This window comes from Amaricoccus macauensis, assembly GCF_014201905.1.
Lineage (GTDB): Bacteria > Pseudomonadota > Alphaproteobacteria > Rhodobacterales > Rhodobacteraceae > Amaricoccus > Amaricoccus macauensis.
On record NZ_JACHFM010000004.1, the window covers coordinates 338,054 to 393,928 of the forward strand.

A 55,875-nucleotide genomic window follows, 5' to 3' on the forward strand; every position below is an offset into this window, starting at 1 on the left:
CGAAGATCAGTCGCGCCGTCTCGGCCGTGCTCGACGTGGAGGATCCGATCTCGGGCGAGTACGTGCTCGAGGTCTCCTCCCCCGGCATCGACCGGCCGCTCACCCGGCTCAAGGACTTCGAGACCAATGCCGGACATGAGGCGAAGCTCGAGACCCACGAGCTGATCGACGGCCGGCGGCGCTTCAAGGGCATCCTTCAGGGCGTCGAGAACGGCGAAATCCTGATCGAGATCGCCGAGGATACGGTGATCGGCCTCGACTTCGACATGCTGTCGGACGCGAAGCTCGTGCTGACCGACGCGCTGATCGCCGAGAGCCTTGCCGGCCGCAAGGCCCAGGGCTTTGACCCGGGCGAAGTCCCCGAAGGCTTCGACGAGGTCGAGCCCGATGACAGTTCCGACGAAACCGACGCCTCCGACGAGGAAGACGAGGAAGAAGCGAAATGAGCGTGACCTCTGCCAACCGGCTGGAACTCCTCCAGATCGCCGATGCAGTCGCCCGTGAGAAGATGATCGATCCGGCCCTCGTCATCGAGGCCATGGAGGATTCTCTCGGCAAGGCCGCCCGATCGCGCTACGGCGCCGAATACGACATCCGGGCGGCGATCGACCGCAAGACCGGCGACCTGCAGCTCACGCGCTACCGTCATGTCGTCGAGGAGCCGGAGAACCTCTTCACCGAGCTCACCGTCGCCGACGCTCGCCGGATCAAGCCGGACGTCCAGCTCGACGACTATATCATCGACCACCTGCCGCCGATGGACTTCGGCCGCATCGCCGCCCAGTCCGCGAAGCAGGTCATCATGCAGAAGGTCCGCGAGGCGGAGCGGCTGCGGCAGTACGAGGAATTCAAGGACCGTCAGGGCGAGATCATCAACGGCGTCGTCAAGCGGACCGAGTACGGCAATGTCATCGTCGACGTGGGCCGTGGCGAGGCGATCCTGCGCCGCGACCAGCTGATCCAGCGCGAGGCGTTCCGGAACGGCGACCGGGTGCGCGCGCTCATCAAGGAAGTGCGCCACGAGACCCGCGGCCCGCAGATCTTCCTCAGCCGCACCGCGCCGGAGTTCCTTGCCGAGCTCTTCAAGATGGAAGTGCCGGAGATCTATGACGGCATCATCGAGATCAAGGCGGTCGCCCGCGACCCCGGCTCCCGCGCGAAGATGGGCGTCATCTCCTACGACAGCTCGATCGACCCGGTCGGCGCCTGCGTCGGCATGCGGGGTTCCCGCGTGCAGGCGGTGGTGAACGAGCTTCAGGGCGAGAAGATCGACATCATCCCGTGGAATCAGGACCCGGCGACGTTCCTTGTGAACGCGCTGCAGCCCGCCGAGGTCTCGAAGGTCGTCTTCGACGATGACAGCGAGCGGATCGAGGTCGTCGTTCCCGACGAGCAGCTCTCGCTCGCCATCGGCCGCCGCGGCCAGAACGTGCGTCTCGCGACGCAGCTCACCGGCTTTGACATCGACATCCTGACCGACGCGCAGGAGAGCGAGCGGCGGCAGGCCGAGTTCGCCGAGCGGACCCAGCTCTTCATGGAGAGCCTGAACGTCGACGAGATGGTGGCCCAGCTTCTGGTCGCCGAGGGCTTCGCCACGCTCGAGGAAGTCGCCTATGTCGATCCCGAGGAGCTTGCCTCCATCGACGGCTTCGATCAGTCGACCGCCGAGGAGCTGCAGGCCCGGGCACGCGAGAGCATCGACGAGATCAATGCGAAGGCGATCGAGCACGCCCGCGAGCTCGGCGTCGAGCAAAGCCTACTGGACTTCGAGGGCCTGACACCCCAGATGATCGAGACCCTTGCCGTCGAGGGCATCAAGACCATCGAGGATTTCGCCACCTGCGCCGATTGGGAGCTCGCCGGCGGATACACCACCGTCGAGGGCAAGCGGGTGAAGGATACCGGCCTGCTTGAGAAGTACGACATGAGCCTCGAAGAGGCTCAGACGCTTGTCATGAAGGCTCGCGTCCAGATTGGCTGGGTCGATGCGTCCGAGCTGGTCAAGCCGGAGGAAGACGGCGAGGCCGAGGTGGCCGAGTCGGAAGCTGATGGCGACGCGGAAGCCGATGGCGAAGCCGGCGGCAATGCCGGTGACGACACGGAGAACCGGGTCTGACGTGACGCGCGGGGGAAGGGTGAAGGAGCGGGACGAGCCGGAACGGCGCTGCATCGTCACCCGGGAAACCGGGCCGAAGACAGGCCTCGTCCGTTTCGTCGTCGGTCCCGATGACGAGATCGTGCCGGATCTGGCCGGGCGCCTGCCCGGCCGGGGCATGTACGTCGCGGCGGACGCGGAGACCCTGCGCACCGCCGTGAAGAAGGGACACTTCGCACGCGCGGCGAAGCAGCAGGTGAAGGTTCCGCCGGATCTGGCGGAAAGGGTTGAGGCGCTGCTTGCGGCGCGACTCACCGAACTCGTCAGCCTTGCACGCAAGGCCGGAGAGTCGGTGTGCGGTCTGGAAAAGACCACGGCGGCGCTCGTTTCAGGCGAAGCGGTGCTGCTACTGCAGGCAGCGGACGGGTCGGAACGCGAACGCGCCCGACTACGGCCGCCCGCGGGGGAGAACAGCCTGGTTACGTGCCTTTCCGCGCACGAATTGGGTTTGGCATTCGCCCGCGATCGTGTGATACATGCCGCCGTGCTGGCGGGCGGTCTTGGCGACCGGATAAGGGACGATGCCCTGCGGCTGTCAGGCATCCGGGATAGGGCGCTCCTGCCTGCGGCCGAGGAATCGGCCGCGGCAGGCGTTGGCAATGGATCGGCGGGGGAAGGCTCCCGCGGGAAAGGCTAGAGACGACATGGTGGATACGAAGGACGGTACCGGGAAGGGCAAGAGCCTCGGGCTGCGCGGCGGCAGCACCGAGACGAGCCACGTTCGGCAAAGCTTCAGCCACGGCCGGACGAAATCCGTCACCGTCGAGCACAAGCGCAAGCGGATCCTGACTCCGAAGCCCGGCTCGCCGACCGGACCCGGACGCACGGGCACCACCGCCGGCCTCTCCGACGTCGAGTTCGAGCGGCGGCTGAAGGCCGTCGAGGCCGCGAAGGCTCAGGAGGCCGAGCGCCGCCAGAAGGAAATCGAGGCCGCGGAAGCCCGCGCCGCCGAGATCGCGCGCCTGCGCGCCGAGAAGGAGGCCGCCGAGCGCGCCGAGAAGGAGCGCGAGATCCAGGAGCAGCGCGCCGCCGCGGCTGCCGCCGAGGCGGCCGCAGCGGAGGCGCGCAGCGCCCAGCGCGCCAAGCAGCAGCCGTCGAAGGCCGCCCCGGTCGAGGCCACGGTCGATACGGCCGCCGCTCAGGCTCAGGCCGCGCGTGCGGAGGCTGGTCGTCCGACCGGCCCGGTCATGAAGAAGACGCTCGAGAAGGCCCCGTCCAATGACGAGAAGCGGGGCCGGGGCAAGGCGGATGATGACCGCCGCCGCTCGGGCAAGCTGACGATCGCCAACGCCACCGGCGAAGATGGCCGCCAGCGCTCGCTCGCCGCCATGCGCCGCCGTCAGGAGCGCGAAAAGCGCCGCACCGGCGGCCAGACGGGCGACCGCGAGAAGGTTGTGCGTGAGGTGCAGGTCCCGGACGCGATCACCGTCCAGGAGCTGGCGAACCGCATGGCCGAGCGCGTGGCCGCCGTGGTGAAGACGCTGATGCAGAACGGCATCCTGGCGACTCAGAACCAGACGATCGACGCCGATACCGCCGCCCTCATCGTCGAGGAGTTCGGCCACAAGGTCGTGCGCGTCTCCGACTCCGACGTGGAGGACGTGATCGTCCAGGCGTCCGAGGATGACGCGGGGAAGCTCATGCCGCGCCCGGCGGTCGTGACGATCATGGGTCACGTCGATCACGGCAAGACGTCGCTTCTCGATGCGATCCGCAAGACCAACGTCGTCTCCGGCGAGGCCGGTGGCATCACCCAGCACATCGGCGCCTATCAGGTGACGACGCCGAACGGCGCGGTCGTGTCCTTCCTCGACACGCCGGGCCACGCGGCCTTCACCTCCATGCGTGCCCGTGGCGCGCAGGTGACGGACATCGTGGTTCTGGTGGTGGCGGCCGACGACAGCGTCATGCCGCAGACCGTCGAGGCGATCAGCCACGCGAAGGCGGCCGGCGTGCCGATCATCGTCGCGATCAACAAGATCGACAAGAACGGCGCCGACCCGAACCGGGTGCGCACCCAGCTTCTGAGCCACGAGATCGTCGTCGAGGAGATGGGCGGCGAGGTGCTGGACGTTGAGGTGTCGGCCCTGTCCGGCAAGGGTCTCGACACCCTGCTCGAAGACATCGCGCTTCAGGCCGAGCTTCTCGACCTGCGCGCCAACCCCGACCGTCAGGCCGAGGGTGCGGTGATCGAGGCCAAGCTCGACGTCGGGCGCGGCCCGGTGGCGACGGTGCTGGTGCAGAAGGGCACGCTGAAGCGCGGCGACATCTTCGTCGTCGGCGAGCAGTGGGGCCGGGTGCGCGCGCTCATCAACGACAAGGGCGAGCGCGTGGACGAGGCTGGCCCGTCTGTGCCGGTCGAGGTTCTCGGCCTCAACGGCACGCCGGAAGCGGGTGACGTGCTCAACGTCGTCGACGATGAGGCCAAGGCCCGCGAGATCGCCGACTACCGCGGTCGCCTCGCGCGCGACAAGCGCGCCGCCGTGGGCGCGAGCGCCACGCTCGACCAGCTTCTCGCCAAGGCAAAGGCCGACGAGAAGGTGAAGGAGCTCCCGGTCGTCGTGAAGTCCGACGTACAGGGTTCGGCGGAAGCGATCGTGCAGGCTCTGGAGAAGATCTCCACCGACGAGGTGCGCATCCGCGTGCTGCATTCGGGCGTCGGCGCGGTCACCGAGTCGGACGTGACGCTGGCGGACGCCTCGGGCGCACCGATCATCGGCTTCAACGTTCGTGCAAACGCGCCCGCGCGCGAAGCCGCGAACCAGAAGGGCGTGGAGATCCGCTACTACTCGATCATCTACAATCTGGTGGATGACGTGAAGGCGGCGGCGTCGGGCCTTCTCAGCCCCGAGATCCGCGAGAAGTTCATCGGCTACGCGAAGATCCTGCAGGTCTTCAAGATCACCGGCGTCGGCAAGGTCGCCGGCTGCCAGGTCACCGAAGGCGTCGCCCGCCGCTCGGCCGGCGTCCGCCTGCTGCGCGACAACGTGGTGATCCACGAGGGCAAGCTGAAGACGCTGAAGCGCTTCAAGGACGAGGTGCGCGAGGTGCAGGTCGGCCAGGAGTGCGGCATGGCGTTCGAGCACTACGACGACATGCGCGAAGGCGATGTGATCGAAATCTTCGAGACCGAGACGGTCGAGCGCACGCTCGCCTGATCAGAGGTCGACCCGAATGAAAGAGGGCGCCCGGACCGCGAGGTCCGGGCGCCCTTTCATTTTCGGACGTCTCAGTCTCAGGCGGCCTGCTGGTGGACGCCGGCGATCCCGGCACCGATCATCGGCTCGATGATCGTGTAGCTGCGCAGGGCATTCGCGTTGTCGAGCGGCTTCTCCGTGAGGTTCAGCCGCGTGCGCACGCCTAGCAGCCCCTCGCAGATGCCGTCGCCTTCCCAGAAGACCCGATTGCCGGGCTGCACGGTGAAGCCCCGCGTCGGAAACTTCTCGAAGATCGAAGAGATCGCGTGGAACCAGAAGTAGTGCCCGTCGATGCGATCCGGGCTGTTGGAGCAGACATAACCAGACAGCACCGCCTTGCTGTGAAACCGCTGCGAGAACTTTTCTTCATCGATCAGCAGGACGGCCTCGACCTCGGTCCGTGCCGGAACCCTTACCGGCTGGCTGACCTGCCAGGTCCTGGTCTCGGTTCTGGTCTGCGTCTGTGTGCTCGATAACGAAAGCTCGGCGCTGATCGAGGTCTCGGCCGAGACGATGGGAGGCACCCCGACCTTGAACTTGGCGCCCAGCGAAAGCTTGAAGCCCTCGGTCAGGCTCCATGCGAACGTGCTGGTGGTCGACTTCGTGAGCTGCACGGTCTGCGACTGTTCGACGTTGGTTCCGTTCACCAGTACCTGCCGGGCGCCCGTGGTCGGTTTCTCCATGGCATCGGCGCTGCCATAGTACTCGATCCGCTCGTCGCTCAGCACCAGCCGACGATCCTCGTACCCTTTCTGTACCACATTCATCCGGTCGCACTTGCCGCCGTGCTCGCGGCACCACCAGTCGCCGTACTGTTTGAAGATCGCATCGACGTCAGGCATCGACATCAGGGCACTCCTGCGCTTGTTGTCTCACGAGCCGCAACTTGTGGCTCCGGGGACGACAGTTTCAACCACAGGGAGAGTCGTCAAACCGGGATCACGCGGCATTTGAATCGACTTCGGCGCACCGCTCCTGCGTTGACCTCACCGCTCCGAGACGCAACAACCGCCCGGCAAGTGCTTGCCGGAGCAGGCTTCATGAAGCCGATTGTCACCCTGACGCTGAACCCCTCGATCGACGGTGCCTGCGAGACGCCGCGGGTGCAGCCGACCCACAAGATCCGCACCACCGGCGATCGCTACGATCCGGGCGGTGGCGGCATCAACGTCGCGCGCGTCATCACCGCCCTCGGCGGCGCCGCGCTGCCGGTCTATCCAGCGGGCGGCGCCACCGGGGGCGTGCTTGACGAGCTCCTGTCAGCGCGCGGGCTCGCCTTTCGCCGCATCCCGATCGCCGGTCACACCCGGATCAGCCATGCGGTCTTCGAGACCGCGACCGGCCTCGAATACCGTTTCGTCCCCGAGGGGCCGGAAGTCTCGCCGGGGGAGTGGCTGGAGATCCTCGCGGTGGTCGATGCTCTCGACTTCGACTGGCTGGTGGTCAGCGGCAGCCGGCCGCCCGGCCTGCCGGACGACTGCCTCGTCTCGTTGCTTCATCGCTGCCGCGAGCGCGGCGCGCGCATGGTGCTCGACAGCTCCGGCCCGGCGCTTGCCGCCACCGTCGAGGTCGGTGGCCTCACCCTCATCAAGCCGAGCCACGGCGAGTTCCGGGCGCTGACCGGTCTGCCGCTCGCAACGCGGGAGGACATTGCCGAGGCCGCGCTCGCACTGGTGTGCGCCGGCCGGGCCGAGATGATCGCTGTCACCATGGGGCAGGAAGGCGCCGTACTCGCCACCGGCGCCGGCGCGCTCTTCCGGCTTCCGCCGCCGGTCGAGGCGCGGAGTGCGACCGGCGCCGGGGACAGTTTCGTCGGGGCGATGACCCTCGCGCTCGCACAAGGCTGGTCGCCCGAAGACGCCTTCCTGCGCGGCATGGCCGCCGGCAGCGCCACCGTGCTGCACCCGGGAACCGGACTTGCCCGCCCGGAGGACGTGGAACGTCTGCTGGCCGAGCTTCGCCGGCCCTGAGGCTTCGCCCGCGCGCCTGAGACGGATGCAACAATTCCTGAGACCCGTACGATACAAGCCGGGGCCATTCCTACCCGGCCGGCGCCCAACGGGTGCCGGCCGGCCGAAGGAGTTCCCCGACGATGCAGGTCTTCACCACGAGCATGGCGACGCGCATCGACCGCGGAGAGGGCCTTGTCGCTCCCCGTCGCAAGCCCCCCGCCCTTCGCGCCTTCGGCCGGGTCGAGCCTGATCCCTTTGTCAATTTTCCGGGAGTTCATGTTCCATGCTCCGCGCTCGTGCGGACCGGGATCCTTGTTCTCGACTGACCAGTATCGGTTCCGGCGGGTGGCGGCCCGTCGCAGGTGTCTGAGTATCCCTGTATGTTGTTCCGGCACGGCCACCCGACCCCCGGGTGGCCGTGCCGTGATCCCTTCGGCCGGGCGCTGACACGCCAGTCGTCCGCACCACTGGCGCCGCGCCCCCCGAGACCATATATCTCCGCCGCGACCACGGAGGGACGAATGGCGGACAGCGAGCGATTTCCCGGCTGGCACGGCACCACGATCATCGGCGTGCGCAAGGGCGGCCGCGTCGTCGTCGCGGGCGACGGTCAGGTGAGCCTCGGCCAGACGGTCATCAAGGGGACCGCGCGAAAGGTGCGCCGCCTCACGCCCGGCGGCCAGACGGTGGTCTGCGGCTTCGCGGGCTCCACCGCCGACGCCTTTACCCTGCTGGAGCGCCTCGAGAAGAAGCTCGAAGCCGCCCCCGGCCAGCTCCAGCGCGCCGCCGTCGAGCTGGCGAAGGACTGGCGCACCGACAAGTACCTCAGAAACCTCGAGGCCATGCTGATCGTCACCGACGGCCACGACCTGCTGGTCGTGACCGGTGCGGGTGACGTGCTCGAGCCCGAGCATGACGTCGCCGCGATCGGCTCGGGGGGCAACTACGCCCTCGCCGCCGCCCGCGCGCTCATGGACACCGATCTCGACGCCGAGGCCGTCGCGCGCAAGGCCATGGCCATCGCCGCCGACATCTGCGTCTACACCAACGGCAACGTCGTCGTGGAAAGCCTCGAGGCGAGGTGACCGGCATGGCCGTGGAGTGGATGGCGGGTGAGATCAGGTTTCGGCCGGTCACGGCGTCCGACTACCCCGTGATCCGTGCCTGGCTCGAACTGCCGCACATCCGGGAGTGGTGGGGCGCCCCTGACGAGGAACTCGGACACATCCGCACCATGGTGGAAGGGCGCGACACGACGCGACCGTTCGTGATCGAGCTTGGCGACCGCCCGGTGGGCTACATCCAGTACTGGTTCGTCAGTGATCAGCAGACCGCCACGGCGATCGCCACCTACCCGTGGCTCGCCGAACTGCCAGCGGATGCCGTCGGCGTCGATCTGTCGATCGGCGACCCTGCCCTCATCGGGCGCGGTCTTGGCTCGGCGGCTCTCGCCGCCTTTACCCGCAAGCTCGTCGGCGAAGGCTTCGAGACAATCGTCATCGACCCCGACGCCGCCAATACCCGCGCCGTCCGGGCCTATTCCAACGCCGGCTACGCGCCCGTTCCCGATCTCGCGGGACGGACCGGCGATACCCTCATCATGCAGTACCAGCCCGAGGCTCGTCCGATCCCATGACCGAACTCACCCCACGCGAGATCGTCTCCGAACTCGACCGCTTCATCATCGGCCAGGCTGACGCCAAGCGCGCGGTCGCGGTCGCGCTCCGCAACCGCTGGCGCCGCAAGCAGCTGCCGGACGACATCCGCGAAGAAGTCTATCCGAAGAACATCCTGATGATCGGCCCGACCGGTGTCGGCAAGACCGAGATCTCGCGCCGCCTCGCCAAGCTCGCGAAGGCGCCGTTCCTCAAGGTCGAGGCGACGAAGTTCACCGAAGTCGGCTACGTCGGCCGCGACGTGGAGCAGATCGTCCGCGACCTCGCCGATGCCGCCGTCGCCATGGTGCGCGAGGACATGCGCGAGCGGGTGAAGGCACGCGCCCACGAGGCCGCCGAGAACCGGGTGATCGACGCGCTTGCCGGCGATGGCGCGCGCGATCAGACCCGGGACATGTTCCGCCGCAAGCTCCGCTCGGGTGAGCTCGACGACAAGGAGATCGAACTCGAAGTAACCGACACGTCGAGCCCGTTCCCGATGATGGACATCCCCGGTCAGCCCGGCATGGGGATGGGCGCGATGAACCTCGGCGACATCTTCGGCAAGGCATTTGGCGGGCGGAAAGTGCGCCGCCGCCTGACCGTCGCGCAGTCCTACGACCTGCTGATCACCGAGGAGGCCGACAAGCTTCTGGACCCCGAGGCGGTGAACCGTGAAGCCGTGACGGCGGTGGAGCAGAACGGCATCGTCTTCCTCGACGAGATCGACAAGGTCTGCGCCCGGGCCGAGACCCGCGGCGCCGACGTCTCGCGCGAGGGGGTGCAGCGCGATCTGCTGCCGCTCATCGAGGGCACGACCGTGTCGACCAAATACGGGCCGGTGAAGACGGACCATGTGCTCTTCATCGCGTCGGGCGCCTTCCATATCGCCAAGCCCTCCGATCTCCTGCCGGAGCTACAGGGCCGCCTGCCGATCCGCGTCGAACTCCGGGCGCTGACCGAACACGACTTCATCCGCATCCTGACCGAGACCGACAATGCGCTGACCCTGCAATATGCCGCGCTGATGCAGACCGAAGGCGTCTCGATCACCTTCACCAACGATGGCATCGAGGCGCTCGCCCGCATCGCCGCCGAAGTGAACCGGGCAGTGGAGAACATCGGCGCCCGGCGGCTGCACACCGTGCTGGAGCGGGTGTTCGAGGAGCTCTCGTTCACCGCGCCTGACCGCTCCGGGGAAGCGGTCACGGTCGATGCCGCCTTCGTTGAAGAGTACCTGGGCGAGCTCAGCCGCTCTGCCGATCTGTCGCGCTACGTGCTCTGATGCTGGCACGCTTCGGCGAGCCGGTCGAACCCGGTCGGCGCTATACCGACCGGGTGGGCGCCTACGCGGTGATCCGTCAGGGCGACGATGTGCTCGTCACCGAGCAGGAGGCCACCAGCCGTGAGTTCCAGCTGCCCGGTGGCGGCATCGATCCCGGCGAGGGCGCGCTCCGGGCGCTGCACCGCGAGTGTCTCGAAGAGATCGGATGGCGCATTGCCGTCACCCGCCGCCTCGGCGCCTTCCAGCGGTTCACCTATATGCCGGAATACGATCTCTGGGCGCGCAAGGTCTGCCACATCTACCTCGCTCGCCCGGTGCGGCGCCTCGGCCCGCCGTCGGAGGCGGGCCACACCGCCGTCTGGATGACGATTCCCGCGGCGCTGGATCTGCTCGCCGTCGATGGGGACCGGTACTTCCTCGGGCTGGTCGCGCGGCTCGATCTGCGCCCGGACCGCAAGTACCGGACGGTGTGAGCCCCTTGCTCTGAAGTCCTCCTGAAGTTGTGTTCACGCTCGGCCCTTGTGCTGTCGCCCCGGACGCACGATGGTCCCCGCCATGTCACTCACGAAGTCCCGACGCCGCAGAACTTCCCGTCTTGCACGCCTTGTCAGGGTGCTGGCGCTGGCACTCGTTGTCTTGTCGCCACTTGGCCTTCTTCTACTGATGGTTGAGACGCATCCGCGCGTCACCGACGCCGGCCCTCCCGACGCGCTGGCCGCCGAGCGCATCCGCGTGGTCGCGGCGCGGCTGAAGGCAATGATCGACGACGACGCGCCGCAGGCGGGGTTCTCGATCAGCGAGGACGAACTCAATGCCGTGCTCGCGGCCGGACAGCGGCTCGCGCCGGGCACCTTCGGACGGGCGCACGTCGACGGAGGGCACGCGACGCTTGACCTCTCCGTTGGCCCACCGCTGGTGCCACACGCCCTCTGGGCGAACCTTCACCTCAGCGTGGCGCCGTCGGACTCCGGGCTGGTGCTCGACTCGGCCCGCCTCGGCCGGCTGCCGGTGCCGCCGTGGCTGGCGCTCGAGGCGATCCGCATCGGGCTCGACCGCAAGCTTGGTGATGGCCTCGGCAGCGACCTGCTTGCCAGCGTCGCCTGGGTTCGCCTCAACCTCACCCCGCGCGACGCGAAACCGGCCGTGGCTGTCGCCTTCGACTTCGACGCCGCCGGTGGGCCGGAGTTCTTCGGCCGGTTGCGTGCCCGGGTGATCGAGGCCGCAGGCTCCACGGCACGGGACCGGGTCTACATGCTGGCCTGGATCCTCGACCAGCGCGCGCGCCGCGGCGGCCTGCCGCGCGACGGCTCGATCCTGCCATGGCTGAAGCAGGCACTGACCGCGCCCAGCGATCCGCGCAACCGCGAGGCCGACCGGGAAGGTCTGCGCGCCGCGCTCTACACCCTCGCCCTCGTCTGCGGCGACCCGGACTTTGGCACCTCGATCGCCGTCGGCTTCAACGAGCGGATGCAGAGCGCCGCCAGCGGCTGCGCCGGCACGACGCTCGCCGGTCGCGCCGACCTCAGGAAACACTTCCTGGTCTCCGCCGGCCTCTACGCCGTCAACACCGGTCAGGCGGCCTTCGGCATGGGCGAACTGAAGGAGCTGCTCGACAGCAACCCCGGCGGCAGCGGGTTTTCCTTCGACGACATGGCGGCCGATCTCGCCGGCGTCCGCTTCGCCCGCGCGTTCCTCGCCGCCCCGCCCGAGCGCTGGGCGGACATGCTGGCGCGGATCGCGACCGAAGCGGACATCATGCCCTCGATCGACGGCCTGCCGAGCGGCCTCAGCGAGGCAGAGTTCCGCGCCCGCTTCCGCGACGTGGACAGCCCCGAGTACGCCGCGATGGTCGCCGAGATCGAGCGGCGCGTCGACGCTCTGCCCCTCGACCAGCCGAGGGGCTGACCGGTCAGCCGCCGTGCGCGGCGAGCCATGCCTGCATGTCGGCGATCTCCTTCTCTTGCGCGGCGATCACCGCTTCGGCGAGCGCGCGCATCTCGGGGTCGCTCCCCTGTTCCAGCTCGACCTTCGCCATGCCGATTGCGCCTTCGTGGTGGGCAATCATGCCCCGCGCGAAGTCGATGTCGACGTTGCCGCTCGGCGGCACCATCATCGCCTCATGCATCTTCTGCGTCACGGCGTCGAACGGCCCGGGCGCGGCGGCGGCCGTGCCGTGCATGGCGCCGTGGTCCATTCCCTGCATCGCGTCTTCGGCGAAGGCGGCGGGCGCAAGGGCACAGACGAGGGCTGCGAATACGATGGAACGCATGGTCTTTCCTCCAGACTGACTCGGGTGCGACCGTGCCGCTTCCCCCTGCTGGAAGGTCAATCCCCTTGAGACGGCTGTTGCCATCCCCGGCGATCCGGCTCCATATCCTGAGGAAAAGGGAGGATGTTTGCCTTGACCGCCGAGATCACCAAGGGCCTGCGCTCGCGCGCATGGTTCGACAACCCGGGCAATCCGGACATGACGGCGCTCTACCTCGAGCGCTATCTGAACTACGGCATCAGCCGCGAGGAACTGCAATCGGGCAAGCCGATCATCGGCATTGCACAGACCGGCTCCGACCTTTCGCCCTGCAACCGTCACCATCTGGAGCTGGCGAAGCGCCTGCGGGACGGCATCCGCGAGGCTGGCGGCATCGCGATGGAGTTCCCCGTCCACCCGATCCAGGAGACCGGCAAGCGCCCGACCGCGGGCCTTGACCGCAACCTCACCTACCTCGGCCTCGTCGAGGTGCTTTACGGCTACCCGCTCGACGGCGTGGTCCTGACGATCGGCTGCGACAAGACGACGCCCGCGCTGCTGATGGCGGCGGCGACCGTCAACATCCCGGCGATCGCCTTCTCGGTCGGCCCGATGCTGAACGGCTGGTTCCGCGGCGAGCGCACGGGCTCGGGCACCATCGTCTGGAAGGCCCGCGAGATGATGGCGCGGGGCGAAATCGACTACGGCGGGTTTCTCGACCTCGTGGCCTCGTCGGCGCCATCGACCGGCTACTGCAACACCATGGGCACCGCGACGACGATGAACTCGCTCGCAGAGGCGCTCGGCATGCAGCTTCCGGGCTCCGCCGCGATCCCGGCTCCCTACCGCGACCGGCAGGAGATGGCGTGGCGCACCGGCAAGCGCATCGTCGACATGGTGGCGGAAGACCTGAAGCCCTCCGACATCATGACGCGCGAGGCGTTCATCAACGCGATCCGGGTCAACTCCGCCATCGGCGGCTCGACGAACGCGCCGATCCATCTCAACGCCATCGCCCGCCACCTCGGCGTCGAGCTTTCCATCGAGGACTGGCAGACCTTCGGCGAAGAGATCCCGCTGCTCGTCAACCTCCAGCCGGCGGGCGAATACCTCGGCGAGGACTATTACCACGCCGGCGGCGTGCCGGCGGTGTTCGGCCAGCTCATCGAGCACGGCCTGATCGACGAGAGCGTCATGACGGCGAGCGGCAAGACCGTGGGCGAGTGCTATCGCGGCGCGGTCATCACCGACGAGAACGTCATCCGGCCCTTCGACCGGCCGCTGAAGGAGCGTGCGGGCTTCCGGGTGCTCTCGGGCAACATCTTCCACTCCGCGGTGATGAAGATGAGCGTGATCAGCCAGGAGTTCCGCGACCGCTACCTGTCGAACCCGGAGCATCCGAACCACTTCGAGGGCCGCGCGGTGGTCTTCGACGGGCCGGAGGACTACCACCACCGCATCGACGATCCGGCCCTGGGCATCGACGCGAACACCATCCTCTTCATGCGCGGCGCTGGACCCAAGGGCTATCCCGGCGCGGCCGAGGTGGTGAACATGCGCGCGCCGGACTACCTGCTGAAGCAGGGGATTTCGTCGCTCGTCTGCGTCGGTGACGGCCGGCAGTCCGGCACGAGCGGCAGCCCGTCGATCCTGAACGCCTCGCCCGAGGCGGCGTCGGGAGGTGGCCTCGCCCTCATCGAGACCGGCGACCGGGTGGTGCTCGACCTGAACGACGGCCGGCTCGACCTTCTCGTGGACGACGCCGAGCTGGCGCGCCGGCGCGAGAAGCTCGCCGCCGACGGGGGCTATCAGTATCCCGCGCACCAGACCCCGTGGCAGGAGATCCAGCGCGGCATCGTCGGTGAGCTCGAGACCGGCGCGGTGCTGGAGCCGGCGGTGAAGTACCAGCGTATCGCCCAGACCAAGGGCATTCCGCGCGACAACCACTGACCGCGCCGATCCCGAAAGCAATCGGGCCACCCGTCAGATGCGACGGGCGGCCCGATGTCTGTCTGCTCTGGTCGGCCCGCAGGGCGGTCAGCCCACCCCGCGGCGGAAACTCAGCCGATCGCCTTCTGCAGGTTCTCGTCGATCTTGTCGAGGAAGCCGGTCGTGGTGAGCCACTTCTGGTCCGGCCCGACGAGGAGCGCGAGATCCTTGGTCATGAACCCGGACTCGACCGTATCGACCGTCACCTTGTCGAGCGTCTCGGCGAAGCGCTTCAGCTCTGCATTGTCGTCGAGCTTGGCGCGGTGCTTCAGGCCGCCGGTCCACGCGTAGATCGAGGCGACCGAGTTCGTCGAGGTCTGCTCGCCCTTCTGGTGCTGGCGATAGTGCCGCGTCACGGTGCCGTGCGCCGCCTCGGCCTCGACCGTCTTGCCGTCCGGCGTCATCAGGACCGAGGTCATGAGGCCGAGCGAGCCGAAGCCCTGCGCCACGGTGTCGGACTGTACGTCGCCATCGTAGTTCTTGCAGGCCCAGACATAGCCGCCGGACCACTTGAGCGAGGCCGCCACCATGTCGTCGATCAGCCGGTGCTCGTAGGTGATCCCGGCCTTCTTGAAGGCATCGGCGAATTCCTCTTCGAACACCTGCTGGAACAGATCCTTGAAGCGGCCGTCATAGGCCTTCAGGATGGTGTTCTTGGTGGAGAGGTAGAGCGGCCACTTCAGGCCCAGCGCGTAGTTCATGGATGCGCGCGCGAAGTCGATGATCGACTGGTCGAGGTTGTACATCGCCATCGTCACACCGGCGCCGGGTGCGTCGAACACCTCGCGCTCGATCGTCTCGCCGTCTTCCCCGACGAACTTGATCGTCAGCTTGCCCTTGCCGGGGAAGCGGAAGTCGGTGGCGCGGTACTGGTCGCCGAAGGCGTGGCGGCCGACGACGACCGGCTTGGTCCAGCCCGGAACCAGACGCGGCACGTTGCGGCAGATGATCGGCTGGCGGAAGATCACGCCGCCGAGGATGTTGCGGATCGTGCCGTTCGGCGACCGCCACATCTGCTTCAGGCCGAACTCCTCGACGCGTGCCTCGTCCGGGGTGATGGTCGCGCACTTCACGCCGACCCCGTACTCCTTGATGGCGTTCGCAGCGTCGACGGTGATCTGGTCGTCGGTGCGGTCGCGCTCCTCGATCCCGAGATCGTAGTACTTCAGGTCGACGTCGAGATACGGCAGGATCAGCTTCGTCTTGATGTAGTCCCAGATGATCCGGGTCATCTCGTCGCCGTCGAGCTCGACGACCGGATTATCGACCTTGATCTTCGCCATCAGATGATTGCCCCTCGCAGCTAGGTGTCCCGTGGTCTAGGCGCTGCTGCAATAATCCACAAGCGCGCTGAGGGGAAGGGTCTGCATACATATGTATGCGAAAAAATGCCGACGGATGGTGCATTATCGCATCATGCCGACCGAAACGCAGACCTCGGCGGGCCGGCCAGCATCAATCGGCGCGGAATCGGCCCGTTTCGGACAGGCCAGCGCGCCGAAGCCCCGTCCTCAGACGCGCAATCGGCTGCCGTCCTCGGCGAAGTGGAAGCCTCTGGCCGGGTCGGGGGTGAGGAACACCCGCTCGTCCACCTCAAAGCGGTGCTCCCCGAAGAGCCGGACCGCCACGAGGCCATGCTCCTCGCAGCGCGCGTAGACGTTGGTCTCGCCGCCCAGATGCTCGACGTGGCTCACGGTGGCCGCAATCGCCCCCTGCCCGCGGTCGATGGCGACGTGCTCCGGCCGGATGCCGAGCGTCTTGCCCGGTTGCCCGAGCGGGCCGGCGGCGAGGAAGTTCATTTTCGGTGACCCGATGAAGCCCGCGACGAACATGTTGGCGGGATCGTTGTAGAGCGTCATCGGCGCGCCCACCTGCTCGACCCGCCCGGCGTTCAGCACGACGATGCGGTCGGCGAGCGTCATCGCCTCCACCTGATCGTGGGTGACATAGATCATCGTCGCGCCGAGCTCGCGGTGCAGGCGGGCAATCTCGATGCGGGTCGCGACCCGGAGCGCCGCGTCGAGGTTGGAAAGCGGCTCGTCGAAGAGGAAGAGCTTCGGCGTGCGCACGATGGACCGCCCGATCGCGACGCGCTGCCGCTGCCCGCCGGAGAGCTCGGCCGGGCGGCGTTCGAGCAGCGGGTCGAGCGAGAGCATGGCCGACGCGGCGGCGACGCGCTCCTTTACCGTGGCGGCGTCGGCACCGGACTGTTTCAGCCCGAGGCCCATGTTGTCGCGCACGCTCAGGTGCGGGTAGAGCGCGTAGCTCTGGAACACCATGGCGATCTCGCGCTTCGCCGGCGGCACGTCGTTCACCCGCCGGCCGTCGATCACCACGTCGCCCGAGGTCGCGTCCTCGAGCCCTGCGATGATGCGCAGCAGCGTGGACTTGCCGCAGCCCGACGGACCCACGAAGACGCAGAATTCGCCGTCCGCGACCTCGAGGTCCACGCCCTTGATGACGTGGGTCGCTCCGAACGACTTGGTGACGGCAGTCAGTGTCAGCGATCCCATCAGAGCCTCACGGGCTGGCCGGAGCGCACGCTTTCGTCGGCCGCAAGGCAGACCTTGAGCGAGGCGACTGCATCGGCGAGGTGGCGGGAGAGGTCGAGATCCCCGGAGATGGCGTGGGCGACGAACGCGGCCTCGCGGTCGCAGAGCTCCTGATGTCCGGGTTCGTCGGTCATCGAGAGATCCTCGTCGCCCTGCCCCACCCGGTGAACCCGAAGGAGCGAAGTTCTGGTATGCGTGTCGATGTCGTCGGAGCGGGCACTCTCCGGCATGCGGATCGAGACCGCGCCATTCGGCGAGATGACGTCCTTCACGAAGAAGGCGGTGTCGGACATCATCGGCCCCCACCCCGCCTCGTACCACCCGACGGAGCCGTCTCCGAACAGCACCTGAAAGTGGCCGTAGTTGTACATCCCGGGCGCGATCTCGTCCGAGAGCCTCAGTCCCATGCCGCGGACCTCCACCGGGGGGGCGTCGGTGATCTGGCACATCACGTCGACGTAGTGGACGCCGCAGTCGACGATGGGCGGCGTCGTCTGCATCAGCGCCTTGTGGACCTCCCAGGTCGGGCCGGAGGACTGCTGATTGAGGTTCAGACGGAAGACGAACGGCCCGCCGAGGGCACGGGCCTCGGCGATCAGCCGCTGCCACGACGGATGATGCCGCAGGATGTAACCGACGACGACCTTGCGCCCGGTCTCCTGCGCGACGGCGGCAACCCGGTCGGCGTCCTCGCCGGTGGTGGCAAGCGGCTTCTCGACGAAGACATGGGCGCCCGCCCGCATCGCGGCGATGGCATAGTCGGCATGGCTGTCGGAATAGGTGGCGATCGAGACGAGGTCGGGCCGCAGCGCATCGAGCGCCCGCCCGTAGTCGCGGAACTGCTCGTAGCCCTGAAGTTCCGCCGGCAGCGGCGGCTCGGAGCGGTTGGCGAGGCCGACGATCTCGAACGCCGGATCCGCATGGTAGGCAAGCGCGTGACTGCGCCCCATGTTGCCAAGCCCGGCGACGAGCGTGCGAAGCGGGGTCATAGGATGGCCGGCCCCTCGAGCGTCGTGTTCCCCGCGACGCCGCACGGCAACCGACAGGCAGGCGTGGCGTTGTCGTTCACTTCACCGCTCCCGACGTGATGCCGCGGATGAGCTGGCGGGAGAAGACGAGGTAGAGCACCAGAACCGGCAGGATCGCGAGCGAGAGCGCGGCGAGGACCGCGTTCCAGTTGGTGACGAACTGGCCGATGAAGACCTGCGCCCCGAGCGTCACGGTCTTCGTCGCCTCGGCCGGCGCGAGGATCAGCGGGAACCAGAGGTCGTTCCAGATCGGGATCATGGTGAAGACCGCGACCGTCGCCATCGCCGGACGCACCAGCGGCAGGACCAGCCGGAAGAAGATGCGGTATTCCGAGAGCCCGTCGATCCGCCCGGCATTCTTCAGGTCGGGCGAGACCGTCCGCATGAATTCCGAGAGGATGAAGATCGCGAGCGGCAGCCCCTGCGCGGTGTAGACGAGAATCAGTGCGAGGAGCGTATTCACCAGCCCCGAGGCCACCATGAGCTGGAGGATCGCCACGGTGCCGAGGCGAATCGGGATCATGATCCCGAGCGCGAGGTAGAGCCCCATGAGCGTATTGCCCCGGAACCGGTACTCCGAGAGCGCAAAGGCCGCCATGGCGCCGAAGAGCAGCACCGCCGCGAGAGATGCCACGGTGACGATGAGCGAATTCTGGAAATAGAGCAGAAAGTCTCCCTGTGACAGGACTGTCCGGTAGCCAACAAGGTCGGCGGTGGCAGGCGTCGGCAGGGCGAGCGGTTCGGCGAAGATCGCACGGCGCGACTTGAACGAGTTGACGATGATCACGAAGACCGGAAAGAGCGCGATCACCGTGTAAAGCATCAGGATGCCGTGGGCAGCGAGGCTCCGGGATCGTGACGTGCGTGCGCTCGACATTCTGTCCCCTCCGCTTCGGGTTCCACGTTCCAAATTCGTCTCACGGCGCCGTCCGTCCCGCAAGCTTCCGGAACCCCTGCCGCCCCGAAGACGGTCGAAAATCGCTGGCGATCGTCGGCAACCGCGTTATTCCTGAGGGGGAGACCGTTCCGGGGGGGAGGTGTCGATGCCTGATATCACAAGTCAATCCGCGACCGGCGGCCTGACCAGAAACGCGATCTTTCTCACGCTGACCGTCGGCCCGCGAGAACAGGACCTGACGACGGTGCGCGAGCTGCTTGGCGATCTCGCCTCGCTCAAGCGCGGCGTGGGGTTCCGCAACAACCAAGCCGGGCTGTCCTGTGTCGCGGGCATCGGCGCGACGCTCTGGAAGCGACTGAGCCCCGGCGCCACGCCGCAGGGCCTGCACCCGTTCCGGGAGATCAACGGCGTCCATCACGCGCCGTCGACGCCCGGCGACCTCTTCTTCCACATCCGCGCCATGCGACCGGATTTCTGTTTCGAGCTTGCCACCAACATCATGAAGCGGCTCGCCGGCGTGGTGACGGTCGAGGACGAGACGCAGGGCTTCAAGTTCTTCGACGACCGCGACCTGCTGGGCTTCGTCGACGGCACCGAGAATCCCACCGGACAGGAGGCGATCGAGTCGGTGCTGATCGGCGACGAGGACAAACCCTTCACCGGCGGATCCTATGTGATCGTGCAGAAGTACATGCATGATCTGGCCGCCTGGGAGGCGCTCACGGTCGAGCGGCAGGAGGTGATCATCGGCCGCCACAAGCTCTCGGACATCGAGTTCCGCGACGCGGACAAGGCGAGCTACGCGCATAACGTGCTCACGAACTTCAATGGCCCTGACGGGCGGCAACTCAAGATCGTGCGTGACAACATGCCCTTCGGCAGTCCGGCACGCGGCGAATTCGGCACCTACTTCATCGGCTACTCCTGCGAGCCGGGCCGGACCGAGAAGATGCTCGACAACATGTTCATCGGCGATCCGCCGGGCAACTACGATCGTCTGCTCGACGTCAGCCGCGCCGTCACCGGAAGCTTGTTTTTCGTGCCGACCGAGGAGATGCTCGACCGGATCGGCGCGGGAGAGCCCGCGGTCGCGGGCGGAACGAAATCAGGGACGTGAACTGACCGTTCGGCCGGCTTCTGCGGGAAGACCGGTTGCCCGAACGGTTGATCGCCGGGCATGCAACCCCAGCGAATTCTTTACGGCCTTACCCCTTCGGCAGGCTTGGCGGACAAGCAGAATCCTGCGAGATTCAACCCACTGGTGAAACGAAAAATCGGTCAATGCTTCGGGCGTTCCCTCTCTTTGCTGCACTGCTTGCGCTCGCCCTCGCGCAGGGCGTTGCCGCGGCCGAAGGGCATCTGACGGGGAGTGTCGCGTTCCGGGACACCGGACCGGTGCCGCCGGACGCGGTGGTTCAGGTCCTGCTCGCCGATGTGAGTCGCGGCAAGGACGTGGCGGCGCGGGTGATCGGTGTCGCCACCCTCGACCGGCCGAGCGGGCCGCCCTATGCCTTCGACATCGCCTACGACCCTTCGGCGATCCGGCCACAGGGGACGTACGTCCTCCGGGCGGAGCTTTCGTCGGGGGGAGAGGTTCTCTATCGCTCCCGCGGCCTCCTCCCCGTCCTGACCCGTGGCGAGCCATCACAAACGACGCTCTGGCTCGCCCACGTCCGACCGGCCGAGGCCGGAGCGGTCGGCCTCAGACTGCCGGCGAGCTTCTCGGGGGCCGTGCCCTGCGAAGACTGCGATGACGTTCGCTACCTGCTCAATCTCTGGCCGGACCGGGTCTTCCATCTCCGCCGGATATGGGAAGGCAAGAACATGCAGCGGGATGTGATCGGCCGCTGGTCGGTTGATCCCGCCTCCGCGCTCCTCACGCTCCATGGCGGCGAGAACGATCTCCAGTTCGAGCTGCTCGGGCCGGACAGGCTGCAGCAGGTGGTACGGGCACGGACCCAGCTTCCGGGCGACCGCACCCTCACCGCATCACCGACGTTCCAGCCCTTCGACCCCAAGCTCGCGCTTCGCGGACTGGTGACCTGGAGCGACGACCGCGCCACGCTCGTCGAGTGCCTGACCGGGCGTCGGTATCCCGTGCTGGACGAGGCTGACTACCAGTCGCTCGAGCATGCCTACCTCGCCGCCGGCGTCGAGCCCGGCCTGCCGCTGATGGCGAGCTTTGACGGGACGATCGTCCAGAGCCAGCGGCCGGAGGACGGCAAGGGCGAGGTGGTGGTCGATCGCTTCGTCGGGGTCTGGCCCGGGGAAACCTGCGACCGCGCCCGGAGCCCGGCGACGCTGCGCAACACCTACTGGCGCCTGCTGCGACTCGGCCAGACCGAGGTCGCCACTTCGCCGAACCGCCGCGAACCGAGCCTGATCCTGCGGGAAGGCGAGCGGCGCTTCAGCGCGACGGTGGGGTGCAACCCCATCGCAGGCCGCTTCACCGTCGATGATGACAACCTGCAGTTCGGACAGATCAAGGCGCCGCGGTTCGACTGCCCGGATCCGCTCGACGCGCTGGAGGATCGGCTTGTGGACGGTCTGGAGGCCACCGCGACCTGGCGGATCTCGGGCCAGTCGCTCGAATTACTCGACGCAGGCGGCGGACAGGTGGCGCTGCTGCAGGCGGTCTATCTCTACTGATTGCCGCCACCGGCCCCGCGCTGCGGTCCGAGCACCTGCAGGATCGGGCCACCGGCGTCGCCGGTGATGAAAACCTCCACCCCGTAGACTTCGGCAATCCGCTCCGGGGTCAGCACGTCGAGCGGCCGACCCTGAGCGATGAGCCGACCGTGTCCGGCGAGGATCACCCGGTCGCACCAGCGCGCGGCAAGACCGAGGTCGTGCAGGGTGACGAGCGCGCCACGACCCTCGGCAACCAGTCGCCTGAGGGTCACCATGAGCGCGACGGCGTGGGCCGGGTCGAGCCCCGCGGTCGGTTCGTCCGCAAGAATGAGCGGCGCACCCTGCGCGAGCGCCCGCGCGACGAGTGCCCGGGCCCGCTCCCCCCCGGAGAGATCGGTTGCCGGCCGCCCGGCGAGCGGACGAAGCTCCATCAGGTCGATCGCCGCCTCGACCGCGGCCGCGTCTTCTGCCGCACTGGCGCGATGCGGCAGGCGGCCGAGCGCGACCAGCGCGGCGACACTGATCGGCCAGGCGATTTCATGCTCCTGCGGCACGTAGGCCGCGACCTGAGCGCGCTCCCGCGGCGCCATCTGGCCGAGCGGTACGCCGGCAATTTCCATGGTGCCCGCCGCCGGGTGAAGCCCCAGCGCCGCCCGGAGCAGCGTTGTCTTGCCACAGCCGTTCGGGCCGAGCAGTCCGACGACTTCGCCGCGATGCACCTCGAGGCTCACGTGATCCAGCACCCGCCGCCCGCGCCGCTCGATCCGCACGTCCTTGAGCCGGAGCAGGGTCATGCGAGCCTCCGACGGCCGCGCCAGACCAGCCAGAGGAAGAACGGCGCGCCCACGAGCGCGGTCACGACCCCGAGCTTCAGATCGCGTTCCGGCGCAATCAGCCTGACGGCGATGTCGGCAGCGAGGAGCAGCGCCGCGCCACCCAGCGCCGAGGCGGGCAACAGCCGCGACGGCATCGCGCCGACCAGCGGGCGCAAGAGGTGCGGCACCACCAGCCCGACGAAGCCGATGGCGCCGGCAACCGCGACGCCGGCGCCCACTGCCAGCGCCGAGCCGAGCACGACGAGCGTGCGGGTGCGCCCGAGCGTTACCCCGAGCGAGGCGGCCGCGTCCTCGCCGAGGGTGAGTGCATCGAGGTCACGCCCGACAATGAGCAGCAGGGCGAGTCCCGCGAGAATGAATGGCGCGGCGACAAACACGTGGACCACCGAGCGATCGGCGAGCGAGCCGAGGAGCCAGTAGACGATTTCCGAGGCCGCGAACGGGTTTGGCGACAGGTTTAGCACGAGCGAGGTCAACGCACCCGAGAGGCTCGACACCGCGACCCCGGCCAGAATGAGGGTGATCGAACTGCCGCCGGCGCCGGCCATCCCCTGCACGAGAAGGGTGGCAAGCGCGGCGCCAGTCAGCGCCGCGGCGGGCAGCGCCATCGGAACCATGGCCGCGATGCCGCTGTAGAGCGCGAGCGCGGCCCCAAGCGCCGCCGCGCCCGAGATGCCGAGAAGGCCGGGCTCGGCCAGCGGATTGCGCAGATATCCCTGCAGCGCCGCCCCCGATGCCCCGAGCCCCGCGCCGATCAGGAGCCCGAGCAGCGCCCGCGGAAGCCTGATCTCGCGCATGATGAGGGCGGCGGCCGGATCCTCTCCGGTCACCAGGGCACTGAGCGCGCGACCGGGCGCGATCGCCGCCGGGCCGAGGAGAAGACTTCCGGCAAAAAGTGCGACCACGAGCGCCACGAGCGCCGCGAGCGTCACCCGGGCGCGTCGGTCGGGACCGCTCATCTCGGGCGGGCCGCCCGGAGGGCCGTCACCGCGTCGAGCGCCAGCGGCGTGCCGCAGACCCAGAGGCTGTCCGCCACGCTGGCGTGGCCGGCATCGAGCGCCCGGAGTGCAGGATGGCGCAGGATCCCCTCGGCCAGCGCCGGGCTGGGGTAGTCCTGACCGAGGACGATGAGGTCGGGCTGTTCGGTCACCAGAGTTTCGAGCGGCAGGTTCGCAAGGCCGGAGAGGCCACGCTCGGCCGCGATGTTGGCATAGCCCGCGGCCTCGAGGATCGCGTCCGCCAGCGTGCCGCTGCCGGAGGTATAGCCATTGGCGTAGTAGATCGCCGCGCGCGGCCGGGGCCCCGAAGGTGGCGGCATGTCGGCGAGCCTTGCCCGAAGGCCGGCGGCCAGCCGTCGCGCATCCCGGGACGTGCCGAGCAACTCGCCCATGCGCAGGACGTTCGCCTCGATGTCCGCGAACGATCGCTCGATCGGAAAGGTCTCGACCCGGATGCCGAGCCGGCGGAGCATCGCGATCGTCGCCGACGGATCCCACTCGCCCGCCAGCACCAGATCGGGATCAAGCGCAAGGATCGACTCGGCATTGCCCGCGTGGACCGGAACCGACGCGGCCGCCCGCCACATCGCCGAGGCGACCCGGTCCCGGGCGATCGGCGAGATGGCGACGAGCTGGCCGGGGCCCGCGAGGATCATGGCGAGCTGGTCGGTGCAGAGGTTCATCGAGACGACCCGGCGCGGCGCAGGGTCGTCGGCGCCGGCCGTCGTGGCGCTGATCATCGTGGCGCCGGCAAGGCCAGCCGCCACGAGAAAGGCCGCGCACCACCGCCGCCACGCCATGATCAGAACGTCCCCCGTACCCCGAAGTAGACCGCGCTGCCGGCCGTCGAGTAACCTTCCACGGTCTGGTACTGTTCGTCGAACAGATTCTCGGCGCGGACGTAGACTTCCGCTGCATCAGTCAGCGCGTAAGCGACCCGCGCGTTCACCAGCGTGTAGTCCGAGCGCCAGGCGGAGCTGTTGGCGAAGGGTTCGTCCGGCAGACCGGCCACATACTGCACCTCGACACCGGTGGTCAGGCGCGAGACCGGCGTGGCCTCCACCCCGACGTTGACGTCATGAAGCGGCACGCGGAGCCGGCGGCTGCCGGTGGCGGTGCGGGAATGGGTGTAGGTGTAGTTGCCGACGAGACTCACGCTGTCGGTCAGATCATAGGAGCCCGCGAGCTCGACGCCCCGGCTGCGCGCCGTGCCCGGAACCTGCTCGAAGCGCGTGGTGAAGTCGATCAGATCATCGATGTCGAGCAGGAAGAGCGTGGCCGACACGAGACCCCTGCCCTCCGCGAAGCCCTGCTCGACGCCGAGATCGGCGCTGACGCTCTTCTCCGGGTCGAGGTCGCGATTGCCGTAGGTGGGCGAGAACAGCTCGTAGAGCGACGGCGCGCGAAAGCCGGTGCCGACCGAGGCGCGCACCGTCGTGTCCGGCAGCGCCTCCCAGGCGGCCGACAGGCGGCCCGTCGGGTAGCTGCCGAACTCCGAATGATCGTCGTTGCGCAGGGCGGCGGTCAGGGTAAGCGCCTCGACCGGCTGCCAGATCGCCTGACCGAACACGCCGGCGACGTCCGCGTCGCCGGCGGTGGCGCCATATGGGCTCGTCGTCCGCGCCGTCTCGCGGGTCCAGTCGGCCCCGAACTGGAGCAGCAGTGCGTCCGAGACGGTGTAGCCGCCGAGATACTCGACCTTCACCCGGTCGCCGCTGAAGTTGGAGTGACCGATGTCCTCTTCATCGGTGTCCCGATCGATGTCGAACCAGGACACCGCCACGCGGCTCGCCAGCGCACCGGTCGTGAGATCGAAGCCGGCGCGGGCGCCCCACGTGGTGGTGTCGTAGGTATTGTCACGGTCGACCAGCTGGTACGTGATCGGGTCAAAGCCGTCGAAGTCGCCGGACTCGTGCTGGGTGAACGCCGAGCCGAAGAGCGACAGGTTGTCCGTTGCGCGGAACGTGCCGGTCGCCGAGAGCCGGTTGCCGTCGTAGCCGTCCGCCTCGGTGTTGCCGTCCGCCCGCTCGGCGGCGGAAAACCCGTCGGTCTGCAGGTGGGCGGCCGTCAGCGAGAAGTCTCCGCGATCGTTCTGGCCGGTCAGCGCATAGGCCGCGCGGGCCGTGCCGTAGGTACCGCCTTCCAGCACGTAGGTGGACTGCAGACCGTCCTCGGTGGCGCGGGGCGAGCTGATGTCGATGACGCCGGCGACCGCCTGTCCGCCATAGAGCGCCGACTGGCTGCCCTTGAGGACTTCGATGCGGCCGACGCCATCGAGCAGGAGACCCGACAACGAGGCCTGCACCTGCGTGCTGGTGGGGTCGGAGATCTCGATGCCATCGACGGCGACGCGCACGTACTGCTGCGACGCGCCACGGATGGCGAAGCCTGAGTTGGTGCCAGCGGGCCCGGCCTGAGAGACCGAGACGCCGGGCTGCGTGGCGAGGATCGACAGCACGAACGGGCGGCCGTCGTTGATGATGTCCTGCCCGGTGATGACCGAGACGCTCGACCCGGTCGAGGCAGCAGCGGTCGGGGTGCGGTTCGCCGAGACGATGACCTCTGGGAGGATCGTCACGTCCTCGGCGGGGGCGACGTCCTGGGCAGCGGCGGCATAGGGTAATGCCAAGGCGGCAAGCAGGGGTGCGGTGCGGCGCATGGCCGGGTCTCCTCGTGGCGGTGGGCCGTCAGGCCATTCGTGAAAGGCTCACCGCTGCGGAGGGACCGCACCTCGGACGCACCCCGCGCCGCGGTTGGGTGACGGTCAGGGCAGGTCTCCTGGCTCGCGGGTCACCGCCCGTTGCACCTCGCCTTCCCGGGGTGGTCCCAGTGGCATTCGAGGCGCGGACTCGCCGCCTACAGTTGCGGGGGCAGCCGCGGGGTCGGGTGAAATCCCTGACCGCAGTTCCCTTTTCATTCCGCCCGTTGAGGCGGAAACCCTGACGGCGCCGTCATCTGCGCGGGATGCGGCGTTGTCAAGGGAAGTGGCGTGGAGAGAAGGGGAGTTGAGGGGCGCCCGCCACACGGGCGCCCCGGGAGCGTCACGCGAGGATGAAGTCCGTCGCGTTGAAGGTGGTGAGGTCCTGGCCGAGGATCGTCACCGAGGTCTCGGCGTCGAGCTGGAAGAGCACGTCCTCGCCGACCTGCTGGCCGGTCGCGAGCACGTCGGCGACGCTGGCGAACGCGAAGGCCACGACGTCGATCTTGTCGTTGCCAAAGCCGTAGTCGCGGATGACGTCGTTGCCGTCGCCGGCATCGAACTGGAAGACGTCGCCGAGCCGGCCGCCGGTGAGCTCGTCGTCGCCCCAGCCGCCCATCAGGAGATCACGGCCCGTGGCGCCGAAAAGCGTGTCGTTGTGGTTGCCGCCGATCAGGGTGTCGTTGCCGCCACCGCCGTCCATCCGGTCCTCGTAGGTGCGACCGTTCATGTAGTCGTTGCCGTTGTCGCCGAAGAGATGGTCCTTGCCGGCGCCGCCGTCGAGGCTGTCGTCACCCTCGCCACCGCGCAGCGTGTCGAAGCCGGTCGAGCCCGAGAGCGTGTCGTTGCCTTCGCCGCCGTCGAGATCGTCGCCCGCCTGACCGCCGTCGAGGACATCATCGCCGTACCAGCCGACGAGGACGTCCTTGTTGTCGCCGCCATTCAGCGTGTCGTTGCCAATGCCACCATTCAGGTGATCCGGCCCGGCACCGCCGAACAGAAGATCATTCCCCTGCGCGCCGATCAGGAAGTCGGGACCACTGCTGGAGACCAGCGTGTCGTCTCCGGCAAGGCCGAGAAGCGTGTCCGCGAGAAGCCCGCCAGACAGGGAATCATTGCCGCTAGTACCTACGATTACTGGCATTCTGCCCGTCCTTTTCTATCTCCGGGGGAAGTCATGACGCCTCCCTCCGGTTGTCTGCCACTGGCCCTGCGGCCATCTGCCCTGGCGCGACCATGCGCCGCCGGCACGTTGGCCGACTCACCCGTGAAAGGTCGAGAGGAATCGCAAGTAAAAAGGTTAATGGCCTGAAACCGTGGCACACCGGTCGAACGGAGCGTTTCTGCCGCCCGCCCGGCGCGGCCTGCCGTCACCGGAATTCGCTCCAAAAAACTGTGGCAATCTTGCAACCGTAGCGGGTCCTTCCTAGTTTCTACCCCGTGGTCCTCCGCGATAGCGCCGCAACGGCGGGCATCAGGCTGAGGACGCCGGAATGGGGAGACAACCAATGAACATCGAGAAGTTCTCGGAGCGGGCCCGCGGTTTCATTCAGGCCGCGCAGACCATCGCTCTCCGGGAGAACCACCAGCGGTTCCTGCCCGAGCATCTGCTGAAGGCATTGCTCGACGACGATCAGGGGCTCGCGGCCAATCTCATCAAGGCCGCCGGCGGTGACCCGAACGAGGCGCGCGCGCAGGTCGAGGCCAAGCTCGCCAAGGTGCCGCGTGTCGAAGGCGGGGGCGACCAGCTCTACATGGACGGCCAGACGGCCAAGGTCTTCGCCGAGGCGGAGAAGCTCGCGGAGCAGGCGAAGGACAGCTTCGTCACCGTCGAGCGGCTGCTGACCGCGCTCGCCGTGACGAAATCCGGGGCGAACGACGCGCTGAAGGCCGCGGGCGTCACCGCTCAGGGGCTGAATGCCGCGATCAACGACCTGCGCAAGGGCCGCACCGCCGACACGGCGAGCGCGGAGCAGGGTTACGACGCGCTGAAGAAATATGCCCGCGACCTGACCGAGGCGGCCCGCGAGGGCAAGATCGACCCGATCATCGGCCGCGACGAGGAGATCCGGCGCACCATGCAGGTGCTGAGCCGGCGGACGAAGAACAATCCCGTGCTGATCGGCGAGCCCGGTGTCGGCAAGACGGCGATCGCCGAGGGCCTCGCGCTCCGCATCGTCAACGGCGACGTGCCGGAAAGCCTGCAGGACAAGCAGCTGCTGGCGCTCGACATGGGCGCGCTCATCGCCGGCGCGAAGTACCGCGGCGAGTTCGAGGAGCGGTTGAAGTCCGTGCTCTCGGAAGTGACGGCATCGGCCGGCGAGGTCATCCTCTTCATCGACGAGATGCACACGCTGGTGGGCGCGGGCAAGGCGGATGGGGCCATGGACGCCTCGAACCTCCTGAAGCCGGCGCTGGCCCGCGGCGAGCTGCACTGCGTCGGCGCGACCACGCTGGACGAGTACCGCAAGTACGTCGAGAAGGACGCGGCTCTCGCCCGCCGCTTCCAGCCGGTGTTCGTCAACGAGCCGTCGGTCGAGGACACGATCTCGATCCTGCGCGGCATCAAGGAGAAGTACGAGGTCCATCACGGGGTCAGGATCACCGACTCCGCGCTGGTCTCGGCGGCGACGCTCAGCCATCGCTACATCACCGACCGCTTCCTGCCGGACAAGGCCATCGACCTGATGGACGAGGCGGCGTCGCGGCTCCGGATGCAGGTCGACTCGAAGCCCGAGGAGCTCGACGCCCTCGACCGCGAGATCCTGCAGAAGCGGATCGAGGCGGAGGCGCTCAAGAAGGAGCACGACGCGGCAAGTCAGGACCGGCTCCAGAAGCTCCTGAAGGAGCTTTCCGGCCTTGAGGAGCGCTCGACGGAGATGACCGCCCGCTGGACCGCGGAGCGCGACAAGCTGAAGGGCGCTGCCGAAATCAAGGATCGGCTCGATCAGGCGCGCGGTGAGCTCGAAACCGCGAAGCGGCAGGGCAACCTCGCGCGCGCGGGCGAGCTTTCCTATGGCATCATCCCGGGCCTCGAGCGCGACCTCGAGACGGCGGAGGCGGCTGGCAGCCAGGCCATGGTCGAAGAGGCCGTGACGCCCGAGCAGATCGCCGAGGTGGTGGAGCGCTGGACCGGCATCCCGGTGTCGAAGCAGCTGGAGGGCGAGCGCGAGAAGCTCATCCGCATGGAGGACGAGCTGGCGAAGCGCGTCATCGGCCAGTTCCCGGCGGTCGAGGCGGTGTCGAACTCCGTGCGCCGGGCGCGCGCCGGGCTCAACGACCCGAACCGCCCGCTCGGCTCGTTCCTGTTCCTCGGCCCGACCGGTGTCGGCAAGACCGAACTCACGAAGGCGCTGGCGTCGTTCCTCTTCGACGACGATCAGGCGATGGTCCGCATCGACATGAGCGAGTTCATGGAGAAGCACTCGGTCGCCCGCCTCATCGGTGCGCCTCCGGGCTACGTGGGCTATGACGAGGGCGGCGTCCTGACCGAGGCGGTGCGGCGGCGGCCATATCAGGTGATCCTTTTCGACGAGGTCGAGAAGGCACACCCGGACGTCTTCAACGTGCTGCTGCAGGTGCTCGACGACGGGCGGCTGACCGACGGACAGGGCCGGGTGGTGGACTTCAAGAACACCCTCATCATCCTGACCTCGAACCTCGGTTCGCAGGCGCTCTCGACGCTGCCCGAGGGCTCCGACCCCGAGGCGGCGCGTGATCAGGTGATGGCGGCCGTGCGGGCGCACTTCCGGCCGGAGTTCCTGAACCGGCTCGACGAGATCGTCATCTTCGACCGGCTCTCCCGGAAGAACATGGACGGCATCGTCGACATCCAGATCGGCCTGCTGGCGAAGCGGCTGGCCCAGCGCGGCATCACCCTCGAAGTCGACGCCGACGCCCGGACGTGGCTCGCGAACCGCGGCTACGATCCGGTCTACGGCGCGCGGCCGCTGAAGCGGGTGATCCAGAAGGAGCTGCAGGACAAGCTCGCGACCGAGCTTCTCGCCGGCAAGATCATGGACGGCTCCACGGTGCCGGTGACGGTCCACGACGGCCAGCTCGCCGTCGGCGACGAAGCGGTCAAGCCGAAGTCCGCCGTGGTGCACTGAGCCACCGTCCAGCGGACGACAGAGCGCGATGGCCTGCCGGGGTGCCCCCGGCAGGCCATTTTCGTTGCTCTCTTGCCGCACTCGCGTAACCTTCCGCCGGTCAGGGGAGGAGGGCGACGGATGACGGAGAGCGAGGAACAAGGGATCGCCGCCTCCTGCCACTGTGGCGCGGTCACGCTGCGCCTCGCGGCGGCGCCAGCGACGGTGACACGCTGCAATTGCAGCCTCTGCCGGCGGTACGGCGTGCTCTGGGCGTACTATCCGATCGCGGACGTGGCCTTGAGTCCCGACCCCCTGCCCACCGTGACCTATGCGTGGAATGGCCGGAACGTCGACTTCCACCATTGCGCCACCTGCGGCTGCGTCACGCACTGGTATCCGCGCAAGGCGTCGCGCGACCGGATGGGCATCAACGCGCGCCTGCTCGACGCCGACGTGCTTGCAGCGGCGGCGATGCAGTACAAGGATGCGGCGGGAACCGGCCAGTTTCCCTGAGCCGGGCAAGGATCGCGCCTTGGCAGCGCCCGGGCCGGGCGGCTAAACCATGGCCTCCCGAGAAGGAGCGACGCCTTGGACGGCACCCCCGGCATCTCGCCGATGATGGCGCAGTACCTCGAACAGAAGGCGCAGAACCCCGATGCGCTGCTGTTCTACCGGATGGGTGACTTCTACGAGATGTTCTTCGCCGACGCCGAGGCCGCGTCGGCGGCACTCGACATCGCGCTCACCAAGCGCGGCCAGCACCTCGGGCAGGACATCCCCATGTGCGGCGTGCCGGTGCACGCTGCAGAAGGCTACCTGCTGCAGCTTATCCGCAAGGGCTTCCGGGTCGCGGTCTGCGAGCAGATGGAAGACCCGGCCGAGGCGCGCAAGCGCGGATCGAAGTCGGTGGTCCGCCGCGAGGTGGTTCGCCTCGTCACCCCCGGCACGCTGACCGAGGAGGGGCTGCTCGAAGCCCGGCGCCACAACTACCTCGCCGCCTATGCCGAGGTGCGCGGCGACGGCGCCTTCGCGTGGGTCGACGTCTCGACCGGCGATCTGACGGTCGCGCCCTGCCCGCGGGTGACGCTCGGCCCGATGCTCGCCCGCCTCGCGCCCCGGGAGGTGCTGGTGTCCGAGGCGCAGGAGAACGAGCTTCGCGACCTGATCTCCGAGGCCGGCGCCGTCGCGACGCCGATGGCCCGCGCGAGCTTTGACTCCACCGCCGGCGAAGCGCGCGTCAAGGCGACGTTCAAGGTGGGCTCGCTCGACGGCTTCGGCGCCTTCGATCGTGCGGACCTCGCAGCACTCGGCGCGATCGTCGACTATCTGGAGCTCACCCAGCGCGGCCGGCTGCCGCTGCTGCGCCCGCCGGTGCGCGAGAGCGCGGGCGGCCTCGTGCAGATCGACGCGGCGACGCGCCGCAACCTGGAACTCGTCCGCAGCATGGCCGGCGCCCGCGACGGCTCGCTCCTCGCGACGATCGACCGCACGGTGACGGGCGGCGGCGCGCGCCTCCTCGAAACCCGGCTGACCGGCCCGTCGACCGACGTTGGCCTCATCCGCGCGCGGCAGGCGGCGGTGGCGCACTTCGTCGAGGAGCGCGCCGACGCCCGTGACGCGCGCGAGGCTCTGCGCCGCGTCCCCGACCTCGAACGCGCCCTCTCCCGCCTCGCCCTCGACCGGGGCGGCCCCCGCGACCTTGCGGCGGTGCGCGACGGGCTGGCACAGGCCGAGCGACTGCACGCGGCGCTGCCCGACGGCCTGCCGCCGGTCCTCGCCGAGGCGCGCGCGGCGCTTGCGGGCCACGAACCCCTCGCCGACCTCCTCGACGCCGCCCTCGTGGCCGAACCGCCGCAGCTTGCGCGCGATGGTGGCTATGTCGCCGGGGGCTACGACGACGAGCTCGACGAGACCCGCCGGCTGCGCGACGAAGGCCGCGGCGTGGTGGGCGAGTTGCAGGCGGAATACGTCGAGCGGAGCGGCATCGGGGCGCTCAAGATCAAGCACAACAACGTCCTCGGCTATTTCGTCGAGACGCCGGCCGCCCACGCGGAAAAGATGCTGAAGCCGCCGCTGTCCGAGCTTTTCGTGCATCGCCAGACCATGGCCGGGGCGATCCGCTTCACCACGCTGGCGCTTGCCGAGATCGAGACGAAGATCCTGAACGCCGGCGGCCACGCCCTCGACATCGAGAAGCGGATCTTCGAGAGCCTGCGCCAGGCGATCCTCACTGAGGCCGGCCGGATCGGCGCGACGGCAAAGGCGCTCGCCGAGATCGACCTTGCGGCGGCGCTCGCCGATCTCGCCACCGCCGCCGACTGGGCGCGGCCCGAGGTGCGCGACGACCGCGCCTTCCGCATCGTCGGCGGGCGGCACCCGGTCGTCGAGGCGGCACTCCGGCGCGCAGGCCAGAGCTTCGTCGCGAACGACTGCGCCCTCGGGGCCGACGGCGCGGGCGCGCGGCCGGTGTGGCTGCTGACCGGGCCGAACATGGCCGGCAAGTCGACGTTCCTGCGGCAGAACGCGCTCATCGCGCTCCTCGCCCAGATCGGCGCCTTCGTCCCGGCGGCGGAGGCGGAGGTCGGCGTCGTGGATCAGATCTTCAGCCGGGTCGGCGCGGCGGACGACCTCGCGCGCGGGCGCTCGACCTTCATGGTCGAGATGGTGGAAACCGCGGCGATCCTCAATCAGGCTGGCCCGCGCGCCCTGGTCATCCTCGACGAGATCGGCCGCGGCACGGCGACCTATGACGGGCTCTCGATCGCCTGGGCGGTGCTCGAACACCTGCACGACGTGAACCGCTGCCGGGCGCTCTTCGCCACCCACTACCACGAGCTGACGGCGCTCGCGGCGAAGCTGCCGGGGCTCAGGAACGCCACCGTGGCGGTGCGAGAGTGGCAGGGCGATGTCATCTTCCTGCACGAGGTGATCGACGGCGCCGCCGATCGCTCCTATGGCGTGCAGGTGGCGAAGCTCGCCGGCCTGCCGGGCGCAGTCGTCGAGCGCGCCCGCGTCGTGCTCGAAGCGCTGGAGAAGGGCGAGCGCGAGCAGGGCGGCAAGGCCAGGGCGCTGATCGACGACCTGCCGCTGTTCGCCGCCGCAGCCCGCCCCGCCCCGGTGGCCACGCCGGAGGCGTCGGTCATCGAGACCCGGCTGCGCGACATCCGGCCCGACGAGCTGACACCGCGCGCGGCACTCGACCTCGTCTACGAACTCGCGGGACTGCTTCCGGACGCCTGATCGTCCGCTTCATCGGTCCAGCGCCGCACCATGCCGCTCACGCCGTCAAACGCGCCGGGCACCAGCGCCCGGGCGAGAAGCCGGTCGGGGTTGGTCGGCGGCGGGTAGTCAAGTTTGAGCGCCGCCGCGCGGGTGAAGCCGAACCGGCGATAATAGGGTTCGTCGCCCACGAGGATGATGCGATGCCACCCGAGCTTGTTCGCCCGGTCGAGGCTCTCGGTGATCAGGAGCGCGCCCAGACCCTCGCCCTGCCGGGTCGGGTGGACCGCGACCGGCCCGAGCAGCAGCGCCGCGTGGCCCGCCTCGCCCACCCTGACCGGCCAGTAGCGGATGGCGCCCGCCACCGCGTCGTAGTCGTCACGCACCACGAGAGACAGCTCGGCGATCGGCGGTACGCCGTCGCGCAACCGGTACGAGCTGAGCGCCGTCCGGCCCGGCGCGAACGCGAGATCGAGCAGCGCTTCCACCTCGTCCCAGTCGCGGGGAGACTCACAAAGGATACGGAACATCGTGCCAGCAAGAACCGCCAGACCACGCAGGCGTCACCGTCTCAGGCGGCCGCCGGCCCTGCAACTGCTTACGCTCACTCATCCGACTCGACCCAAGCCTCCTGTATCGCAGTCGCGGTATCACGGGGGCGCCTGCAATAAAAAGCCCGAATTCCGTCGCAAGTGGCGCTCTGCCACCGATCAACCTTGGGTAGATCTTTCCGTATTCGCTTAAACCTTTGGTAACGAATCTCCGCGAAAAAGAGGGTGTCCAAACGGACGGGCTGCTTGCGAAACTCAGACCCTCCAGTCTGGATAGAGCGCTCCTTCCCCCCGTCCCCCCCGGGGGAAGGAGCGCAACCAACCAAGAGATCCGGACGAAAGTCCGGTGCGGCGCTCCTCTCCCTCCCCCCCTGGGGCGAGGCGCGCCTTCTGAAGGCCAGACCCACCCGTCTGGATCCCGCGCCCCCCTCTCCTCGTCCCCCCCCCCGAAGGAGACGGGGGCGCCCTTTCCCCTCAGGCGAGCACCGCCCCCGGATTGAGAATGCCGAGCGGGTCGAACGCCTGCTTCAGCCGCCGCATCGCCTCGAGCTTGCCGGGATCGGCGTAGCGTTCGAGATCGGCCACCTTGAGCCGGCCGACGCCATGCTCGGCGGCAACCGATCCGCCGAACTCGTGGACGAGATCATGCACCGCGCGGCTCACAGATGCGCGAATCGGCTCGTAGCGGTCCCGTGACTCGCCGCGCGCCGGGAAGGCGTTGTAGTGCAGGTTGCCATCCCCCAGATGGCCGAAGCAGTTGATCCGCACACCGGGGTCGAGCGCACCGAGCATTGGCCCCGCCGTCGCAATGAACTCCGGCAGACGCGACGGAGGAATGGAGATGTCGTGGCTCGAAATCGCGCCGATCGCGCGGTTCGCCTCCGGGATCATCTCGCGCACCCGCCAGAACGCCGCCCGCTGGGCATCGGCCTGAGCGATCAGCACGTCGCCCACGAGCCCGGCCTCTATCGCGTCCGCCAGCGCGGCCTCCAGCCGGTCCCCGACATTGCCGCCCGGACCGTCGTCAACCTCGACGAGCACGCGCCAGTCGCCCGGCATCGCCGGCGGCTGCGTCACCTGCGGCAGGGTCTCGGCCAGAAACTCGAGCCCCTGGGTCGAGATGAGCTCGAAGGCCGAAACCGTGCCGCCGAGCGCGCCGCGCAGCCGGCCGAGCAGCGCCAGCGCATCGGCGGGCGACGCCACCGAAGCCCACGCCGTCGCCGTCTCGGCCAGCCGCGGATAGAGCCGGAGGCTCGCCGCGGTGATGAGGCCGAGCGTCCCTTCCGAGCCGATCACCACATGCCGGAAGTTGTAGCCCATGTTGTCCTTCACCACCCGGCTCAGGCCCCGCACGATGGTGCCGTCCGCGAGCACCGCCTCGACGCCGAGGCAGAGATCGCGGGCATTGCCATAGCGGATGACATGGACGCCGCCGGCGTTGGTGGCGAGCAGCCCGCCGATCCGCGCCGAGCCCTCGGAGGCGAGGGTGAGCGGAAATATCCGCGCCACCTCGCCGGCCGCCGCATGTACGTCGGCGAGGATGCAGCCGGCTTCCGCGGTCAGGATACCGTCGATGACGTTGACGTCACGGATGCGGTTCATCCGCTCGAACGACAGGAGCACCGGCATCGGCCCGTTCGACAGGATCTGCCCGCCGACCAGTCCGGTGCCGCCGGAATAGGGGACGATCCCGACGCGCGCCCCGGCGCAGAGCCGCACCGCCGCCGCCACCGCCTCGGTCGTGTCGGGCCGCACCACCGCCGCCGCCTGCCCGTGATAGCGGCCACGCGGCTCTTCGAGATAACGCGGCTCGGCCGGACGCACGGCGTCCGGGCCAAGCGCCTCGGCGAGGCGCGCGACGAAACCTTCGTCCGCGGCGTTCAGATGATGTGTCACGGGGACTCCGCCTCCCTCGCCGCCCTTGCCTCGACCTCCCGGTCGGCACTCTCCCGGTCGGCACTCTCCCGGTCGGCACTCTCCCGGTCGGCACTCTCCCGGTCGGCACGGATGCGGGCATAGAGCACGTGGTCGCGCCAGCGGCCGTTGATCTGCAGGTAGGCGAGCGCCCTGCCCTCGTAGGAAAAGTCCGATCCCTCGAGCAAGGCCCGCGACGCCGTGTTTTCCGGCAGGCAGGCCGCCTCGATCCGGCTGAGATCGAGGTCGACGAAGGCGTGGGTGACGACCGCGCCGAGCGCCTCGCGCATGTAGCCCTGGCGGGCGTACCTCGGGCCGACCCAGTAGCCGACCTGTGCCGATTGCGACGGACCGCGGCGGATGTTGTCGAGGGTGATCGCGCCGATCAGCGACCGGTCGTCATTCCGGATCAGGAACAGCGCGAGCGCCTTGCCCTCCTCCCGCGCGCGCCAGGCCCAGTAGACCCGGTTGCGAAACGACCTCCGGCTGAAGTGATCAATCGACCATGTGGGCTCCCACGGCCGCAGGAACGCCTCGCCGTTCCGACGCAGCAGCGACCACGCGGCGTGGTCGCCGATCTCCGGCAGGCGGAGGCTCAGGCGTTCGGTCTCGATGGCCGGCGGCGTGCTGCGGCGGAAGCTCAGCACTCGGGTAACTCCTCAGGCGACAAGACGACGGCTGAGCGCCTCACGATCGGGCGCATCGCCGAGTTGGCCAAGCAGGACGAGAGCGGGATCGGCGCGCCCGACCATCCGCTCGGCCAGCGCGCGGACACCCTCGCGGGTCACCGCGTCGATCCTGGCGAGCGTCTCCTCGATGGTCGGAACCTTTCCCCAGATCGCCAGCATCCGCGCCGTGCGCTCGGCACGCGCCGACGGGCTTTCGAGCCCCATGAGCGAAGCCGCGCGGATCTGCGCCCGGGCACGATCGACCTCCGCGACCGACAACCCTTCCGCCGACCGTCGCAGCTCGTCGGCGGTGAGGGTCAGCAACTCGCCGATCTGGTCCTCGCCGGTGCCCGCGTAGAGCGTCAGGAAGCCGGTGTCGTCGTAGGCGCCGGTCTGGGCAAAGATCGTGTAGCAGAGCCCGCGCCGCTCACGCAGCTCCTGGAACAACCGCGACGACATGCCCCCGCCCATGGCCGTGGTGTAGACCTGCGCCACATAGGCGTCCGGGTCGCGAGCGCCGGGCGTCTCGAAACCCATGGCGAGATGCACCTGTTCGAGGTCGCGCGTCTCGCGCCGCTCATGGCCCCGGAACTGCGCCGGCGCGACCGGCAACCTCGGCCGGGGCGCAAGGCCGCCGAAGAGCCGGGTCGCAGCCGCCACCACCTCCTCCGGGTTCACCGCTCCGGCAGCGGAGACGATGATCCGGTCAGGGCCGTAGTGCTCGGTCACAAAGCCCGAAAGCTCGCCGCGACCAAAGCCCTCCACCCGCTCCGCCGGCCCGAGGATCGTCCGGCCGAACGGCTGCTCGGGATAGGAGACTTCCTGCAACCAGTCGAAGATGATGTCGTCCGGCGTGTCGAGCGCCTGACCGATCTCCTGCAGGATCACGCCGCGCTCCACCTCGATCTCGGGCGCGTCGAACAGCGGATTCAGCACGATGTCGCCAAGCACGTCGAGCCCGCGGCCCACGTCGGCCGCGAGGACGCGCGCGTAGTAGGCCGTCATCTCCTTGCCGGTGTAGGCGTTGATATAACCGCCCACGTCCTCGATCTCCTCGGCGATCGCCCGGGCGCTGCGCGTCGGCGTGCCCTTGAACGCCATGTGTTCGAGGAAGTGCGCGATGCCGTTCTGCTCGGGCCGCTCATGGCGTCCGCCGGCGGTGATGAAGACGCCGACCGAGGCGGAATGCAGCCCCGGCATCGGCTCGACGGCGACGCGCACGCCGTTCGGCAGGGTCACGACCTCGACGGTCATCGTACCGCCTCCACTCCGGCGCCACGGGCGATGAGCGCCTGCAGCGCCGCCACGTCGTTCGCCACCTTCTCCACCCGCTCAGGTCCCGACAGCGCCTCGGCAAGCCGCTCGGGCAGATCCGGGCGGCGGCCGGTCGCGGCTTCGACCGCATCGGGAAACTTCGCCGGGTGCGCGGTCGCGAGCACCACCATCGGCACGGCCGGATCACCGCGCCGAACCTTCGCCGCATGGAGCCCGACCGCCGTATGCGGGCAGACGAGCATTCCCGTGGCGCGGTACGCCTCGGCGATCGCCGCCGTCGTCTCGGCCTCGGACGCCCGCGCGCTGTCGAACTCTGCCCGGAGCCGCCCGAGCGCCCCCTGCGACAGCGCGAAGCCGCCCTTGCCGAGTTCGCCCATCAGCTCCGCCACCGCCGGCCCCTCGCGGTCGTAGAGCTCGAACAGCAGCCGCTCGAAGTTCGAGCTTACCTGAATGTCCATGGACGGGCTGATCGACGGCTCGACACTGCCCCGACGGTGCTCGCCGGTCTCGAGCGTCCGATGCAGGATGTCGTTCTGGTTCGTCGCGATCACCAGCCGCCCGATCGGCAGACCCATGCGCCGCGCCACGTGGCCCGCGAAGATGTCGCCGAAATTGCCGGTCGGCACCGTGAAGCTCACCGGCCGGTGCGGTGCGCCGAGCGCGACAGCGGCGGTGAAGTAGTAGACCACCTGCGCCAGCACCCGCGCCCAGTTGATCGAATTGACGCCCGCAAGGCCGACGCCGTCGCGGAAGGCGTGGTCGTTGAACAGATCCTTCAGCCGCGCCTGCGCATCGTCGAAATCCCCGGCGATGGCGAGCGCGTGCACGTTCGCCTCCACGGGCGTCGTCATCTGCCGGCGCTGCACGTCCGAGACGCGGCCATCGGGAAAGAGGATGAAGACCTCGACGCCCTCCTTGCCCCGGAACGCCTCGATCGCCGCCGAGCCGGTGTCGCCGGACGTGGCGCCGACGATGGTGATGCGCTTGCCGGTGCGGGCGAGCGACGTCTCGAACATCCCGCCGATCAGCTGCATCGCCACGTCCTTGAACGCGAGCGTCGGACCGTGGAAGAGCTCCAGCAGCCAGTCGTTCGGCCCGGTCTGCACCAGCGGCACCCGCGCGGCATGGTCGAAACGGCCATAAGCGCGGGCGATGATGCCGCGGAACTCGTCGTCGGAGAACGCATCGCCGACGAACGGACGCATCACGCGGAACGCGGTTTCCTCGTAGGTGAGCCCCGCCAGCGCTGCGATCTCGGCGGCGGACATGGTGGGCCAGGTCTCGGGAACATAGAGGCCGCCATCGCGGGCGAGGCCCGCGAGCATCGCCTCCTCAAAGCCGAGCACCGGCGCACTGCCGCGGGTCGAGACGTAACGCATGGGGGGAAAACGGTCCTTCAATCGATCCGGCGCTTGATACGCCAGAGGAGATAGCCTGTCATCCCCGCCCATACCACTGCAAGCAGGAACCACGTGATCGCATACTGCAGATGGTCATTGGGGATATTTACGGTGAGCGGCATCGGAGTCGGTCCGTTCGGGTCGTCACTGGTTTCCGTCACCACCATGACAGGAAGCGTGCCGAGCGCCTTGGCCATCAGCGGCACGTCGCGGGCGAACCAGATGTTCTTCTCCTGGTCCGGCTCGCTGGTGAAGAAGTCGGTTTCCTGAGGCCAGACCAGCGCGCCCTCCACGTGGATCGGCCCGACCAGACGAGCGTCATCCTTGTTCTCGATCGGCACGAAGCCGCGGTCCAGCAGGACCAGCCGCCCGTCCGCAAGCCGCAACGGCACGATCGCCCGATAGCCGACGCCCTGCGGTGGGTTCGAGGTGTAGACATCAAGCTCGCCTGGCTCGATCACGCCGTCGGCCATGACCCGGCGGTAGGCATCGACGGCGGGGTCGGGCGCGGAGGGAATTGCCACCGCCTCGGCGGCGAGACGTGTACCGATCTCGTTGAGGATCGCGTTCTTCCAGGCCAGCCGCTGCACCTGCCAGATGCCGAGCGACAGCAGGATCGCCACGCCGACGACGCCGAAGAGCAGCGGCGCGATCATCCGCCGCGTCATTCGAAATACCTCAACTCATTGTGGCCGGAGCGGGGAAAGCGTGCGGCCGGTCCGGTTCCGGGCGCGGGCAGCACGCTGCACGCGCGGCGGGAAGCCGGGGTGGGCGACGGGCCGCGCATTCGCCCGTCGCCGCCGGAAGGCTCCGGGTCAGGAGCCCCAGATGTAGATGGTGGCGAACAGGAACAGCCACACCACGTCAACGAAGTGCCAGTACCAGGCCGCGGCCTCGAAGCCCACATGCTCGGTCTTGGTGAAGTGCCCGGCGTACGCCCGACCGAGGCAGACCGCGAGGAAGATCGTCCCGATGATCACGTGGAAGCCGTGGAAGCCCGTCGCCATGAAGAACGACGCGCCGTAGATGTTGCCCGAGAAGCCGAAGTGCGCATGCGCATACTCGTAGCCCTGAAACACCGAGAAGACTGCGCCGAGGACGATCGCGAGCCACAGGCCCTGCTTCAGCGCCTTGCGGTCGTTGTCGTGCACCAGCGCGTGGTGCGCCCAGGTGCAGGCGCAGCCGGAGCACAGCAGGATCAGCGTGTTGATGAGCGGCAGGTGCCAGGGGTCGAACGTCTCGATCCCGGCAGGCGGCCAGACGCCCGGCGTGACCGTGACGCCGTCGATGGCGTAGGCCGGATAGAGCGCGTGCTTGATGAAGGTCCAGAACCACGCGGAGAAGAACATCACCTCGGAGATGATGAAGAGCAGCATGCCGTAGCGCAGACCGATCTGGACGATGCCCGAGTGGTCGCCCGCCTCGCCCTCGGCGATCATGTCGGCCCACCAGGACCACATGGTGTAAAGCACCATCACGAGGCCGATCAATGCGATCCATGGCCCCGCGTCGTGCATGTAAAGCACACCGCCCCCAAGCATGACGATAGCGCCGATCGCCCCGGTCAACGGCCAGATGCTGGGTGGCAGGATGTGGTAGGCGTGGTTCTTTTGCCCAGCCATCGGCGGTCCCTCTACTGTTCGATCGTCTGTCTGCGGTCCGTCAGGCCGGCCGCCAGTCTCGTTGGCCCTTCGACGCCCGCGTCGGTCCTCGGACCGACCGGGGCGGCGTCAGGCAGGTCGGCACGGTACATCGTATAGGAGAGCGTGATGTTGGTCACGTCGCGCGTCTCCCGGTCGTTCAGCATTGCCGGATCGACGTAGAACGTCACCGGCATGTCGATGCTCTCGCCCGGCTGCAACACCTGCAGTTCGAAGCAGAAGCAGGCGATCTTGTCGAAATACTCGCCCGTCGAGAACGGCACCACGTTGAAGCCGGCCTGTCCGGCGACTGGCTCGTTCGTGGGGTTGTGGGCCTCGAAGAACGCCAGTCCGGTCTCGCCGAGCCTGATCTCGACCGAACGCTGCTTCGGCCGGAACTCCCATGGCATTCCGGGGGCGAGGTTCGCGTCGAAATGCACCGTTACCATCCGGTCGAGCACCTCGTCCGCCGGCAATGCCTCGGCCCGCCCGGTGGTGCCGGCATAGCCGGTCACCTTGCAGAACCACGTATAGAACGGCACCGCCGCAAAGCTCGCGCCGACCATCAGCCCGACGAAGGCGACGAGCCAGAGCGCGACCCGGGTGTTCTTGTTCCCCGCCATCAGTGACTGCCCGGCGGAAGCTGCCCGAAATTGTCGGGCGAGCGCATGTCCGCACCCTCGGAGAGTTTCACCACGGTCACCGCGAAGACGATGAGGACGAACGCGCCGAGCACGAGGCCGAGGCCGCGGTTGCGGCTGCGCTTGCGTCCGTAGACTTCGTGGCTGTCAGGCTTCATGACCACGCCCCTCAGAACAGCGCCGGCCAGTGCGCGGGCGCGAGCCCGCCGGCCTTCAGTCCCGCCTCGGCGAGAATGAGCGCGAAGATGATCGCGAGGTAGACGATCGAGAACCCGAAGAACCGCTTCTCCGCACGGAGCTTGTCGCCCGCCGCCGTCGCCTCGTCGCGCCGCCAGACCGTCCAGGCGTCGGCAAGAAGCTTCGCGTTCAGCAGCAGCACGCCCGCGAGATAGACCGGCCCGCCGATCGTGGAAAACGCCGGCACCAGCGTCACCGGCACGAGGATCAGCGAATAGGCGAAGATGTGGTTGCGCGTCACCCGCTCGCCGGACGTCACCGGCAGCATCGGCACGCCCGCCCGGGTGTAGTCGTCGTTGCGGAACAGCGCGAGCGCCCAGAAGTGCGGCGGCGTCCAGAGGAAGATCATCAGGAACATCGCGATGCTCGCCGCCGACACGCCGCCTGTTGCGACGGCCCAGCCGATCATCGGCGGGAATGCCCCGGCGGCACCACCGATGACGATGTTCTGCGGCGTCGCGCGCTTCAGCCACATGGAGTAGACGACGGAATAGAAGAAGATCGTGAAGGCGAGGAGGCCGGCGGCCACCAGATTGGCGAAGAGCGCGAGCATCACGACCGAGAAGCCGGAGAGCGCGAGGCCCAAGGCGAGCGCGTCCCCGCGGGTCAGGCGCCCCGACGGGATCGGCCGGCCCTTGGTGCGCGACATCACCGCGTCGATGTCGCTGTCCCACCACATGTTGAGCGCACCGGAGGCACCGGCACCGACCGCGATGCAGAGGATCGACGCCACCGCGATCACCGGATGCACCGCGACCGGCGCTGCGAGCAGGCCGACCGCCGCGGTGAACACGACAAGCCGCATGACCCGAGGCTTCAGAAGTTCGAGGTAATCCCCGAACTCGGGCTCGCGGGCCGTCTGGCTCCAGCTGGCGTCGGTCATTTCGGGCTCAGTTTCCTGCCGGAGCCTCAGCGGGCTCCGTGGTGGCGGGCGTCTCGGGCGCGGCGGGGGTCTCCGTCGCGGGCTGTTCCGTCGCGGGCTGTTCGGCAGCCGGCGCCTCGGGGGCGGCTTCGGGCGCAGCAGCAGGCTCCGCGGCTTCGGGCGCCTCTGCGGCGGGCGCGGCGGCCGGCGGCTCGGCAGCCGCTGCGGCACCGGCGCCAGCGGCCTCGGGGCGCGTGCCGCCGTACTCGTCGATCGCCCAGTTCAGCCAGTTGTCATAGGCTTCCTGGCTCACCGCCTTGACGACGATCGGCATGTAGCTGTGGTTCTTGCCGCAAAGCTCGGAGCACTGGCCGAAGTAGACGCCTTCCTTCTCGACCTTGAACCAGGTCTCGTTCAGACGGCCGGGCACCGCGTCGATCTTCACCGCGAAAGCCGGGATCGCCCAGGAGTGGATCACGTCGGCGCCGGTCACCAGCATGTGGACGACCTTGTTCACCGGCACGACGACCGCGTTGTCGGTGGCGAGGAGATGATGCTCGGGCTTGTAGCCGTATTCCGGCAGCTCGTCCTGCGTCAGCATGAGCGCGTCGAAGTTCACGTCGTTCTCGGGGTAGAGATACGACCAGTACCACTGGTTGCCGGTGGCGCGGATCGTCAGGTCGGGCTTCGGTACCTCGAGCTGCTTGAAGAGGATCGGCAGCGAGAACGAGCCCATGATGATCAGGATCAGCACCGGGATGAGCGTCCAGGCGATCTCGATCCTTGTGTTGTGGGTGAAGGTCGAGGGCACCGGGTTCCGCTTCGAATTGAAGCGCATGATGACGATGGCGATCAGGATGCAGACGAAGAGCACGATGACGCCCATCGTCGAGTGCACCCAGAACGACAGCCAGTGCGTGTCGTGGGCGACGTCGGTCACGGCAGGCTGGTAGTTCATCCCGCCCGGCACCGGCACGCCGATCACCGGCAGGTCGCGCGGCTCGCCGCCGGTCGCCTCCTGGGCGAGTGCGGAACCAGCCGCCAGCATCGAGAGGAGGAGTCCCAGCCCCAGGCGGTAGTTCTTCATCGGCGTATCCGTCCGCTCAGTTTCGTGGGGGTCCTCGCGCGCTCTTGTGCCCGCGGCTCGGCCCTGCGTGTTGTAGCTCGGGCCAGATCAACCATATTAGCGTGCGAAGGACAAGACGCGGGATTGCCGCGGGCGAACGCCCGGCCAGGCTTTGTCCCCGACGCCAGGGAGTTCCAGAGCCATGACCGATTCGCCCCGATTTCGCCCGTTCGAAGAGAATCTTGACGCTGACCGTGCCCTGACGGTGCTGCGCGGCGCCGTTGCGGGCGCCGACGACGGCGAACTCTTCCTCGAGCGGCGCCGGGGCGAAGCGCTGACCTACGACGATGGTCGCCTGAGGAATGCGAGCTACGACGCCGGCGAGGGCTTCGGATTGCGCGCCGTGCGCGGCGAGACCACCGGATATGCCCATTCGACCGAGATCTCCGAGGCCGCGCTCAGCCGCGCCGCCGAGACCGCGCGCCTCGCGGTCGGCGCCGGAGGGGGTACGCTCGCCGCGGCGCCGAAGGCCACGAACCAGCGCCTCTACACCGACCGTGACCCCTTCGACGACGCCGAGTTCTCGGTGAAGGTCGAGATGCTGCGCGAGATCGACGCCTTCCTCCGCGACCTCGATCCCCGCGTCGTGCAGGTGACCGCGTCGCTCGCCGCCTCGATGCAGGAAGTCGAAATTCTCCGCCCCGAGGGGACGCGCCTCGCCGAATCCCGGCCGATGGTGCGGCTGAATGTCTCAGTGATCGTCGAGGAGAACGGCCGGCGCGAATCGGGATCGGCCGGCGGCGGCGGTCGCTACGGCCTCTCGCCGCTCATGGGCACCGATCACTGGCAGACCGTCGCCCGCGAGGCGCTGCGCGTCGCGGCAGTGAACCTCAAGGCCGTGCCGGCCCCGGCCGGGGTCATGGACGTGGTCCTCGGCCCGGGCTGGCCCGGCATCCTGCTGCATGAGGCGATCGGCCACGGGCTCGAGGGCGATTTCAACCGCAAGAAGACTTCCGCCTTCGCCGGCCTGATGGGCCAGCGGATCGCCGCGCCGGGCGTGACCGTGGTCGACGACGGCACCATCCCTGACCGCCGCGGCTCTATCAGCTTCGACGACGAGGGCACGCCGAGCCAGCGCAACGTGCTGATCGAGGACGGCATCCTCGTCGGCTACATGCAGGACCGGCAGAACGCGCGCCTGATGGGCGTGGCCCCGACCGGCAACGGCCGCCGCCAGAGCTACGCCGCCGCGCCCATGCCGCGCATGACCAACACCTACATGCTGGGTGGCTCGGCCTCGCCGGAAGAAATCCTCGCCGATCTCAAGGACGGCATCTACGCCGTCGGCTTCGGCGGCGGGCAGGTCGACATCACCAACGGCAAGTTCGTCTTCTCCTGCACCGAGGCCTACCGCGTGAAGGACGGCAAGGTCGGCGCGCCGGTGAAGGGCGCGACACTGATCGGCGACGGCGCCACCGCGCTCAAGCACATCCGCGCCATCGGCAACGACATGTCGCTCGACCCGGGCATGGGCAATTGCGGCAAGAACGGCCAGTGGGTTCCCGTGGGCGTCGGCCTGCCGACCATGCTCATCGGTGGCCTGACCGTCGGCGGCAGCGCCGCCTGAGACGCTTCCGGCAGGCGGTCCCTCCCAGGGAGGGATCGCTTGCCTGTTCGCGGCCTATTCGATCGTGGCCTATTCGATCGTCTCGTCGGCGCTCACGCCCCAGAGCACACGCCGCAGGACCCAGCCCGAGACACTGCCGGCGGCGATCTCGCACCACGCTCCCTTGCACGCCTCCACCCGGCCGATCGCGCCGGGCTCGGCCAGCGCCCGCACCACGGCGCTCTCCTCGGGCTCCGCGCGCAGTGGCACCGGGTCGCCCGACGTGACGAGCGCCGTCCGCACGCCCGAAAGCAGCGCATGGTGGACCCAGCCGCCCATGCCGTCGGCATCCTGCACCCGCCGCCACTGGCCGTATTCGGCCGTCACTTCCAGCGGCAGGCCGCGATGGACGAACTCCCAGTCGACGCGCTGGTCGAGGCTCGGCCCGCGCCGGGCATTCGCCTCGTTGGCGCGAAGCGACACGAACCGCGGGATCGGCAGGTTCGTCACCGCCCCCACGCCCGGAACCGCGCCCGCCGCGGCACCCGCCGCCATCTGATCGGTCCCCTGAGCCAGCACCGGCGGACCCGCGAATGCCGCAAGCGCCAGCGCGCACGCCGGAAGGAAACGCGTCACCGCATTCATCACGAGGATCCCGCTCATCTGCCCAATGCCGGGAAGTGTCTGGATCTCCCAGACCGCCCCGTGCAATTATCTTTCGCGGGAGAGGATACCGCGCCGACGCGCCCCGACAAACTGGAAAATCGTATGCCTGAAAAGACACGTGTCATCGTGACCCGCCGCCTGCCGGAGCCGGTGGAGGCGCGGATGCGCGAGCTCTTCGACGTGACGCTCAACGAGACCGACGAGCCCATGTCGCCAGAGACGCTGCGATGGGCGATGTCCGAGGCCGAAGTGCTGGTGCCGACGATCACCGACCGCATCGACCAGCGCCTCCTCGCCCAGGCCGGCCCGAACCTGCGGCTGATCGCCAACTACGGCGCGGGCTTCGACCACATCGACGTGGCAACCGCCCTGCAACGCGGCATCCTCGTGACCAACACGCCCGGCGTGCTGGCCGAAGACACCGCCGACATGGCCATGGCCCTCATCCTCTCGATCCCCCGCCGGGTGCCGGAAGGCGCGGTGCTCATGCAGCGCGGCGAGTGGGAGGGCTGGAGCCCGACCGCGCTCATGGGCCGCTGCATCGCCGGCAAGAACCTCGGCATCCTCGGCCTCGGCCGCATCGGGCGTGCCATCGCCCGCCGGGCAAAGACCTTCGGCCTCGCCATCCACTATCACAACCGCCGCCGGCTCCACCCCGACATCGAGGCCGAGCTTGGCGCCACGTGGTGGGAGAGCCTCGACCAGATGCTCGCGCGCGTCGACATCCTGTCGATCAACGTGCCGCACACGCCCTCGACGTTCCATCTGATGAACGCCCGCCGGCTGAAGCTCATGAAGCCCGACGCGGTCATCGTGAACACCGCCCGTGGCGAGGTGATGGACGAGAACGCCCTCACCCGGATGCTGCGCGCGGGAGAGCTCGGCGGCGCCGGCCTCGACGTCTACGAGAAGGGCCACGACATCAACCCGCGCCTCCGCGACCTGCCGAACGTGCTGCTGCTGCCGCACATGGGCTCGGCGACCATCGAGGGCCGGCTCGAAATGGGCGAGAAGGTGATCATCAACATCAAGACCTTCGCCGACGGCCACCGGCCGCCGGATCAGGTCGTCCCGGCGATGCTCTGATCCCCGTGACCGTCAACATTTACCGGCGCACGCCGCAGGACAGCATCAGTCTCGCCGAACTCGCGCTCTACCACGAGATCATGGCCTATCGCGCGAGCGTGGGCCTGCCCGCGCTCCGGCTCTCGAAGGCGCTCTCCGCGACCGCCGGGCGGCACGTGCTCGACAGCCGCGAAAACATCTGGGGCGCCGGGCTGGAACTGCCGGACGGCACCAGCCTGCACAGCTGGAGCGATGCGCCCTACTATGCCGACGGCCGCAACCCGTCGGTCATGTGGGAGGCGCCCGACCGCCTCGGCACCGGCTACACGGCGAGCGGCTACGAGATCTCCGCCGCCGGCTACGACGCCGCCGGAGCGCTCGACGGATGGAAGTCGTCTCCCGGCCACAACGCGGTGCTGACCGAATCGGGCGGCTTCGACGGCATCGGCTTCCAGGTGATCGGCGTCGGCCTCGACACATCGTCCGGTCCTGGCCCCTATGGCGGCAAGGTCGCCCACGTCTGGTTCGGCGCGACGGCCGACCCGACGGGCGTGCCGGGCATCCTCGGCAGCGCCGGCGCTGACCGGATCGCCGCCACCGCCTTCGACGACATCGTCTACGGTCTCGGTGGCGCCGATCGCATCTCCGGCGGACGCGGCGACGACATCCTGCGCGGCGGCCAGGGCGGCGACGTGCTGCTCGGCGGCACCGGCAACGACCGCCTGCTCGGCGACGGCGGCAACGACCGGCTGCTCGGTGGCGCCGGACAGGACGCGCTCTTCGGCGGCCCGGGCGACGACCGCCTGCTCGGCGGCGCCGGCAACGACCGGCTGGCGGGAGGCTGGGGGGTCGACGCGCTCACCGGCGGCGCCGGGCGTGATGTCTTCGTCTTTGCCGATCCCGGCCATGCGGGTGCCGGTGCGACGCGCGACACCATCACCGACTTCGCGCGCGGCGACCGGATCGACCTCAGCGGCATGGACGCCGACACCACCGTACGCGGCAATCAGGCGTTCCACCTGATCGACGGCGCCTTCAGCGGTGATGCGGGCGAGCTTCGTGTCCGGCCCGGTCTGGTTCAGGGCGACATCGACGGCGACGGGCGCCCCGATTTCGGCATCGTGCTCGCGGGAAACGTCCTGCCCGGCGCGGACGACTTCCTGCTCTGAACCGGCGTTAACCAAACCCTTGCGCCGTTTAGGAAAATTCAACACTTCCTTTGGGCGTGCACCCGAGCCCGTGTTAGCTTCCCCTTAAGGGTCGGGGGAGTGATCGGTGATGTGGCGGGTTCTGGGTCTGTGTCTTCTGGCGAGTCTCCCCATGGCGCCACAGGCGCGCGCCTCCGTTGACACCGGCGACCGGGGGATCGCGGCGCCCTTTGACGCCGACACGCTCGACCCCGCCGAGACCCGCCTCCTTCAGGCGGCGCTCGCGGCGAGCGGCGACAACGCCGGCGTCCTCGATGGCCGCTGGAGCCGGTTTGACGCCGCCGCGCTGGCGGACTGGTCCATGCGCGCGTTCGGCGAGCCGCCCCTCGCGGCTCATGCTGCCGCTGCGGTGGCGGGTTTTCTCGACGCGGTCCGCGCCGATGGCTGGCGCGAGGTCTCGCTCGACGACCTCGGCCTCGCCATCGCCCTGCCGCTCGATCGGCTGGCAGAGCCTGTGGCCGAGGCCGGCGGCACGCGCCGCTGGACGATCGACACAAGCTTCTCCGTCCTCAGCCACCGCTTCGACCAGGACGACGCGATGGCATGGCATGCCACGGCGGAGCGTCTCGCCGCAGGCGGCGCGGGGACATACCGCGGCCCCGACCGGCTCGTCACCCTCGGCACCCTCGCCGACGGGCGGGTCTTCCACACCCGCTCCGATCTCATCGCCGGGGTCTGGGCCACGATCCATCTCACCGCCGACCCGACGGCGGAAGGCGCCCTCCGCCTCGCCGCCGCCAGCATTCACGCCGGACGGCCCGAGCCGTTCGAGCTGCCCGCGGGCGGCCGCCTCGCCCGCCTCGTCGCGGATACCGCCCGGGCCCCCGGTCCCGTGGGACTCGTGGCTGCCCCGGCCCGGTTCGACGCGGACATCACCGCCCTGCCCCCCGGCGACTCCGAGGCCGGGTTCAATTCCGGCGGCACCGGCACCGGCTTCTACATCGCCCCGCGCCTGCTGCTGACCGCGGCCCACGTGGTTGCCGACTGCGACGCGCCCGCCCTCGCCGACGGCACGCCGCTTGAGTGGCTGGCCTCCGACGAGGCCCTTGACGTCGCCGTGCTGCGCGCCCCGCGCCGCGCCCCGCGCTGGCTCTCCCTCGCCGACGACCCCCTGCGCCTCGGGCAGCGCGTCTACGCCATCGGCTTCCCGTACTACAGCATCGCCGGCACCTCGCTGACCCTGACCGGCGGCAACGTCAGCGCCCTTGCCGGCATCGACGACGACGCCCGCTTCTTCAGCTTCAGCGCCCCGGTCCAGCCCGGCAACAGCGGCGGCCCGCTGCTCGACGCCCGCGGCCGCGTCCTCGGGCTGGTGGTGGCGCGCCTCTCCGAAGACTACATCGTCGAGGCAACCGGCAGCCTGCCGCAGAACGTGAACTACGCCCTGCGCGAGGACGAGCTCGCCGGGTTTCTCGCCACGACCCTGCCCGAGTTCGGCGCCGGTGCCGACAGCATCAGTCGCTTCGATCCCGATGACGGTGTGCCCGACGGCTTCGAGGCTGCGATCGTCCCCGTCGTCTGCCACTGAACGGCAGCGATCCGGGGGCCAGGTCGACCACCCGGCCCCCTGACAGACGAGAAGCGCCGCCATGACGCAGATGCGCGCCTCAGGATGAGACGCTTGCGGCCGGAGATCAGGTGGATGCCCTGCGACGGGACGCCCCTCCCCGCCTCCGTGGACATCAGCCGCAGCCGTCAGCCGTAGACGTCAGCCGTAGACGTCAGCCGTTCGGGCCATCGCGTCGCGAAGCGCCGACTGCTGACGGCTGAGCGCCGCGTCGGAACTGAGGGAAGGGCTGCGACGCAGGGCCTGCCAGAGGATGCCCCTGAACGCGAGCCCGAGTGGCCCAGACGCGACGCGGAGGACGCGCGACGACATCCCGCGCCCCGCACCCTCGACGCCCGGACCAGCAGCAGCCGGTCCCCGAGCTTCCCCCGCAGCAGGAGCCGCCGGCTTTGGGGCCTCGGCCCTCGCGGCAGCAGGTTCCCCGGCAGCCGCCGGCGAACCGGACGGTCGGACCACCCGCTTCGCCAGCCTCACCGCCGCCGCGGGATAGCTGATGCTGCTCAGTTCCATGTCGAGACCGCCCAGCCAGTCCTGCCACTTGAACTCGTTGAAGCCGCCCGCGAGCTGCACGGCCACCCAGGGCACGCGATAGGCGTCGGCTATGATCGCCGCATGCATCGATTCGGCGATCACCAGCCGGGCACCGGCGATCCGCCGGATGACCTCCTGACTCTCGCCCGAGGGGGACAGGAACTCCACGTCCATCGCCGCGCACCACTGCGCCCACGGCACGCCGATCGCCGCGGTGGCATGGTGCGGAACGAACACCACGTTGCCATGATGCGGCCCGGTCTCCAGCACATCGGGGGTGAGGATCGCCGGGTCCGAGGTGGCGGTCTCCGACGGCAGCCCGAGCTTCGCCGCGGTCAGTGCCCCGCGAACGAACCGGAAATCCACGCCCGGATAGGCGGAGGCAGGGCGGATGATTCCATAGCCGGTGCCGCTTCCCACGACGACGCACCGGCCCGGACGCGACAGCGCCTTGTTGTTCAGGATCGTGCCGATCCCGAACAGCCACGTGCTCTCGTCACACCACGTATCCCAACCTGGAAAAATGCGGTCCCAGAACCATAGGTTCATGTCGTCGCCGAAATTCAGGCGATCCGAATGCCAATAGGCCAGTCGCATGACTCCCCCCCGAAGCCTATCAGGCAATCATGAGTATTTCTCTTGCCGCGTCACCGCTCGCCGCGTCAACCCCCGCGGGCGCCACGTCCGCAGGGCGAGACGATGGGAGTGGCGCAAGTCTTTGCCATGCAGACAAAAAAGGCCCCGGCGAGAGTACGCCGGGGCCGGTAACGATAGCGGGAAGACGCCGGAGGCGCCTCGGTCGAAGATATCAGCGCTTCGAGAACTGGAAGCTGCGGCGCGCCTTGCGCTTGCCGTACTTCTTGCGCTCGACGACGCGGCTGTCGCGGGTCAGGAAGCCCGCGGCCTTCAGTGCCGGGCGCAAGCTCGGCTCGTAGAGCGAAAGCGCCTGGCTGATGCCGTGCTTCACCGCACCGGCCTGGCCCGAGAGGCCGCCACCCTTCACGGTGCACATCACGTCGAACTCGCCCTCGACGTTCGCGATCTGGAACGGCTGGCGCAGGATCATCTGCAGCACCGGACGGGCGAAGTACTTCTCGTAGTCGACGAACTCACCCTTGTTGTTGCGGATGAGAACCTTGCCGTTGCCGGGCTTCACCCAGACGCGGGCGACCGCGTCCTTGCGCTTGCCGGTGGCGTAGGAGCGGCCGAGGCTGTCACGGACGGGTTCGCGCTTCGGGGCCTCATCGACCACCGGCGCCGCGGCGACTGCGTCGCGCAGCTCCTCGAGCGAAGAAAGATCTGCCATGGACTTACGCGCTCCGGGTGTTCTTGGGGTTCTTCGACGCGAGGTCGACGACTTCCGGGTTCTGGGCCTCGTGCGGGTGCTCGGCACCAGCATAGACGCGCAGGTTGCCCATCTGCTTGCGCGAGAGCGGGCCGCCCGGCAGCATCCGCTCGACCGCCTTCACGATGACGCGCTCCGGGAAGCGGCCCTCGAGGATCTGGCCGGCGGTGCGGAACTTGATGCCGCCCGGAAAGCCGGTGTGCCAGTAGTAGCGCTTGTCGGCGCGCTTGTTGCCCGTCATCTGCACCTTGTCGGCGTTGATGATGATGACGTTGTCGCCCATGTCCATGTGCGGCGTGAACGTCGCCTTGTGCTTGCCGCGCAGCCGCATGGCGACAAGGCTCGCGAGCCGGCCGAGGACGACGCCTTCGGCGTCGATCAGCACCCACTTCTTGTCGATGTCGGCCGGGCGGGCAGAGTAGGTCTTCATCTGAGGTCCGTCCCCGTGTCGTCTCGGCATGTCTTGAACTGGCCAGGGGCATACCCCGGCCGGACTGCGGGCTTATGACGGAGATTCGCGCGCCGGTCAATCCGCACAAGGCGAAATTTATCTCTGTAAATCAGCTAGTTGCAATATCGGTATCATAATACCCCACTTCGCGGCGGTACCGTGACGTCAATGACCCCGGTCAGCTTCAGCACGATGTAGAGCATCACGAGAGCGACGACGCCGGCGGCGACCCAGCGAACCCGCGGGAAGCCCGCAGCGAGAAGCAGCGCGGCGACGGCAATGAAGAGCGGCAATATCTGTCGCATCGGTCCCAAATGTAGGCTCGTGCGCGCTCCCACGGCAAGATCGGCGTGGGACCACCGCAGAGCGGCTGAATGCTGTCGCGATGGCATGGAATCTGTTAAGCGATCAAGGTCTGAACAGGCCTTCCACGTCATGCCCCTCTCTTCCGGCGGCGGCCCCGAGCGCAGCCTGGACCAGATCGCGATCGATCTGGCGGTGCGGCTTCTCCTGCTCGGCGCGCTGCTCTGGCTCGCCAGCCTGCTGCTGCAGCCGTTCATGGCCGTGCTCATCTGGTCGGCGATCCTCGCGGTCGCGTTCTACCCCGCCTACGACTGGCTCAACCGCCGGCTCGGCGGACGGCCCCGCCTCGCGTCGCTCCTGCTCACCCTCGCCTTCCTGCTCGTCACCGTCGGGCCGGCGACGCTGCTTCTCTCAAGTCTCGCGGTCTCGCTTGAACATCTGGGGGAGCGGCTGCACGCGGGTGGGCTCGTCCTGCCGGCACCGCCCGCGGCGCTGCGCGACGTGCCGTTCCTCGGTGACCTGACGGCGACCTGGACGACGGCCTCGGCGAACTTCGAGGGCTTTCTCACCCGCCACAGCGCCGAGTTGCTGACCGCGGGCGGCTGGCTGCTCGTCCGGGTCGAAGGCATCGCCGGGAGTCTCACTGCGATCCTGCTCGGCGTGGTGGTCGCGGGCTTTCTCTATGCACCCGGGCCGCGGTTGCAGCGCGGTGTGCGCCGCTTCGCGCGGCGGGTCTCCGGCGCGCACGGCTCGACCTTCGTCGATCTCGCCGCCGCGACGATCCGCAACGTCGCGCGCGGCGTCATCGGCGTTGCGATGATCCAGACCGTGCTGGTCGGCCTCGCCCTCATCGTCGCGGACGTGCCAGGCGCGGGCCTGCTGGCGCTTGCGACGCTGGTGCTCTGCATCATCCAGATCGGCGCGCTGCCCGTGGTCCTGCCGATCCTCGCCTGGGCATGGCTGACGCGGGAAGCGACACCGGCGCTCATCCTGACGCTCTACCTCCTGCCCTGCGCCCTCTCGGACAACCTCCTGAAGCCGCTGCTGATGGGAAAGGGTCTCGAAGTGCCGATCATCGTCATCCTGATGGGCGTGATCGGCGGCACGCTCGCCTTCGGACTCATCGGCCTCTTCCTCGGGCCGGTGGTGCTCGCCGTGCTCTACGACCTCGCGCTCTTCTGGCTCGCCGAGGACGAGGACGAGGCAGATGGCGAGGCAGACGGCGGGATCGAATAGGTGAGGCTCGCCCGCGCCACCGCGCCCTCCACCCCTTCGGAGAACATCAGCACGTCCCCGACCGACAGCACGCGCCCGAGCTTCAGCACCCGCGCCTCGGCAATGAGCCGCCCGGGCTCCGGCTTGCGCATGAAGTCGATGGAACAGCTCGTCGTCACCGCGAGCGCCTTGCGGCCGACCATGGCCAGCGTCGCCATGTAATAGACGCAGTCCGCCAGCGCGAAGAGCGTCGGCCCCGACACCGTGCCACCCGGGCGCAGGTCGCCGGGCAGCGTCGTCATGGCCGCGACCAGACGATAGGGCGCGATCTCCAGCACCTCGAAGCGGGTGCCGAGCTCGGGAAAGACCTCCGCCATGTAGGCGTGCATCTCGGGGATCGTGAACTGTAGCCCCATGCCGCTCATATCTCCAGGATCCCCCACCAGCGCAAGGTGGACCGGGCGTGGATCCAGATTGCCCTGACCGCCGCGTCCGCATCGCGCCGCTCCAGCGCCTCGATGATCCCGAGATGCTCCTGCATCGCCGGAACGATCCGGTCGGGCAGAAATGCCCGGGTGTTCTGCACCACGGCGATCCGGTCGCGGTTGACCGCATAGACCTCCGAGGTGATCGGATTGGCGAGCCCGCTCGCCAGCGCGTCGTGAAGCGACAGGTCGGTCAGGATCGCCCGCGCCGGCAGCTCGGGCGTCATCCGGGTGAGCGCTTCATCGATCAGCGTCTCGTGACTGGCCCGCAACTCGGCCAGCGGCAGCGAGCCCGCATTGCGCACGAAGCGCCGGGCACCCTCAGCGTCGAGGACCGTGCGCAGGTCGATACAGTCGCGCGTCACCTTCGGCGACGCCTCCATCACCAGGACGCCGCGCTTCGGCAAGATCCGCACCAGACCGTTCACATCGGCGCGCTTGACCGCCTCCCGCGTCGCGGCGAGCGGCAGGTCGAGGAGTTCCACGAGCCCGGGCATCGAGACGAACTGCCCCGAGGCCAGACTCCCGTCGCGCAGCGCGGCCACCAGCCGGGCGTACGCCTCATCGGACATCAGTCGGGTTTCCGTCTCGCCGCCCATCGCGCCTCAGTCCCCATCGCGCCTCGGTCTTCGTGGAAAACAGGAAGGACCTTCACGATTCGCGGAGTTGTGCCGGCCCACACATCTTAACTAACATGTCACCTAAGGTTCCAGAAGCCCGAATGCAAGGGACGGAGAGAATCAGAGGAAGCCGGCGGGAACTCTGCCGGCGAAAGAGGGGAAGGCTCCGTGATGACGGGCATCAACCACACTGCCGGGCGATCCGGCGGCGTTCGCCGTGCTGGCACCATCGCCGCCGATCCGGGGCGCCCCACCGCCCCCCTCGGGGCGGGGCTCCGGGGACGTGACACGCGATCGCGTGACCTGACCTGCGCCATTCAGCCAGACCGGTTGGCGCGTGTTGCCGGCGGCGCCCGGGGGTATCCTCTTCGTTACGTCTTGATGAACCTGACCGGCCGGGCGTCGCTGCTGGCGGACGGCAGCCTTTTCTCACCGGTCGCTGAGAGGACACTTCGATGACCTCGACCCGCAGAGCCGGCGACCCGACGACCACCGCCGCACCCCTCGCGCCGGACGCCGGGCGGATCATCGTTCTGATCAATCCCAACTCGAACGCGAAGACGACCCGGTCGATGGCGAACCACGCCGCCCGCGCCGCCGGTGACGCCGCACGCGTCGTGGGCGAAAGCAACGAGGGCGTGCCGCCGCTTCTCACCACCCCGCAGGATCTGGCGGCCGCCGGCCCGGGCGTGGTGAAGATCGGCATCGCCGCCGCCCGTGATCCGCGCGTCAGGGCGATCATCGTCGCGGCCTTCGGCGACCCGGGCCTCATGGCGCTCCGCGCTGCCATCGACAAACCGGTTTTCGGCATCCGCGAACAGGCCTTCCTCGCAGCAGCCGAGGGAGGGCGCGCCTTCGGCATCGCGACGACGATCCCCGACCCGGGACTGCACGAAGCCTTCCGGGAGGCCGCAGTGGCCCTCGGCTACGAGAGCCGGTTCCTCGGCACCCGCGCCGCTCCCGACGATCCGGCCACGCTGATGGCGAAATCGCCCCCCGAGCTCGACGCCGCGCTCGCGCGGGCCGTGACCGCCTCGATAGCCGACGGCGCGCAGGCCGTGATCATCGGAGGAGGGCCGCTGACGTCCTCCGCGCTCCGGCTCCAGCCACAATTCGAGATTCCGCTC

At 68.8% G+C, this 55,875-nt stretch carries 51 protein-coding genes and 1 riboswitch (2 of these 52 only partly in view); of the genes, 22 read left to right on the plus strand and 29 right to left on the minus strand.

From position 1 onward, the window contains the following. The 4 genes in view from rimP to infB are tightly spaced (at most 7 nt apart) and all read left to right on the plus strand, a layout consistent with a single transcriptional unit that may run on beyond the window. Positions 1 to 446: the 3' portion of a ribosome maturation factor RimP gene (gene rimP, locus HNP73_RS18960; protein WP_246399973.1), read on the plus strand. 121 nt of this gene lie to the left of the window's left edge; 446 of the gene's 567 nt are visible here — the last part of the coding sequence; its start codon lies beyond the left edge, outside the window; it ends in the stop codon at positions 444 to 446. Beyond that, positions 443 to 2,116 (plus strand): transcription termination factor NusA, encoded by a 1,674-nt coding sequence (gene nusA, locus HNP73_RS18965; RefSeq protein ID WP_184153674.1) that lies wholly within the window; start codon positions 443 to 445, stop codon positions 2,114 to 2,116. The genes rimP and nusA overlap by 4 nt, the downstream gene beginning before the upstream one ends. Before the next feature lies 1 nt (position 2,117). Beyond that, positions 2,118 to 2,792 carry an RNA-binding protein gene (locus HNP73_RS18970; protein WP_184153898.1) on the plus strand — a complete coding sequence of 225 codons (675 nt, stop codon included), beginning with the start codon at positions 2,118 to 2,120 and terminating at the stop codon, positions 2,790 to 2,792. A 7-nt stretch (positions 2,793 to 2,799) separates the two neighbouring features. After that, complete coding sequence (gene infB / locus HNP73_RS18975) at positions 2,800 to 5,313, plus strand: translation initiation factor IF-2 (RefSeq protein ID WP_184153677.1); 2,514 nt, start codon at positions 2,800 to 2,802, stop codon at positions 5,311 to 5,313. Positions 5,314 to 5,390: 77 nt separating this feature from the next. On the opposite strand, the gene HNP73_RS18980 is transcribed toward infB, so the two are convergent. After that, positions 5,391 to 6,200, minus strand: coding sequence for an ETX/MTX2 family pore-forming toxin (locus HNP73_RS18980; RefSeq protein WP_184153680.1), 810 nt, complete (start codon positions 6,198 to 6,200; stop codon positions 5,391 to 5,393). Positions 6,201 to 6,392: 192 nt separating this feature from the next. Here HNP73_RS18980 and HNP73_RS18985 point away from each other — a divergent pair, with 192 nt between their 5' ends. From HNP73_RS18985 to HNP73_RS19010, 6 genes are all read left to right on the plus strand, one after another. Beyond that, a complete protein-coding gene (locus HNP73_RS18985; RefSeq protein ID WP_184153683.1) occupies positions 6,393 to 7,322 on the plus strand; it encodes a 1-phosphofructokinase family hexose kinase in 930 nt (309 codons plus the stop codon). 503 nt (positions 7,323 to 7,825) lie between these two features. After that, the gene (gene hslV, locus HNP73_RS18990; protein ID WP_184153686.1) at positions 7,826 to 8,389 is read left to right on the plus strand and encodes an ATP-dependent protease subunit HslV; all 564 of its coding nucleotides are present in this window, start codon (positions 7,826 to 7,828) and stop codon (positions 8,387 to 8,389) included. A 5-nt stretch (positions 8,390 to 8,394) separates the two neighbouring features. Continuing rightward, a complete protein-coding gene (locus HNP73_RS18995) occupies positions 8,395 to 8,940 on the plus strand; it encodes a GNAT family N-acetyltransferase (RefSeq protein ID WP_221288836.1) in 546 nt (181 codons plus the stop codon). Next, positions 8,937 to 10,244, plus strand: a complete 1,308-nt coding sequence (gene hslU / locus HNP73_RS19000; RefSeq protein ID WP_184153689.1) for an ATP-dependent protease ATPase subunit HslU — start codon at positions 8,937 to 8,939, stop codon at positions 10,242 to 10,244. Before HNP73_RS18995 ends, hslU begins: the two co-directional genes overlap by 4 nt. Beyond that, complete coding sequence (locus HNP73_RS19005; protein ID WP_184153692.1) at positions 10,244 to 10,717, plus strand: NUDIX hydrolase; 474 nt, start codon at positions 10,244 to 10,246, stop codon at positions 10,715 to 10,717. Before hslU ends, HNP73_RS19005 begins: the two co-directional genes overlap by 1 nt. 190 nt (positions 10,718 to 10,907) lie before the next feature. Next, positions 10,908 to 12,149 carry a YfiM family lipoprotein gene (locus HNP73_RS19010; RefSeq protein ID WP_184153695.1) on the plus strand — a complete coding sequence of 414 codons (1,242 nt, stop codon included), beginning with the start codon at positions 10,908 to 10,910 and terminating at the stop codon, positions 12,147 to 12,149. A gap of 4 nt (positions 12,150 to 12,153) precedes the next feature. On the opposite strand, the gene copM is transcribed toward HNP73_RS19010, so the two are convergent. Then, positions 12,154 to 12,513, minus strand: a complete 360-nt coding sequence (gene copM / locus HNP73_RS19015; RefSeq protein ID WP_184153698.1) for a CopM family metallochaperone — start codon at positions 12,511 to 12,513, stop codon at positions 12,154 to 12,156. 123 nt (positions 12,514 to 12,636) lie between these two features. On the opposite strand from copM, the gene HNP73_RS19020 reads away from it, so the two are divergent. Beyond that, entirely contained in the window at positions 12,637 to 14,442 is a 1,806-nt protein-coding gene (locus HNP73_RS19020) for an IlvD/Edd family dehydratase (protein ID WP_184153701.1), read from the plus strand. A 110-nt stretch (positions 14,443 to 14,552) separates the two neighbouring features. Here the strand turns inward: HNP73_RS19020 and HNP73_RS19025 are convergent, their stop codons facing one another. The 4 genes from HNP73_RS19025 to HNP73_RS19040 all read right to left on the minus strand — a co-directional run bounded on the left by HNP73_RS19025 (position 14,553) and on the right by HNP73_RS19040 (position 18,938). Next, complete coding sequence (locus tag HNP73_RS19025; RefSeq protein ID WP_184153705.1) at positions 14,553 to 15,764, minus strand: NADP-dependent isocitrate dehydrogenase; 1,212 nt, start codon at positions 15,762 to 15,764, stop codon at positions 14,553 to 14,555. Between the two features lie 228 nt (positions 15,765 to 15,992). Then, complete coding sequence (locus HNP73_RS19030) at positions 15,993 to 16,994, minus strand: ABC transporter ATP-binding protein (protein WP_184153707.1); 1,002 nt, start codon at positions 16,992 to 16,994, stop codon at positions 15,993 to 15,995. Beyond that, positions 16,994 to 18,022 carry a Gfo/Idh/MocA family protein gene (locus HNP73_RS19035; protein WP_184153711.1) on the minus strand — a complete coding sequence of 343 codons (1,029 nt, stop codon included), beginning with the start codon at positions 18,020 to 18,022 and terminating at the stop codon, positions 16,994 to 16,996. The genes HNP73_RS19030 and HNP73_RS19035 overlap by 1 nt, the downstream gene beginning before the upstream one ends. 76 nt (positions 18,023 to 18,098) lie before the next feature. Beyond that, positions 18,099 to 18,938 (minus strand): carbohydrate ABC transporter permease, encoded by an 840-nt coding sequence (locus HNP73_RS19040; RefSeq protein ID WP_184153714.1) that lies wholly within the window; start codon positions 18,936 to 18,938, stop codon positions 18,099 to 18,101. Between the two features lie 166 nt (positions 18,939 to 19,104). On the opposite strand from HNP73_RS19040, the gene HNP73_RS19045 reads away from it, so the two are divergent. Together HNP73_RS19045 and HNP73_RS19050 are read left to right on the plus strand one after the other, a co-directional pair. After that, positions 19,105 to 20,076: a Dyp-type peroxidase gene (locus tag HNP73_RS19045; RefSeq protein WP_184153717.1), complete on the plus strand. Its 972-nt coding sequence runs from the start codon at positions 19,105 to 19,107 to the stop codon at positions 20,074 to 20,076. Between the two features lie 164 nt (positions 20,077 to 20,240). Beyond that, positions 20,241 to 21,608: a YbaY family lipoprotein gene (locus HNP73_RS19050; protein ID WP_184153720.1), complete on the plus strand. Its 1,368-nt coding sequence runs from the start codon at positions 20,241 to 20,243 to the stop codon at positions 21,606 to 21,608. On the opposite strand, the gene HNP73_RS19055 is transcribed toward HNP73_RS19050, so the two are convergent. The 5 genes from HNP73_RS19055 to HNP73_RS19075 form a co-directional block, all read right to left on the minus strand. After that, the gene (locus HNP73_RS19055; protein WP_184153723.1) at positions 21,602 to 22,384 is read right to left on the minus strand and encodes an ABC transporter ATP-binding protein; all 783 of its coding nucleotides are present in this window, start codon (positions 22,382 to 22,384) and stop codon (positions 21,602 to 21,604) included. The two genes, HNP73_RS19050 and HNP73_RS19055, sit on opposite strands and share 7 nt — an antisense overlap. Then, positions 22,381 to 23,385 carry a FecCD family ABC transporter permease gene (locus tag HNP73_RS19060; protein ID WP_184153726.1) on the minus strand — a complete coding sequence of 335 codons (1,005 nt, stop codon included), beginning with the start codon at positions 23,383 to 23,385 and terminating at the stop codon, positions 22,381 to 22,383. The genes HNP73_RS19055 and HNP73_RS19060 overlap by 4 nt, the downstream gene beginning before the upstream one ends. Then, positions 23,382 to 24,224 (minus strand): ABC transporter substrate-binding protein, encoded by an 843-nt coding sequence (locus HNP73_RS19065; protein ID WP_184153729.1) that lies wholly within the window; start codon positions 24,222 to 24,224, stop codon positions 23,382 to 23,384. Before HNP73_RS19065 ends, HNP73_RS19060 begins: the two co-directional genes overlap by 4 nt. Positions 24,225 to 24,226: 2 nt before the next feature. Continuing rightward, a complete protein-coding gene (locus HNP73_RS19070) occupies positions 24,227 to 26,083 on the minus strand; it encodes a TonB-dependent receptor plug domain-containing protein (protein WP_184153732.1) in 1,857 nt (618 codons plus the stop codon). Between the two features lie 92 nt (positions 26,084 to 26,175). Beyond that, a riboswitch (cobalamin riboswitch) is annotated at positions 26,176 to 26,381 on the minus strand. An 84-nt stretch (positions 26,382 to 26,465) separates the two neighbouring features. Further along, entirely contained in the window at positions 26,466 to 27,266 is an 801-nt protein-coding gene (locus tag HNP73_RS19075) for a calcium-binding protein (RefSeq protein WP_184153734.1), read from the minus strand. 364 nt (positions 27,267 to 27,630) lie between these two features. Between HNP73_RS19075 and clpB the strand changes: the two genes are divergently transcribed. The 3 genes from clpB to mutS all read left to right on the plus strand — a co-directional run bounded on the left by clpB (position 27,631) and on the right by mutS (position 33,453). Next, the gene (gene clpB, locus HNP73_RS19080) at positions 27,631 to 30,231 is read left to right on the plus strand and encodes an ATP-dependent chaperone ClpB (protein ID WP_184153736.1); all 2,601 of its coding nucleotides are present in this window, start codon (positions 27,631 to 27,633) and stop codon (positions 30,229 to 30,231) included. A gap of 120 nt (positions 30,232 to 30,351) precedes the next feature. Further along, a complete protein-coding gene (locus HNP73_RS19085) occupies positions 30,352 to 30,726 on the plus strand; it encodes a GFA family protein (RefSeq protein ID WP_184153738.1) in 375 nt (124 codons plus the stop codon). 102 nt (positions 30,727 to 30,828) lie between these two features. Then, positions 30,829 to 33,453 carry a DNA mismatch repair protein MutS gene (mutS, locus tag HNP73_RS19090; protein WP_184153904.1) on the plus strand — a complete coding sequence of 875 codons (2,625 nt, stop codon included), beginning with the start codon at positions 30,829 to 30,831 and terminating at the stop codon, positions 33,451 to 33,453. Here mutS and HNP73_RS19095 read toward each other — a convergent pair. From HNP73_RS19095 to coxB, 11 genes are all read right to left on the minus strand, one after another. Then, the gene (locus tag HNP73_RS19095; protein WP_184153740.1) at positions 33,420 to 33,962 is read right to left on the minus strand and encodes a GNAT family N-acetyltransferase; all 543 of its coding nucleotides are present in this window, start codon (positions 33,960 to 33,962) and stop codon (positions 33,420 to 33,422) included. The two genes, mutS and HNP73_RS19095, sit on opposite strands and share 34 nt — an antisense overlap. Before the next feature lie 495 nt (positions 33,963 to 34,457). Continuing rightward, complete coding sequence (locus tag HNP73_RS19100; protein WP_343063369.1) at positions 34,458 to 35,879, minus strand: FAD-binding oxidoreductase; 1,422 nt, start codon at positions 35,877 to 35,879, stop codon at positions 34,458 to 34,460. Next, positions 35,876 to 36,544, minus strand: a complete 669-nt coding sequence (locus HNP73_RS19105) for a GNAT family N-acetyltransferase (protein ID WP_425486646.1) — start codon at positions 36,542 to 36,544, stop codon at positions 35,876 to 35,878. The genes HNP73_RS19100 and HNP73_RS19105 overlap by 4 nt, the downstream gene beginning before the upstream one ends. Positions 36,545 to 36,556: 12 nt before the next feature. Beyond that, the gene (locus HNP73_RS19110; RefSeq protein ID WP_184153742.1) at positions 36,557 to 37,819 is read right to left on the minus strand and encodes a M16 family metallopeptidase; all 1,263 of its coding nucleotides are present in this window, start codon (positions 37,817 to 37,819) and stop codon (positions 36,557 to 36,559) included. Then, complete coding sequence (gene thrC / locus HNP73_RS19115; protein ID WP_184153744.1) at positions 37,816 to 39,219, minus strand: threonine synthase; 1,404 nt, start codon at positions 39,217 to 39,219, stop codon at positions 37,816 to 37,818. Before thrC ends, HNP73_RS19110 begins: the two co-directional genes overlap by 4 nt. Before the next feature lie 17 nt (positions 39,220 to 39,236). Then, positions 39,237 to 39,908 carry an SURF1 family protein gene (locus HNP73_RS19120; RefSeq protein ID WP_184153747.1) on the minus strand — a complete coding sequence of 224 codons (672 nt, stop codon included), beginning with the start codon at positions 39,906 to 39,908 and terminating at the stop codon, positions 39,237 to 39,239. Positions 39,909 to 40,055: 147 nt separating this feature from the next. Beyond that, positions 40,056 to 40,862 (minus strand): cytochrome c oxidase subunit 3, encoded by an 807-nt coding sequence (locus tag HNP73_RS19125; RefSeq protein WP_184153750.1) that lies wholly within the window; start codon positions 40,860 to 40,862, stop codon positions 40,056 to 40,058. Positions 40,863 to 40,873: 11 nt separating this feature from the next. Then, positions 40,874 to 41,503: a cytochrome c oxidase assembly protein gene (locus HNP73_RS19130; RefSeq protein ID WP_184153753.1), complete on the minus strand. Its 630-nt coding sequence runs from the start codon at positions 41,501 to 41,503 to the stop codon at positions 40,874 to 40,876. Further along, positions 41,503 to 41,679 carry a hypothetical protein gene (locus HNP73_RS19135; RefSeq protein ID WP_184153762.1) on the minus strand — a complete coding sequence of 59 codons (177 nt, stop codon included), beginning with the start codon at positions 41,677 to 41,679 and terminating at the stop codon, positions 41,503 to 41,505. Before HNP73_RS19135 ends, HNP73_RS19130 begins: the two co-directional genes overlap by 1 nt. Positions 41,680 to 41,690: 11 nt before the next feature. Beyond that, the gene (gene cyoE / locus HNP73_RS19140; RefSeq protein ID WP_184153765.1) at positions 41,691 to 42,641 is read right to left on the minus strand and encodes a heme o synthase; all 951 of its coding nucleotides are present in this window, start codon (positions 42,639 to 42,641) and stop codon (positions 41,691 to 41,693) included. Positions 42,642 to 42,648: 7 nt separating this feature from the next. Further along, positions 42,649 to 43,707 carry a cytochrome c oxidase subunit II gene (gene coxB, locus HNP73_RS19145; protein ID WP_184153768.1) on the minus strand — a complete coding sequence of 353 codons (1,059 nt, stop codon included), beginning with the start codon at positions 43,705 to 43,707 and terminating at the stop codon, positions 42,649 to 42,651. Positions 43,708 to 43,888: 181 nt separating this feature from the next. Here coxB and tldD point away from each other — a divergent pair, with 181 nt between their 5' ends. Next, on the plus strand, positions 43,889 to 45,313 hold the full coding sequence (gene tldD, locus HNP73_RS19150) for a metalloprotease TldD (RefSeq protein WP_184153771.1): 1,425 nt from the start codon (positions 43,889 to 43,891) through the stop codon (positions 45,311 to 45,313). Positions 45,314 to 45,382: 69 nt separating this feature from the next. Here the strand turns inward: tldD and HNP73_RS19155 are convergent, their stop codons facing one another. Next, positions 45,383 to 45,955, minus strand: a complete 573-nt coding sequence (locus HNP73_RS19155; protein WP_184153774.1) for an SH3 domain-containing protein — start codon at positions 45,953 to 45,955, stop codon at positions 45,383 to 45,385. Positions 45,956 to 46,060: 105 nt separating this feature from the next. On the opposite strand from HNP73_RS19155, the gene HNP73_RS19160 reads away from it, so the two are divergent. The 3 genes from HNP73_RS19160 (at position 46,061) to HNP73_RS19170 (ending at position 49,759) form a co-directional block, all read left to right on the plus strand. Further along, positions 46,061 to 47,044: a 2-hydroxyacid dehydrogenase gene (locus HNP73_RS19160; protein ID WP_184153777.1), complete on the plus strand. Its 984-nt coding sequence runs from the start codon at positions 46,061 to 46,063 to the stop codon at positions 47,042 to 47,044. Between the two features lie 5 nt (positions 47,045 to 47,049). Further along, a complete protein-coding gene (locus tag HNP73_RS19165; protein ID WP_184153780.1) occupies positions 47,050 to 48,192 on the plus strand; it encodes a M10 family metallopeptidase C-terminal domain-containing protein in 1,143 nt (380 codons plus the stop codon). Between the two features lie 151 nt (positions 48,193 to 48,343). Beyond that, positions 48,344 to 49,759 carry a S1C family serine protease gene (locus tag HNP73_RS19170; protein ID WP_184153783.1) on the plus strand — a complete coding sequence of 472 codons (1,416 nt, stop codon included), beginning with the start codon at positions 48,344 to 48,346 and terminating at the stop codon, positions 49,757 to 49,759. 180 nt (positions 49,760 to 49,939) lie between these two features. Here HNP73_RS19170 and HNP73_RS19175 read toward each other — a convergent pair whose 3' ends face one another. From HNP73_RS19175 to HNP73_RS19190, 4 genes are all read right to left on the minus strand, one after another. Next, entirely contained in the window at positions 49,940 to 50,926 is a 987-nt protein-coding gene (locus HNP73_RS19175; protein WP_184153786.1) for a polysaccharide pyruvyl transferase family protein, read from the minus strand. 211 nt (positions 50,927 to 51,137) lie between these two features. Beyond that, positions 51,138 to 51,635 carry a 30S ribosomal protein S9 gene (rpsI, locus tag HNP73_RS19180; RefSeq protein ID WP_184153789.1) on the minus strand — a complete coding sequence of 166 codons (498 nt, stop codon included), beginning with the start codon at positions 51,633 to 51,635 and terminating at the stop codon, positions 51,138 to 51,140. Between the two features lie 4 nt (positions 51,636 to 51,639). Further along, complete coding sequence (gene rplM / locus HNP73_RS19185) at positions 51,640 to 52,104, minus strand: 50S ribosomal protein L13 (RefSeq protein WP_184153792.1); 465 nt, start codon at positions 52,102 to 52,104, stop codon at positions 51,640 to 51,642. A 152-nt stretch (positions 52,105 to 52,256) separates the two neighbouring features. Further along, positions 52,257 to 52,430 carry a hypothetical protein gene (locus HNP73_RS19190; RefSeq protein ID WP_184153795.1) on the minus strand — a complete coding sequence of 58 codons (174 nt, stop codon included), beginning with the start codon at positions 52,428 to 52,430 and terminating at the stop codon, positions 52,257 to 52,259. A gap of 130 nt (positions 52,431 to 52,560) precedes the next feature. Here HNP73_RS19190 and HNP73_RS19195 point away from each other — a divergent pair, with 130 nt between their 5' ends. Next, complete coding sequence (locus HNP73_RS19195) at positions 52,561 to 53,664, plus strand: AI-2E family transporter (RefSeq protein ID WP_184153799.1); 1,104 nt, start codon at positions 52,561 to 52,563, stop codon at positions 53,662 to 53,664. Here HNP73_RS19195 and HNP73_RS19200 read toward each other — a convergent pair. After that, positions 53,589 to 54,059, minus strand: a complete 471-nt coding sequence (locus HNP73_RS19200) for a PaaI family thioesterase (protein ID WP_184153802.1) — start codon at positions 54,057 to 54,059, stop codon at positions 53,589 to 53,591. The genes HNP73_RS19195 and HNP73_RS19200 overlap by 76 nt on opposite strands. Before the next feature lie 5 nt (positions 54,060 to 54,064). After that, entirely contained in the window at positions 54,065 to 54,700 is a 636-nt protein-coding gene (locus tag HNP73_RS19205) for a GntR family transcriptional regulator (protein WP_246399947.1), read from the minus strand. 503 nt (positions 54,701 to 55,203) lie between these two features. Here HNP73_RS19205 and HNP73_RS19210 point away from each other — a divergent pair. Continuing rightward, positions 55,204 to 55,875: the 5' portion of an aspartate/glutamate racemase family protein gene (locus tag HNP73_RS19210; RefSeq protein ID WP_184153808.1), read on the plus strand. It continues 57 nt past the right edge of the window; 672 of the gene's 729 nt are visible here — the first part of the coding sequence; the start codon lies at positions 55,204 to 55,206; its stop codon lies beyond the right edge, outside the window.

What these genes read in the sequence shown, in the direction of transcription:
- nusA (WP_184153674.1), top strand. Translation starts at nt 443, where the DNA reads ATGAGCGTGACCTCTGCCAACCGGCTGGAACTCCTCCAGATCGCCGAT.
- infB (WP_184153677.1), top strand. Translation starts at nt 2,800, where the DNA reads ATGGTGGATACGAAGGACGGTACCGGGAAGGGCAAGAGCCTCGGGCTG.
- HNP73_RS18980 (WP_184153680.1), bottom strand. Translation starts at nt 6,200, where the DNA reads ATGTCGATGCCTGACGTCGATGCGATCTTCAAACAGTACGGCGACTGG.
- HNP73_RS18985 (WP_184153683.1), top strand. Translation starts at nt 6,393, where the DNA reads ATGAAGCCGATTGTCACCCTGACGCTGAACCCCTCGATCGACGGTGCC.
- hslV (WP_184153686.1), top strand. Translation starts at nt 7,826, where the DNA reads ATGGCGGACAGCGAGCGATTTCCCGGCTGGCACGGCACCACGATCATC.
- HNP73_RS18995 (WP_221288836.1), top strand. Translation starts at nt 8,395, where the DNA reads ATGGCCGTGGAGTGGATGGCGGGTGAGATCAGGTTTCGGCCGGTCACG.
- hslU (WP_184153689.1), top strand. Translation starts at nt 8,937, where the DNA reads ATGACCGAACTCACCCCACGCGAGATCGTCTCCGAACTCGACCGCTTC.
- HNP73_RS19005 (WP_184153692.1), top strand. Translation starts at nt 10,244, where the DNA reads ATGCTGGCACGCTTCGGCGAGCCGGTCGAACCCGGTCGGCGCTATACC.
- HNP73_RS19010 (WP_184153695.1), top strand. Translation starts at nt 10,908, where the DNA reads ATGGTTGAGACGCATCCGCGCGTCACCGACGCCGGCCCTCCCGACGCG.
- copM (WP_184153698.1), bottom strand. Translation starts at nt 12,513, where the DNA reads ATGCGTTCCATCGTATTCGCAGCCCTCGTCTGTGCCCTTGCGCCCGCC.
- HNP73_RS19020 (WP_184153701.1), top strand. Translation starts at nt 12,637, where the DNA reads ATGTTTGCCTTGACCGCCGAGATCACCAAGGGCCTGCGCTCGCGCGCA.
- HNP73_RS19025 (WP_184153705.1), bottom strand. Translation starts at nt 15,764, where the DNA reads ATGGCGAAGATCAAGGTCGATAATCCGGTCGTCGAGCTCGACGGCGAC.
- HNP73_RS19030 (WP_184153707.1), bottom strand. Translation starts at nt 16,994, where the DNA reads ATGGGATCGCTGACACTGACTGCCGTCACCAAGTCGTTCGGAGCGACC.
- HNP73_RS19035 (WP_184153711.1), bottom strand. Translation starts at nt 18,022, where the DNA reads ATGACCCCGCTTCGCACGCTCGTCGCCGGGCTTGGCAACATGGGGCGC.
- HNP73_RS19040 (WP_184153714.1), bottom strand. Translation starts at nt 18,938, where the DNA reads ATGTCGAGCGCACGCACGTCACGATCCCGGAGCCTCGCTGCCCACGGC.
- HNP73_RS19045 (WP_184153717.1), top strand. Translation starts at nt 19,105, where the DNA reads ATGCCTGATATCACAAGTCAATCCGCGACCGGCGGCCTGACCAGAAAC.
- HNP73_RS19050 (WP_184153720.1), top strand. Translation starts at nt 20,241, where the DNA reads ATGCTTCGGGCGTTCCCTCTCTTTGCTGCACTGCTTGCGCTCGCCCTC.
- HNP73_RS19055 (WP_184153723.1), bottom strand. Translation starts at nt 22,384, where the DNA reads ATGACCCTGCTCCGGCTCAAGGACGTGCGGATCGAGCGGCGCGGGCGG.
- HNP73_RS19060 (WP_184153726.1), bottom strand. Translation starts at nt 23,385, where the DNA reads ATGAGCGGTCCCGACCGACGCGCCCGGGTGACGCTCGCGGCGCTCGTG.
- HNP73_RS19065 (WP_184153729.1), bottom strand. Translation starts at nt 24,224, where the DNA reads ATGGCGTGGCGGCGGTGGTGCGCGGCCTTTCTCGTGGCGGCTGGCCTT.
- HNP73_RS19070 (WP_184153732.1), bottom strand. Translation starts at nt 26,083, where the DNA reads ATGCGCCGCACCGCACCCCTGCTTGCCGCCTTGGCATTACCCTATGCC.
- HNP73_RS19075 (WP_184153734.1), bottom strand. Translation starts at nt 27,266, where the DNA reads ATGCCAGTAATCGTAGGTACTAGCGGCAATGATTCCCTGTCTGGCGGG.
- clpB (WP_184153736.1), top strand. Translation starts at nt 27,631, where the DNA reads ATGAACATCGAGAAGTTCTCGGAGCGGGCCCGCGGTTTCATTCAGGCC.
- HNP73_RS19085 (WP_184153738.1), top strand. Translation starts at nt 30,352, where the DNA reads ATGACGGAGAGCGAGGAACAAGGGATCGCCGCCTCCTGCCACTGTGGC.
- mutS (WP_184153904.1), top strand. Translation starts at nt 30,829, where the DNA reads ATGATGGCGCAGTACCTCGAACAGAAGGCGCAGAACCCCGATGCGCTG.
- HNP73_RS19095 (WP_184153740.1), bottom strand. Translation starts at nt 33,962, where the DNA reads ATGTTCCGTATCCTTTGTGAGTCTCCCCGCGACTGGGACGAGGTGGAA.
- HNP73_RS19110 (WP_184153742.1), bottom strand. Translation starts at nt 37,819, where the DNA reads ATGACCGTCGAGGTCGTGACCCTGCCGAACGGCGTGCGCGTCGCCGTC.
- thrC (WP_184153744.1), bottom strand. Translation starts at nt 39,219, where the DNA reads ATGCGTTACGTCTCGACCCGCGGCAGTGCGCCGGTGCTCGGCTTTGAG.
- HNP73_RS19120 (WP_184153747.1), bottom strand. Translation starts at nt 39,908, where the DNA reads ATGACGCGGCGGATGATCGCGCCGCTGCTCTTCGGCGTCGTCGGCGTG.
- HNP73_RS19125 (WP_184153750.1), bottom strand. Translation starts at nt 40,862, where the DNA reads ATGGCTGGGCAAAAGAACCACGCCTACCACATCCTGCCACCCAGCATC.
- HNP73_RS19130 (WP_184153753.1), bottom strand. Translation starts at nt 41,503, where the DNA reads ATGGCGGGGAACAAGAACACCCGGGTCGCGCTCTGGCTCGTCGCCTTC.
- HNP73_RS19135 (WP_184153762.1), bottom strand. Translation starts at nt 41,679, where the DNA reads ATGAAGCCTGACAGCCACGAAGTCTACGGACGCAAGCGCAGCCGCAAC.
- cyoE (WP_184153765.1), bottom strand. Translation starts at nt 42,641, where the DNA reads ATGACCGACGCCAGCTGGAGCCAGACGGCCCGCGAGCCCGAGTTCGGG.
- coxB (WP_184153768.1), bottom strand. Translation starts at nt 43,707, where the DNA reads ATGAAGAACTACCGCCTGGGGCTGGGACTCCTCCTCTCGATGCTGGCG.
- tldD (WP_184153771.1), top strand. Translation starts at nt 43,889, where the DNA reads ATGACCGATTCGCCCCGATTTCGCCCGTTCGAAGAGAATCTTGACGCT.
- HNP73_RS19155 (WP_184153774.1), bottom strand. Translation starts at nt 45,955, where the DNA reads ATGAGCGGGATCCTCGTGATGAATGCGGTGACGCGTTTCCTTCCGGCG.
- HNP73_RS19160 (WP_184153777.1), top strand. Translation starts at nt 46,061, where the DNA reads ATGCCTGAAAAGACACGTGTCATCGTGACCCGCCGCCTGCCGGAGCCG.
- HNP73_RS19170 (WP_184153783.1), top strand. Translation starts at nt 48,344, where the DNA reads ATGGCGCCACAGGCGCGCGCCTCCGTTGACACCGGCGACCGGGGGATC.
- HNP73_RS19175 (WP_184153786.1), bottom strand. Translation starts at nt 50,926, where the DNA reads ATGCGACTGGCCTATTGGCATTCGGATCGCCTGAATTTCGGCGACGAC.
- rpsI (WP_184153789.1), bottom strand. Translation starts at nt 51,635, where the DNA reads ATGGCAGATCTTTCTTCGCTCGAGGAGCTGCGCGACGCAGTCGCCGCG.
- rplM (WP_184153792.1), bottom strand. Translation starts at nt 52,104, where the DNA reads ATGAAGACCTACTCTGCCCGCCCGGCCGACATCGACAAGAAGTGGGTG.
- HNP73_RS19190 (WP_184153795.1), bottom strand. Translation starts at nt 52,430, where the DNA reads ATGCGACAGATATTGCCGCTCTTCATTGCCGTCGCCGCGCTGCTTCTC.
- HNP73_RS19195 (WP_184153799.1), top strand. Translation starts at nt 52,561, where the DNA reads ATGCCCCTCTCTTCCGGCGGCGGCCCCGAGCGCAGCCTGGACCAGATC.
- HNP73_RS19200 (WP_184153802.1), bottom strand. Translation starts at nt 54,059, where the DNA reads ATGGGGCTACAGTTCACGATCCCCGAGATGCACGCCTACATGGCGGAG.
- HNP73_RS19205 (WP_246399947.1), bottom strand. Translation starts at nt 54,700, where the DNA reads ATGTCCGATGAGGCGTACGCCCGGCTGGTGGCCGCGCTGCGCGACGGG.